This window comes from Embleya sp. L77 (assembly GCF_055557415.1).
This window is the reverse complement of sequence record NZ_CM145710.1, coordinates 963916-1020105: the sequence shown is the minus strand read 5'-3', so window position 1 is coordinate 1020105 and position 56190 is coordinate 963916. Positions and strand designations below refer to the sequence as shown.

The following is a 56190-nucleotide window of genomic DNA, read 5'->3' as shown; positions in this document are numbered from 1 at the left end:
CGTTGGGAAAGGAACTCCTCCCCATGCGTCTCCGCAACACCATGGTCGCCGCACTCGGCGCGCTCGTGCTCGTCGTGACCCTGCCGACCTCCGCCGGCGCCGCCACCGGCGAGTTCTCCTACAAGTACACCGGCCTCAACGGGCAGGCGCAGGAGGCCCGATTGAGCGACCCGCCCAGCCGGGAATGCATCACGCTGCCCGAAGTTGCCGACCCCGATTCGTCGAATCCGGCCCATTCGCCGAGGAACGACACCGACGCCACCGCCACCGTCTTCACCGACGTCGACTGCGAGGGCGACTACTACACCCTCCGCCCCAACGGCGGTTCCGCCTCCGAGCGCCTGAAGCTCCGGTCGGTGGTCTTCAGCTGATCCCGGGACCGGACCACGCACGCCCCCACGCCCCCGCCGGAATCGGGTGAGCCGGAACCTGGCTTTCCGGGGTCCTGCGGGAGGCTTGCAGGTCGCGCGGGTGGCGCATCGGGTCTTGCGCACGGGCGGTTGTACGGCGGATCGTTGCGGATGCGCCGACAACCCCCGTGGTCGGTGCCCGGGCCGCCCGGCGATCTCACCCCCAGTCGTCGGGCGGCTCCTCCGCGACGACTCGGGCGCTCGTGTTCCGGCGATCGGGTGACCGGGTGACCGGCTGAGCAGGTGACCAGGTGATCGAGTGTGCGGCCCGTTGTTGCGCCTCGGGACGGGCGCCTTTCGCCACCGCCACCGCCGCGTCGCGGACGTGGGTTTGCCCCGGTCCGTGCTGATACTCTCCGTGCGGCAAATCAGCCTGTGGTGACCAACCTTCGGGGGTTTCATGCGCTCGTGGCGGCGTTGTCTGGATGCGGCGGGCGTGCGTGACAGCGCACTGCGCGCCGACTACACGGCCGCCGAGCGGTTCATGCGACGCCGGGAGACGGCCGGATGGGCCGCGTTGCGGCTGCTGGCGCCGCCGCAGTTCGCGCCGCACGCGCTCGTCGGCGCCGCGATGGGGTACTTCACGGACGACGTCTGCGACCGCGGTGACGAGGCCGGACGTCGGCGGCGATTCGAGGCGTGGGCCACCCGGGTGCGGGCGGCACTGGACACCGACATCGCGACGCATCCGCTGTTGCGGGCGTACCTGCACGCCGCCCGGGTGCACGGCCTGCCACGCACGTGGGCCGACGCCTACCTGGAGGGCACCCGCGCCGAACTGGACTTTCCCGAGTTCGCGGACGAGGACGCCTACCAGCGCTACGTCGACGCGCTGACCTGGCCGGGCGCGATGCTCAGCACCGGGCTCACCCCGCATCTCGTTCCGGACGAGGAATTCGCGGCATCCGTACGCCTGTTCACCGACGGGTTCCAACGCACCGATCTGCTCTGCGACTTGGCGGACGACCTGGGTGCGGGACGGATGCGGCTGCCGCAATCGGACCTGGAACGGTACGGCGTCACGCGCGCCGATCTGGGATCGGGCCGGGACACGCCCGGCGTACGGGCCCTGCTGGCCGCGACCGCGACCAGCGCGCGTGCCGCGCTCGACGCCGGTGATCGCCTGGTCGGCGACGTGCCGCCGGAGTACCGGCCGCTGGTACGCAGCGTGCTCGCGCTCACCCACCACCGGCTGGACAACGTCTGCGCCATGGGCTCCGCCATCACCCGCCGCCCGGTCCGCGACAACCCGGCCGAGTGCCTGCGCCTGCTCGCCCGCGCCCGCCGCGCGGACCCGCCGCCGCCGCGAGGCCCGAGCCGCTCCGGCTCGCGTACTCCGCAGCGCGCCGTCGTCGAGCTGTACGGATCGCGGCCGTGGGCGCGCTCGCGGCCGGGAAAGGTGACCGCCGGCGGGCCGGATGCGCCGACGCGGTAGGGCGGGGGTGCACCTGCGCCGCGTGCCGCGCGCGCCGAACTTGGCGCGTCCGGCTGCATTGGGTGCGACACGCCGTGTGGTGTCACGATCGTGTCCGACCCATATCGCACAATGGCTCGATGATTCCGGATGACGAGTATCTGTTGAAACTGGGTCGAGTGACGTACAGCCTGGCCCTGCTGGAAAGTGTGGTCCTGGCCGAGCTGGACCAACTTCCCGGTCTGCCGCCGGCATTGGTGACGCGCAAGCTGGCGGGCAAGAGCATCGAGGCGATCGCGCGGGCGCTGACCGACTCCGCGAACACCGGCAAGGTCGCCGACGAGGCGACCCGGGCCTGGCTCCAGGTGGCAGGCGGCGAACTCGCTGCCGCAGGACGCATCCACCACGCGATCAAGCACGCCCGCGCCGCCGAGGAGGGCGAGCAGCCGCACCTGCACCGACGCAGCGGCGAAATCGGCGACGCCGTGGACATCACCACGGCCTGGCTGCAACGCGCCCAGTCCGACCTCGACGACGCCCTGCGCCAGGTTTCCGGAGGCCGAGCAAAGGCCGCCTGAGCACCGCACGAACCACCGCCACGTAACACCGCCACGCAACACCACCACGCGACACCGCCACGGAGCACGGCGGGCGCGGCAGCACGGAGCCGAAGCCGATCCGAGTCACCGAGTACGGTCCATCGGACTCCCGACTCCCCAGCCGCCGCCCGCCACCCGCGGCCCCCTCCGGCCCCCCGGACCGCCGACGCGACCACGCCCCGCGAGCGGCGAACCGGCCCGAGCGCTCGCCCCCAGGCGGTGACCGGCTTCACCAACGCGTTCCACGGCATGCCGCCGGGCGCGCTCGCGCGAGCCTGTTGTCTGGCCCGGCCGGTGGACGGGGCCTCTGGCCGCCGATGACCTGCGTAGCTACGCCGACGACGGCTTCGTCACCCTTGACGCTCTCCTGGACGCCGACGAAGTGGCCGATCTCATAGCCGAATTGGAGCGAATGCGCGCGGATCCCCGACTGCGGGCGAACGAACGCACGATCCTTGAACGAGGCTCGGACACGGTGCGCTCGATCTTCGAAACCCACCGGCTCAGCGACGTGATGGCCGAACTCGTCGCCCATCCCCGCCTGGTCGAAAACATCGCGACCGTGGCCGCGACTTCCCGCCGTGGCCGGCGCGGTCGCCGTCGCCAACGTTGCTGTTCCTACCAGCGATTCATCAGATAGTGGGAACTCTCGTTTGTCTGCTGGATTGGGCCGGATGGGTGTGAATACGCTCCGTGGCGTCGTCCGAAGGGGGGCGGTGCTCCGGCGGCGTCACGCGTCGGCGCGAATCATGCTCGGCGGTTCCCAGGGGAGTGGACATGAGTTTTGCGGGTCGTAGGACTGTCGCAGTGATGGCGGCGGCCTTGGCGTCGCTGGGCGCGGGAAGCGGTGTCAGCGCGTCCGCGACGACCCCGTCCGGTGCCCCGTGCACCGGAGCGGAATGCCCCGGCCTGAAGCCGACCAGGCTCACCGCGAGTCAGGCCAGCCTCAATGTCACCCAGATGCAACTGGAGAACATCAACGCGATGGCGACCGACGCGGTGACCGGGGAGCCCATCCGCGGTGCGAAGATCGTGTTCGCCACCATGGGTGGCCGTACGTTGGGGATGGCCTATACGGACGGCTCGGGCATCGCCGCGATCTCCGCTCCGGAGAATCTGGGCCCCGGAACCCTCCAGGAGTTGCTGGGCGGGTACGAGGCCGCGCTGGTCGGCGACGGCATCCACGCCCCGGTCGGAGCGCACGGAGCGATCACCGTCGGCACCGATCAGGGTCCCGGTCTCCCCAGCGGCCCTTGCGCCATCTGCAGCGATCGCACGCTCAAGCAGGACGTGGTCCCGGTCGACTGGAGTCGATAGGGATGCGGATCTTCCACCGGCGCTCCCGGGCGGCAGCCGACCCAGTGTTGTCGGCCCCTCATTCGGCCGACGACGGTATCCCGGCCCCTCGTACGGCCGGCCACGGTCTCCCATCCCCTCGTACGGCCGGCGTGCCGGAGAGTGGCGCCGTGGCTCCGGTCGGCGCGGTCAACGGCTACGAGGTCCTGGCGACCGTGGCCGCGCTGCCCGTCAGCACCTGGCGCTACCTGTGGGAGGCCGAGGACGTGCGCCACCTCGGGCCGATGGCCCAGGACTGGCACGCCGCCTTCGGCTTCAACCAGGACGACACCAGGATCCCCGTCGTCGACGGCCTCGGCGTCGCCCTGGTGTGCGTCCAGGCACTGCACCGCCGCGTGGAAGAACTCGCGTCCGAGGTGGATCGGCTACGAGAAGCCGCGAGCGTGAACGCGTCCGAAGGCGGAACACCATGACCGGGCAGGACACCTTGGCGGAACACGACACCATGACGGGATCACCCGAGGGGACGGAGACGGATCGGCCCGAGGGGACGGATCGCCCGTCGGCGGTGTGTACGGACGCGATCTGGCGGCTTCCGGTGACGGTCTGCCGCATCACCCGATTCCTGGGTGAGCGTACGGCCGGCGCCCTGCTGGAGCGCGCCATCGCCTCCGTCGGCGACATGTTGCGGCCGTCCATGGTGGGAGATCGGGAGGTGGTTCCCGACATTCGCCGGTCCCGCTCGTGCCAGGACTTCGCCGCGCCGGAGTTGATGTCGGCCATCGATGAGGTGTTGGAGGCGGTCGAACACACCCTGGGAGTCTCCTGCCGACACACCGACCCCAGCTACAGCCTCAACGTGCACAACGACGGCGACTTCTACCGGCCGCACCAGGACAGCAGCTCCGAGTTCGAGCCCCGACGTCTGCTCACGTTCGTGTATTACCTGCATCGCACACCCCGGCCCTTCGGCGGCGGCGAACTGCGCGTGTTCGACGCTGTGTTGCCGCTGCACACCGACACGGCCGGCGAGTGGCAGGAGCGCAGTTGGCGGGACTGGCAGCCCGAGCACGACAGCATCGTGTTCTTTCGCCCCACCGCCTGGCACGAGGTACGGCCGGTCGACTGCCCGAGCCGGCAACACGCGGACAGCCGCTTCGCCGTCAACGGCTGGCTGTGCAGCCCCGACCCCGAGAGCTGCGCGAACAACGCGAGTGGGTAAGCCTCGTCGTCCTCGACGCCGCGGCTTCGCCGGTTATGCCATAGCGCCCTGCGGCGACCCGTCCTCCGGCCCCGACGGCCGATCCGCGGCGAGAGTGTTTGCCACCGTCGTGCAGGCGAGTCGGGCCACGGAGCGCAGCTCGGCGTCGGAAGCCCCGGCACGGCTCAGTACGGCCAACGACTGGTTGACGGCGACGACGAACATGGCGAGTTCGTCGAGCGTTCGGGCGTCGACCGGGGAGCCCGACGAATCCGGGGACTCCGACGAATCCGGGGAGCCCGACGAGTCCGAGGAGCCGGACGAGTCCGGGAAGTCCGACGAATCCGAGGCGTCCGAGGAGTCCGAGGCGTCCAAGGCGTCAGACGAGCCCGACGACACCGACGAGCGCGCCAGTGCCCCCCGCACCCGCCGGCGCTGGACGTCGAGCAGACCCCGCACCCGAATGCCGATCTCCTCACTCAGCATCGGTGACTGAGCGGCGGACTGGACGATGAGGCACCCGGCGGGGACCGACGGGTCGGCGATACGACTCAGGACGACGTCGAAGAACGCCCCGACCGCGCGCACCGGATCATCGGGGTGAGCCGCAAGCGCCTCCTCGAACCGCGTGCCGTAGATCGACGCATAGAGGTCGAGGCACCGGCCGAACAGGGCGTCCTTGTTGCCGAAGGTGCCGTACAGGGAGCCGCGGCCCAGGCCGGTGGCCGAGGTGAGGGCATCGAGTGAGGCATCCGCGTACCCGCGCTGCCAGAACACGCGCATGGCCTGATCCAGGGCGGCGCCGACATCGAACTGCTTCCGGCCGGACAGCGTGCACCTCCCGTTTCGGGTTCCTATGATGAGCCTATCCCCATCTTGGATCGATCGGTCAAATTATCTTTGACCGATCGATCCAAGATGACTAGCGTGGCGACGACCGGTGCTTCCTCACCCGTTTCCGCACCGGTTCCCACCCGAAAGGCCGCCCGATGACCGACGACCTTGCGCCAGACGTCCACACAGGGACCCGACTGCCGACGCCGGAAGGCCCCGGTTCCGTCTCCCGAGTCCCCAACCTCCCGGCCGGATTCACCGACACCTTCACCAGCCGGTACGTGGACACCGGCGAACTGCGGCTGCACGCCGTCACCGGCGGCGAAGGCCCCGCACTGCTGTTGGTCGCCGGCTGGCCCCAGACCTGGTACGCATGGCGCCTCCTGATGCCCGCGCTGGCCCGGGAGTTCCATGTCGTCGCGGTCGATCCGCGCGGTGTCGGGCTGTCCGACAAGCCCGTGGACGGGTACGACACCGGCACGCTCGCCCGCGACCTGGTCGCGCTGATGGACGCGCTCGGGCACGGGCGCTTCGCCATGGTCGGTCACGACATCGGGATGTGGACCGGCTACGCCCTGGCCGCGGACCACCCCGACCGGCTCGACCGCCTGGTCGTCGCCGAGGCCGCGATCCCGGGACTGTCCCCGTCACCCCCGCTCTTCGGCAGCCGGGAGGCCAACAACCGACTCTGGCACTTCGGCTTCAACCGACTCGCCGACGTCAACGAGCAGTTGGTCAGCGGACGGGAACACCTCTACTTCGGCCACCAGTTCGCCTCGAAAGCCGCGAAGGCGCTGCCCGAGTACGCCGTCCGACATTACGTCGACACCCTCGCCGCCGACCCGGAAGCCCTGCGCGCCAGCTTCGAGTTCTACCGGGCACTCGATACGACCATCGAACAGAACCAGGAGCGCAGGACTCGACGGCTGAACATCCCCGTCCTGGCCATCGGGGGAGCGGAGAACGCGGGCGAAGCGGTCGGCGCGACGATGAGGCTCGCCGCCGACGACGTGCAGAGCGTGGTCATCCCCGAATGCGGCCACTACCCCGCCGAGGAAGCCCCGGAGGCGACGTTGTCCGCGCTGACCACGTTCCTGGCCCCATACCGAGCCAAACGAACCACACCGGAACCTCCCACCCGAAACACGTAACACCCCACCTCCGCAGCCCAGCCCAACGATCTCGCGTCGACAAGAACGCCACGACCCGCCCTCTCCTCGCCACCATCCCCACGCGGGCGGCCGCGCCGACATCCACCGGACACGGCCTATGCGGCGTCGCGTTCGTAGCGGCCGAGATCGGCGATGTGCATGGCCCAGGTCAGGAACGCGGTGTGGTTCGGGAAGTTCGCCGGCAGATCGGCCGGTGTCGCGTGCGGGTCGATACTCGAGAACGTAGCCACGCGGCGGTAGTTGTCGGCGTCGGTAGCATCGATCAGGTCGCACAGGCCCAGATGGCACCAGTCCGCATGGAGAGCGTTGTAAGCCGACATGATCGGGGCTACCCGCGCCCGGATGGCAGCGACCTCGGCGGGCCCAAGGCCGACCTCGCCGAGCCGCAGGGCCGTGGCCTCCTGGAGTCGGTCGCCGAACTCGGTGTCGACGAAAGGCTCGAGAAGGTCGGCCCAGACGTCCTGGCGCCGCCGTCGAGGGACGCCGGTTGCGGCACAGAACTGCTCCAACGTCTCGCGCTGAACAGCCGATACGAACACCGTGAGCCCCGAGACGGTGCGGATCTCCGGCGGCGCCGCGTCAGGATCGGCGTCCCGGATCGCCGCCACGGGGAGCAGCCCCTCCTCGACCAGGACGGCGACCAGCGGATCCGGATCGGGCACGAGGATCCGATCCCGGTCGACCACCGCGAAGTTCCCCATCCGGTTATGGCGGTCACCGCCGATCGAAGTTGCAAGGCGCAAGGCAAGGCAGGTCAACCGGTTCGTTCCCGATCCCCGCCCCGCCGGGCCACCGACCGGCCCGAAGCCGCTCGGGCAGCCCTCGTCACGGCCCGGCCGTGCCGATCGGGACGAGCGCCGGCCGGTTCTTGACTTGTCATCGCATACGGAAACGCAACGCGGATGACCTTTCGAGGAGGTCCGCCTGTGCCCCCTCGACATGCACGACCACGTAAGGCTCGATAAACGATAATCTGATTAACAGGCCCTAGCAGTAAGGAGCCGACCTGCAAACGGACATCCGCACTCGACAGGTCCGGGGCGATCGGCGCCGGTGGATGGGTGAGAGGGTGTCGTCGTGACGGAACCGAAGACTTTCCCGGCGCATCTGCGGCAGGCCGCCACCGGCATCCTGGTGCTTGCATGCTCGCAGACGAGGCGTTCGTGCTTGCCGACCGGCGGGTGGTCCGGCCGGCCGGAGGGTTGGTCGACCGTTTCGGACACTGGAGATCACCGGCTGGGCGTCGACGGCCGTATCGATGTGCCCAAAGTCGTAGCCGGCAGGCGGAGTTCGTTTCACCGGACGGCTGCGGGTGGAGGGTCTTGGCTTGGGATACCCCCGGGTTACCGCAGATCGGTGAGGAGGCCGTCGAGGGCTTTGGTGAGTGCTGCGGAGTTCGCCGGGTCGAACCATGTGGTGCGGATGCGTTCGTTGCTTCCGTTCGGGGTCTCGTGGTCGGCGGCGAGTTGTTGCAGCGAGCGAGTCTCGTCGCTCAGGGTGCGGCCGACGCCCTGGAAGAGCCCGCGGACGTAGCGGTCGGCGTCGGCGGAGGCGATGCCGTGGCCGACGGCCCAGGATGCGAGCGTGGCGAGATACGCGTAGTGGGTGGTCAGCGTCCCGGTGAGCGCGGAAAAGACGTCGAAGGCCGCCTCGTCCGCGACCGGGAGGGCCCCGCCCAGGTACTCGAAGAGGGGATCCACCACCGGGTGCGAGGGGTACGTCACCGTGACGCAGCGACGTTCGCGGATGGAGGGCAAGGGGATCGCCCGTACCAGCGGCGCGTCGGTGGCCAAGGTCCGGCGCAGGTCGTCGTTGGCGACGCCGGCCATCACGTTGACCACGGTCTTGTCGTCGTCCACCCGCACGTCGGCGAGGGCTTCGTGCCGGTCCTGGCGGCGGACGGCGATGATCACCACCTCCGAGCGGTCCACCACCTCCTGGTTGTCGGCGCAGACCCGTACGCCCTCGTAGCGCGATGACAACTCCGCGGCCGCGCGGGCTCCCCGGGGCGACAGGAACACCTCCGGCGACTGGTCGACCCCGTCGCACAGGCCCGCCACGATGGCCCGGCCGATCTCGCCCACTCCGATGATGCCGATGCGCTTCACTGCTTCTTCCTCCGTGGTGGGTGGTGGTTTCGGGTCCGCCCTCCGAAGCAGCATGACCGCCACAGGAGCGCCGCCGGACAGGGAACGACCCGGCCGCCCACCCCGGTGTCGGCGGCAGGCCGGTCCCAGCCTGCCGGCTCGGCTCAGTCCGTCGTCGCCGGCGTGTACGTCACGTGCAGCACGCCGTTGTCGATGGCCTGACTGCCCGCGAGCTCGAGCTTGGTCTCCGGGGCGCCTTCCGGGAACAGCCGCGGGCCGGTGCCGAGCGCGATCGGGTAGACCAGCAGGTGCAGTTCGTCGACCAGGCCGTCGGCGAGGAGTGCGCGGACGAGGGTGCCGCTGCCGCTGACGTAGATGTCTCCGTCGATGCTCTCCTTGAACCGGCGGATGGCTTCCGCGTCGTATGCACCGAGCACGGTCGAGTTGTTCCAGTCCGCCTGCTTCAGCGTCGAGGAGACGACGTACTTGGGGGTGTCGTTGAAGAACGGCGCGCCCGGGTCGTCCTCGGCGGTGCGCGTGGACCAGGCCGGGGCGAACTCCTCGTACGTGGTGCGGCCGAGCAGGATCGCCGTGCACGAGGCCATGAAGCCGCCGATCGCCTCGCCGAGGGCCGGCGTGAACCCGTAGTCCATGGTCCACATCGGCGCGCCGATGACGCCGTCGACGGTGGTGAACTCGTGCACCTTGATCATGCCCATGGTGTGCTCCTTCGGTGGTGAACCCGGCTGTACCACGCACGTTCCGTGCGGCCGGTGTTCTCTCGTGCTCTCGTCGTGTCGAGGGGTAGACGAGCGGCGCCGACAAAACTCATCGGCCGTCTCGTCGTTGTCACCCGGGGCACATCACAAAAGCACGCTCGACCGACAACCGCCGGACGCGGCGCGGCGTGGCGTGGCACGGCCTGCCGGGCGCAGCCGATCACCCGGTTCGGCGGCGTGCGGCCGTTTCCCGGTGCCGGGACGGGCCGGGTCGCAAAGAGGCCGACCCGCGCGGCGGGAGGAAATCGTGTGGCGGTGGGATATGGCGTCGGGGCGGGTATTTGGGGGGCTGGTCGGGGTGGGGGCTTGGGAGGTTTGGTCAGGGGGTTGGTTCGGGTGGGGGGTTGCTTGGTGGTGGGGTGGTGGAGGTGGGGAGGGTGAGGATCATGGTCAGGCCGCCGCCGGGGGTGTCCTCGGCGGTGAGGGAGCCGTTCATGGCTTCGGCGAATCCGCGGGCCACGGCAAGTCCCAGGCCGACGCCGCGGCTTCGTGGGGCGTCGCCGTGGCGGGCGAAGGCTTCGAAGACGCGGTCCTTGGCGTCGTCGGGCAGGCCGGGTCCGCGGTCGACCACGCGCAGTTCGATGCGGTCGTGGACCGCCTTCGCGGCGACGACCACGGGTGTCTCGGGTGGGGTGTGCAGGACGGCGTTCTCGACCAGGTTCGCCACCACCCGGTCCAACAGTTCGCCGTCGGCGCGCACGGTCGGCAGGGTGTCGGGTACCGACACCCGTACGGCCGTCCGCGCGGCCCTGGCCACCGCACCCGGGACCACCTCGTCCAACGCGATGTCGCTCGGCAGCGGTTCGATCGTGCCCATCCGCAGTCGGCTCATGTCGAGCAGGTTGCCGATCAGTTGGTCGAGCCGGTCGGCGCCCGTCTCGATGGTGGCGAGCAACTCGGCCCGCTCGGTGCGCGTCCAGCGCACCTCGCGCGAACGCAGGCCGGATACACCGGCCTTGATCGCGGCCAGCGGCGCGCGCAGGTCGCGGGCGACGATCGCGAACAGGGCGGTGTCCACGCTGTGGCCCTCGCCGAGTCGGCGCGCCTCCGCCGCCTCGGCGACCAGGGTGCGTCGTTCCAGTACCAGTGCGGCCTGTGCGGCGAACGCGCCCAGGACACGACGCGTGTCGGCGGGCAACGCGCTGCCGGACAACACCAGCGCGAGTGACTCGTCCACGGGGACCTCGACGTCCGCCTTTTCGGGCCGGGTCGGCGGATTGGGGCCGATCGAGCCGACGCTTTCCCAGGATTCGCAGGGCCCGTCGCGTTGGAGCACGGCGACCGACTCCACGTCGAACGTCTCCCGGACCCGTTCGAGCAGCGCGGGCAGTGCTCCTTCGCTGCGCAGGACGCTGCCGGCCAGGAAGCTGAGCGTGTCCGCCTCGGCCTGACTGCGCGCGGCCTGTTGGGCGCACCGCGCGGCCAGGTCGACGACCGACGCCACCGCAAGGGCGATGACGACGAAGATCACGAGGGACAGGATGTTGCCCGGCGCGGCGATCTTCAGGGTGTGCGTCGGCGCGGTCAAGTAGTAGTCCAGCAGCAGGGATCCGACCACGGCGGTGACCACCGCCTGCCACAGGCCGCCGAACAGGGCGACCCCGACGGTGAGCGCCAGGAACAGGAGCATGTCTCCGGGCAGCGCCACACCACCCCGCATCGGCACGAGCACGGCGGCCGGTATCAGTGGTCCGAGAAGGGCGACCGCCCAGCTTGCGACGGCTCGCCACCGGGCGGTGGTCGAGCGTTTGGGCGTGGAGTCCCGGCCGCGGCCGATGTGTTCGTGGGCGACGATGTGGGTGTCGATGTCGCCGGAGTGGGCGGCGACGGTGGCGCCGATGCCGGGGCCCAGGACGGACTGCCAGGATTTGCGCCGGCTGCCGCCCAGGACGATGTGCGTGGCGTCCACCCCGCGGGCGAAGTCGAGCAGGGCGCCGGGTACATCGTCGCCGACCACGGAGTGGAACGTGCCGCCCAGCGAGTCGACCAATCGGCGCTGACGGGCCAGGTTGGCCGGCGAGCCCCCGGACGGGGAGTTGCTGCGGGCGACGTGTATCGAGAGCAGTTCCCCGCCGGGGGACGCCCGCCCGGCGATCCGCGCCGCACGGCGGATCAGCGTGTCGCCCTCGGGGCCGCCGGTCAGCGCCACCACGACCCGCTCCCGGGCCGGCCACGTCGCGTCGATCCCGTGCGCGTGGCGGGGTTCGATTCCGCGGCTGTGGCGGTGGTCGGGCCCGGAGGCATGGGGGTGGCCCGTTCCGGGGGCGTGGGGGTGGTCGGTCCCGCGGTCGTGGCAGTGATCGGGCACGGGATCGCGTAGGTGCTCGTGGCGGTGATCGTGTAGGTGCTCGCCCACCCGGTCCGCGACCCACAACAGCGCCAACTTCCGCAACGCCGCCAGGTTTCCGGGCCGGAAGTAGTCCGCCGGTGTGGAGCCCACGGTCTCGGGCGGGTACACGTTCCCGTGCGCGAGCCGCCGCTGTAACGCCTCCGGCGTCAGATCCACGAACTCGACCTGGTCGGCACGACGTACCACGCCATCGGGCACCGTTTCGTGCTGCGCCACGCCGGTGATCGACTCGATCATGTCGTTGAGCGATTCGAGGTGTTGCACGTTCACCGTCGAGATCACGTCGATTCCCGCGTCGAGGATCTCCTCGACGTCACGCCACCGCTTCGCGTTGCGCGAACCCGGCACATTGGTGTGCGCGAGCTCGTCCACCAATGCCACCCGGGGCCGACGGGTGATCACCGCGTCCACGTCCATCTCGGCGAACGAAGCACCCTGATGGGACAGTTGCCTTCGCGGCACGACCTCCAACCCGTCGAGCATCTGCTCGGTGTGCGCCCGCCCGTGGCACTCCACCACCCCGACCACCACATCGGTCCCGCGCGCGAGTCTGCGATGCGCCTCGTCGAGCATCGCGTACGTCTTGCCCACCCCGGGCGCCGCACCGAGATAGACCCGTAACCTGCCCCGTCGAGGGGCTTCGACGGCGGGTCCACCGGCCCCCGAGACAGCGGGATCCGGCCGGATTCCGACCTGTCCGTGTGACACCCGCACCCATCCTTTCCGAACGTCGACGCGAGGCGACGTGACGTGACCCGACGCGGGCCGACCCGGGTCGGGTCACCCCGACCCGACCCGAACACGACCCGACGCGGGCCGACACGAGCCGAGCCGGGCAAGGTCGAACTCGACCCGCCGCCCCGCGTGTTGCCTGCTACTCCGATACCGGCCTCGCACATTGTCGTTCACGCCACACGGGCGAACGCAGGCCCGAATCACGCCGGTTGCCATCCGCTCGCCCACATCGCCCGGTTCGTCCCGAGCACCCGAGCACCCGAGCACCCCAGCTCCTTCGGTGACCGCCCGGGGCGTATCGACTCCGGGTTCCACCGGCAGTCAGGATGGCTGGACCTGGTCGAAGAGGGCGAGGGCTTCGGCCGGGTTCGGGCTGACGAGGCGTTCCAGACCGGCCATGGTGAACTCCGCCCACCGGCCGGCCCGTGCCCACATCCGTTCCTCGAAGGCACGGACGGCCTCGTCCGGATCCGCGGGGTCGGCGGCGAGCAACTCGGCGAGTTCGGCGCCTTCCAGCATCGCGAGGTTCGCGCCCACTCCCAAGGGGGGCATCAGATGGGCGGCGTCGCCCAGCAGCGTCACCCCGGGGACGTGCGTCCAGGTGTGGGAGACGGGCAGGACGTGGAGGGGGCGGTGGACGAATGCGGTGCCGTGGCGGAGGAGGTCGAGGACGGGTGCGGCCCAGCCGTCGAACAGAGCCAGCAGGCTCGAGCGCAGGGCCTCGACGTCGGCCGGGTCCAGGTCCGCGTGCCAGTCCAGCGGGGCGCGGAACTGGGCGTACACCTTGACGTGGCCGCCGCTGTTGCGCTGGGCGACGAGGGCTCGGTTCACGCCGTACACGGCCAAGGAGCCGTCGCCGATCATCCGGGCGAGGTCGGGGTGGCGGGTGTCGACGTCGTCCAGGGAGGTCTCGACCGCGGTGATGCCGGTGTAGTGCGGCGTCACCGACGAGACCGCCGGGCGGACCCGGGACCAGGCGCCGTCGGCGCCGACCACGAGGTCGAACGTCTCCTGTCGCCCGTCCGCGAAATGGACCGCCACGCCGTCCCCGGTCCCCGGCGCCACCTGCGTCACGCCCTGCCCCCACCGGACGTCGAGAGGGCCGAGCAGCAGGTCACGGAGTTGCCCGCGGTCGATCTCGGGATTGGCCCGGTCATCCGGGCGCGGTTGCCAGTCGCGCAGGACGGTCCCGTCCGTGTCCAGGATGCGCATGGCCTGCCCCTCGGGACGAGACAGCGCCTGGAACTCCGCGAGCAGCCCCGCCTTGTCCAGTGCGAGCTGGCCCAGCCCTTCGTGCAGGTCCAGCGCGCCGCCCGAGGGGCGGGCGTCGGGGGTGGGATCGCGTTCGAGGATGGTGACGGGGTAATCATGGCGGTGCAGGACGCGGGCGAAGGTAAGGCCGGCAGGGCCGCTCCCGACCACGGCGATACGATGTCTCATGTCGATACACTGTATTGTGCCATTACGATGTATCGCAAGTACGGTGTGACCATGACTGTGTGGGACCGACCGGAGCCGCCGACTCGCCCCGTGCCGCTCGACCGGGAGCGGATCGTCGCCGCCGCCATCGCACTGGCCGACGAGGGCGGGCTCGAGGCGGTGTCGTTGCGCAAGGTCGCCGCCCGACTGGACGCCGGCCCGATGCGGCTGTACGGATACATCTCCACCAAGGAGGAGTTGCTCGACCTCATGGTGGACGAGGTCTACGCCGAGATTCTCCCCGAGGAGCAGCCCGGCGACTGGCGGGAGGCGCTGCGCATCCTCGCCCACCGCACCAGGCTGGCCGCCCTCCGTCACCAATGGCTGGCAGACCTGCTCGGCGGCCGCCCGACCCTGGGCCCCAACGCCCTCGCCGTGTCCGAGACCACGCTGGCCGCCCTCGACGGCCTCGCCGACATCGACACCGTCATGCGCGCCGTGGAGACCGTCGGCGCCTACTTCACCGGCGCGATCAGGCGCGAGATCGCGAACCTGCGGGCCGAGCGCGCCACGGGCCTGTCCAAGCGCGACTGGCAGCGCGCCTTGGGCCCGCATCTGACGAGGATGCTGGCCACGGGCCGCTTCCCGGCACTGGCCAGGGCGGTGTACGACGGCACGGAGGTGGACGCCGAGGTGTCCTTCGCGACCGGCCTGGACTGGGTCCTCGACGCCGTGGGCGCCAAACTCGCCCGGCCACCGGCGTGACGCTCGGCTCTTGCCGCATGTGAGCGAGGGCGGGGCGCTCTTGCCGCGTGTGAGCGAAGGCGGGGCCGGTGCGCACGGGCCGTGCGGGCTTGCGCCGTCGCCGTCGCCGGATCCGCCCGCTCGTCCCCGAACGCCCGCGACTGCGGGATGGGGCCGAGCAGGCTTCGGTGCCTGCGGTCGCCGGGCGCGGGCAGGCCGGCGACCTCGGCGATCGCGACCCCTGCCCCACCCGCCCGGCCCCGGTGCTCCCTCACACCTTCGTGGGCAGGAACGCAGCCAGCATCGGGACGAGGAGGTCCGTGCGGCTCGGCACCTGCATGTGGGTGGTGTTCGGGAGGATCGCCAGGTGGGCGTCGGGGATGAGTTCGTGCATGCGTGCGGCGTGCTCGATCCGGATGAAGTCGGTGTCGCCGATGACCAGGAGGGTGGGGGCGGTGATCGAACGCAGTTCGTCCTCCGTCCACTCGACGAAGCCGTGGGCCAGCGGCTGGAGCTTGGTCAGGGTGGTCTCGAAGTGGGCGGGGTCGGGGGCGACCCGGGCGTAGGCCTCGACCATCGCGGCGAAGTCGGCGGCGGTCGGCAGGCGCGGGGAGGTCTGCTCGGGCGCGGTGATCTCCGCGTGGAAGCCGTCGTGCCGGTAGTGCGTAGCGAGCAGGACGAGGTGGTCGATCCGCTGCGGGTGGCGTACCGCGGTGCGCAGTGCGACCAGACCGCCGAAGCTGAAGCCGAGGAAGTCGGCGCGTTCGATGCCCAGATGGTCCAGCAGCGCGACGATGTCGTCGGAGAAGACCTCCAGCGACATCGTGCGGTCGCTGTCCGCGGTGTGGCCGTGGCCCTGGAGTTCGACCGCGATCACGCGGTGGTTCGCGGCGAGCACGGGCAGCAGAGCGGCGAAGCTCAGGTCGATGGTCAGCGCGCCGCCGTGCAGCAGGACCAGCGGCGGCCCGTCGTCGCCGTGCAGCTCGTAGTACAGCTCGATGCCGTTCACCGGGGCGTATCCGACGGTGGGGGCGCTGGACGTCATCGTGCTCTCCTCGGGAGGTGTGGGACTGCGTTCACATGATTGGACCCCCCGTCGCCCCGAAACTCATCGCGGCACACCCGACCGGTCTTCGGCCGAGTGCGATCGCGCCGCCCGCCCGCTGCGACGCCTGGACGCTCCCGCTGCCTCCGCGCGCGGCCCACGGTGCACCGAGCCCGCGGTCCCCGCCGACCGAGGCGGGCCGTGCCGTGGTGGCCTACCGTTGAAGATGGTCATTTCATATCAAATCGGTCAGGGGTTGGTATGCGGGCGACGTGGAAGGGCGCAATCTCGTTCGGACTGGTGAGCATCCCGGTCCAGCTGTATCCGGCGACGTCCGAGCACCGCTCGCCGGGGCATCAGGTGCATCGCGAGGACGGCGGCCGGATCCGCTACAAGCGGGTGTGCGAGCTGGACGGCGAGGAGGTCGTGTATGCGGACATCGCCAAGGCGTACGAGGCCGCGGACGGTCGCCAGGTCGTCCTGAGCGACGAGGATCTGTCCGAGCTGCCGCTGCCGAGCAAGAAGGTCGTTGACGTGCTGGCCTTCGTGGACGAGGCCGAGATCGACCCGCTGATGTTGTCCAAGCCCTACTACCTGGGGCCCGCGACGCCGGCAGCGGCCAAGCCGTACGTGCTGATCCGCGAGGCGCTCGCCGGGCAGTCCCGGGCGGCGGTCACGAAGATCACCCTCTCCACGCGCGAGAGCCTGGCGCTGGTTCGCGCCCAGGGCGAGATCCTGACCCTGCAGACCATGTTGTGGCCCGACGAACTGCGCGCACCCGAGGGCATCGCGCCGACCGAGAACGTCACCATCCGCCCGCAGGAGATGAAGATGGCCGCCTCGTTGATGGACACCCTCAGCGAGGACTTCGACCTGGGTGAGGTCCACGACGACTACCAACGGGCCATGGATGCCCTGGTCGAGGCCAAGGCCACCGGCACGCACCCGGAGGAGGCGGTCGTCAAGGAGGCGAGCGAGAGCAACGTGGTCGACCTGATGTCCGTGCTCACCGCGAGCGTCAAGGCCGCCGAGAAGGACCACCCCAAGCCGGCGAAGCAGACGGACACCAAGACACGCGCGACGACGAAGGGCCGGACGACGGCGAAGGCCGCGAGCGGCCGCGCCTCGGCGAAGAAGAGCACGACCACGCGGCCGGGCAGGAAGACGGGCTGAACGCGCTGCCACGGTGGGCCGTCGGCGTGGCGTGGGCCGTCAGGCGGGGTCGGCCGACTCCTGTGCGAGGGCGGCCAGCGCGGCCAGCCTGAGCAGGTCGCGATCGGGCGCACGGTCCGCACCCGCGGCGGCACGCGCGGTGATCAGCGCCCGCATGGCGGACAGGCGGGCGGCCCGGCCGCGGTGCAGCGCGTCCTCGTCGCCGGCTTCGGCCGCGCGCAGGCAGGCGAGGTGGGCACGCTCGAACCCGAGCTGGACGTCGAGCAACGGCAGCAGACGCTCGGGCAGGCGATCCGACGGGCTGTTGGACGGGCGATCGGACGGGCTGTCGGGCAATCGTTCGGACATGTGTTCGAGAATAGGGCCTGTGGCTCGAACGCGTCGCCCGGTGCACGAGTCCCGTCTCGCCAACCTCGCCACTCGCGCTTCGGGCCGGCGAGGATGGCATCGTGTACGAGGACGGCGCGCATGCGTACGACGCGCAGGACGCGGACGACGACCACGGTGACGTTGCGAGGAGGGGCGAGTCGATGCCCGGGGAGTCCGATTCGGTCATGCCGAGTTCTGAGCCGGAGCCGGCCCACATCGACGCTTTGGCGCGCGCGAACATGGTCGCGTTCGCGGCCGAGCTCGTTGCGCGTGGCTGCGCGGCCGAGGGGCTGGTCGATCCGGACGCGGCCGAGGAGGACGACGAAGGGCGGCCCGAATACCGCCTGTTCGTCGTTCGGCCGAATGCGAGCATGGAGCACTGGATCGCCATGCCCGGCGTGGAACTCGCGGTGGTCCGCGGGGCCGAGCCGAGCAGCCCCTGGTCGATCGAATGCGACACCGACTCCTACGCGTGGGCCGACCTGGTGCAGGAACTCGCCGATGAGGCGGTCGGGGTGGTCGCCTTCGCCCGGACCCTCGCGCTGTTCCGATCCGAACTCGCCCAGCGCGGCCTGGCGTTGCGGGACGACGAGGTGAACGTCGACGTGGACGCGTGCGGCGGCGGCTACGAGGCGTTCAAGCTGCGTACGCCCGCCGGGGTGGTCCGGCTCCACGTCCCGGACCGGGAGGTGGGACCGGGTTCGCGCGCGGAGGTGTTCGTGAACGGACACGGGTACGTCTACGAGCAGGCGATCGAGGCCGTCATCGACGCGGCGACACGGGCGCCTTCGGCGTAACGGGTCCCGGGAACGAGCGGCGGCCCCGCCCAGCGGCCCGTTCACCCGTTCCGCGTTCACCTGTTCACCCGTTCCTCCGACCGCGGTCCTCGGCCGGCGGTCACGCCGGGCGTTGCGCACTGACGGCCCGTCAAGACCTCGCTCGATTCGCGCCTGAAGAGGGGACTTACCTCCACCGACTTGCCCGGCCGTCTCCCCGCATACTGGCGACGCGGCCATGCGGCCGATGTACCGAAGCCGTGGAGAAGGGCACAGGGCCGATGATTCATGCGGATTCGGGGGCTGAAGCGCGGTTGCGTGGGTTGAGCGGGGGCTTCTCCCTTTCGGAAGGGTTCGTCGCACTGCGGCGATCGCTGGTGCTGTGGTGGCTGTCGTTCCTGGCGGCGCTGTTGTCGTTGGCGGTCTCGGTGGTCGTGTCGTTGCTCGGTACCGGTCTGGGTCTGCTCCTGCTGGCGCCGGTCGTATGCGCGGTGCGGCGGCTTGCGGATCGGCAGCGTGCGCTGGCGGATCGGTGGTCGAACGTGCGGATCCCGGCCTGCTACCTGCCCAGGCCCGAGCCGATTCCCGGTGGGCGCGGCTTCTTTGCTCGGCTCCGGTGGATCGTCCGGGATCCGCAGACCTGGCGCGACTGGCTCTGGTTGGTGCTCGACCCGATCGTCGGCGCCACGCTCGTGGCCGGGCCGAGTGTGCTGGTCCTCGGCGGATTCTGGGCGATCGGGCTGGCGTTCCACGGAGTCCCGTTGTCGCACGAATGGGACGGCCTGTGGTGCCTGTTCATCCCGGTCCGGGATCAGACCACCGCGACCCTCGCGGGCGTGCTCGGTCTGCTCCAGCTGCCCCTCGCGCTGTGGCTGGCGCCGCGTTCGGTACGCCTGCACGCCCGGTACACCCGGGCCGTGCTCGCGCCGAGCGAGAAGGCGCAGATGGCGTACCGGATCGAACAACTCACCACGACCCGCGCCGAGGCGGCCGACACGCAGTCGGCCGAGATCCGGCGGATCGAACGCGACCTGCACGACGGGGCGCAGGCGCGGCTGGTCGCGATGGGCATGACGCTCGGCGCGGCCGAGCACCTCCTGGACAGCGATCCCGCCGCCGTGCGCGCGCTGTTGGTCCAGGTTCGCGAATCCTCGTCCAAGGCGCTGGAGGAACTGCGCGATTTGGTCCGCGGTATCCACCCGCCGATCCTGGCCGACCGGGGCCTCGGCGACGCCGTACGCTCGCTCGCCATGATCTGCCCCCTCGACGTGCAGGTCGACATCGACCTGCCGGGGCGCCCGGACGCGCCGGTGGAATCGGCCGCGTACTTCGCGGTCTCGGAGGTTCTCACCAATGCCGCCAAGCACTCGGGCGCCGACCGGGTCCGGATCGACATCGGCTACGCTCTCGGGCTGCTGCGCATCGGGATCACCGACGACGGCCTGGGCGGGGCGGATCCCCGCCGGGGGAGCGGCCTGCGCGGCATCGAGCGCCGGCTCGCCACGTTCGACGGTGTCCTGGCCGTGACCAGTCCGCCGAACGGCCCGACCCAGGTGACGATGGAGATCCCGTGCGCATTGTCCTCGCCGAAGACCACTTCCTCCTCCGGGACGGAGTGATCCGACTGCTGGAGGCGTACGGCAACGAGGTCGTGGCCGCGGTGGAGAGCGGGCCCGACCTGCTCGCGGCGCTCACCGAACTGCGGCCCGACGTCGCGATCGTGGACATCCGCCTGCCGCCCACCTTCACCGACGACGGCCTGCGTGCGGCCCTGGAGGCCCGGCGGCGGGTGCCGGGCCTGCCGGTGTTGCTGCTGTCTCAGTACGTCGAGCCGTTGTACGCCCACGAGTTGCTGGCCGACGGAGCCGGCGCGGTCGGCTACGTCCTCAAGGACCGGGTTTTCGACGGCGGGCAGTTCATCGACACCATTCGACAGGTGGCCCGGGGCGGAACGGCGATGGACCCGCAGGTGGTCTCGCAACTCCTGACCGGCAAGAACCGCGACACCCACCTGGGCAGCCTGACCCCGCGCGAACGCGAGGTATTGGAATGGCTCGCCCAGGGGCGCTCCAACGCGGGTATCGCCGAGGGCCTGTTCATCACCGAAAAGGCGGTGACGAAGCACATCGGCAGCATCTTCACCAAGCTCGGCCTGCAACCGTCGGACAACGACAACCGCCGCGTGCTGGCGGTCCTGGCGTATTTGGACCGCTGAGGCCCGGGGGCGGGGAACGGGGGACGCAGAGCCCGAGGCGCGGGACGTTCGGCACAGGGCACGATCGCGCGGCAGCACTCCGAGGCGACGGCGCACCTCACCGGCACCGGCACCGACCGGCTGCGGAGGCAGCGCGGCGCGATGGCGCGGCCACGCGGGACGTGTACACGCAAAAACGCGATCGCGTGGGCATGACCAGGTGGACCCGGCCGACTCGCACCCGTGTGCTCTGTCCGGGCGGGCCGCTATCGTGCGGGCGTGACCGGTCCGCCGCAGCGCGCGCTGCTCTTCCTCGACGTCGACGGACCACTCCTCCCGTTCGGGGCAGCCGAGTATCCGACCCACGGCACGGACCCCCAAGCGTGCGACGCCGAAGCGAACCCGCTGTTGGCCAGGCTCGATCCCGGGCACGGGCCCCGGTTGTCGCGGCTGCCGTGCGATCTGGTCTGGGCCACGGCCTGGATGGAGGAGGCGAACACGTACATCGCTCCTCGTCTCGGCCTGCCGGAACTCGCCGTAGTGATCTGGCCGGAACTGTCCGAGGTCGACGATCGGGACGAGCGGGCCGGGCTGCATTGGAAGACCCGCACCCTGGTCGTCCGGGCGGCCGGCCGCCCGTTCGTCTGGGTCGACGACGAGCTCACCGACACCGACCGAGCCTGGGTCGCCGCACACCACAGGGGTCCCGCCCTGCTCCACCGCGTCGACCCCCGCCGAGGTCTCACCGAAGCCGACTTCACCACCGTCGCCACCTGGCTCCACGACCCGCACGTCGCGCCGCCCTCCCCGCCGACGACCTGACGCCGCCCACCCCGCCCATCGCCCCGCGCGCCGGGTCCGGGTGCACACCCGAGGCGCCTCCGTGTCGTTCGCGGTCAGCCGGGAGGAGTGTGGCCGGGGTGGCCGCGGTGGCGGGTGACGGACTCCCGGACGGCGGGGGCGATTTCGGTGGCCCAGCGCTGGTGTTGGGTGGGGTCGTCGGACTCGGCGCCGAAGATGAAGGTGTCCATGCCGAACTGGACCACCAGCGCGGTGAGTTCCTCGACCCACTGGCGGGGCGGGCCGACCAGGAAGCCGTTGGAGGGGCCGTGGGTGATGGCCCCGAAGACGTTGTAGACGCGTCGGATGCCGGCGGGATCGCGTCCGGCCTCGGCCGCGCCGTCGTCGATGCGGCGTTGCATGTCGGGCAGCTTCTCGGGTGTCGCGTAGCTGTTCGAGGGGCACCAGCCGTCCGCCTTGCGGCCGAGCATGTTCAGCATGCGCGGGCCCAGCACGCCCAACCAGATGCCCATCGGGTGCACGGGCCGGGGGCCGGGATGCACGCCCGCGAGTTGGTAGTGCCGACCGATATAGCGCACCGAGCGCTCCGCGGACCACATCAGGCGCACGATGTCGACCGCCTCCTCCAGCGCGCCCGCCGCCTCGCCGGGGGTACGCGCCGGACCGCCCATCGCCCCGATGGCCTCCCAGAACGCACCTGCTCCCAGGCCGAGTTCGAATCGCCCGCCGGAGAGCACATCCAGGCTGGCCGCGGTCTTGGCCAGCATTGCCGGGGGACGCAGCGGCAGGTTCGCCACGTCCGGGAAGACGCGCACCCGCCGCGTGTTCGCCAGGATCACCGCCATCAGCGCCCAGGTGTCCAGGAAGCGGCTCTGGTAGGGATGGTCCTGCACCCCGACGAGGTCCAAGCCCTCACGCTCGGCCATACCCGCCAGAGCGAGGACCTCGTCGACCCGTGAGCTTTCGGGCGTAGGAAAGACACCGAACTCCAACGGGCGCCCATAATCGGTCATATTTTGCATTTTAGGTTGCCAACTATGTGTTTGCGGGCTATTGCGGTTCCGAGTGGCCCATGGTCCGTCGCCCGTGGCGTGCGCGGTGGTGGCGCCCCCGAGCCGAGGCGGGACGACAACGGGCACGAAGCGCTGCGCGGCGTCGGGTGCAGTGCGGCCTCTCGGCGGATCACCCGGCGGCGCAGCGACGGCGACGCAAGCGCCCGTGGTCACAAAACGCGGGCGTCATTCGTCATATGCATGACGTAGCGGCATCGGCCCGGGCCGGCGGGGAACCGGCCCGGGGCGATGCCGACACGGATCCGTCCGTTGCACGCCGGCAGTAAGGACCACGTCATGCCGTTCCCGACCGAGTGCGCACGATGACGGCGCCGTCGATCCCGCGTGTCTCCGCCTACTGGGCGCCCTGGGAGCACGCGTTGCACACGTTCCTCGTCCGCGTGCACGGCGATCGGACCCTGGCGGCGCGCTTTCCGGCCGGCGTCGACGCGGGGCCCTGCGCGTCGGCCCTGGAGGCGATCACCGCGCACCTGCCGCACACGCTCGACCGCCGGCGCGCGACCCGGGCCGTTGCGCAGGTGGTCACGCTGTACGTGATCCACCAGGGACGCACCGCCGCGTCGCTGCATCGCCCGGACGGCACCTCGATCGGCGCCGCCTGCCGTGATCTGTCGCTGCGGCTCGTGCCCGAGGGCACCCTGGTACAGCGGCGACAACGCACGGGCTTCGATGCCGCCGTCGACGCGGCCACGATGGAGGAACTCGCCGCTCGACTACGCGGCCTGATGCCCGAACTCCGGGCGAGGCGGATCGCGCTCGACCACGTGCGACTGGCCAAGGACCTGCTGTGGTGGGAGACCCCGGTCGGCCACCGCTACGCGCGCAACCGCTGGGAGGAGGACTTCCACGACCTGGGCGGAACCGCCTCCGCCGACGGCGAACCCGGCGACCGGGAGCGCCGGTGAACACTCGGCCCGACCACGTCCGGGGGTGACGCCGCGACGGCGCCGGGGTGACCCGCACCGGCACTCGACGCCACGACCGCGGGCGCAGGCCGGGCCACGCCCCGCGCCCGGCCCGCGCCCCGCACCCGGCACACCCCCCCGCACCCGGCCGCGGCCGGCACCGCACCGGCACCCGACCGGTCGGGTCAGCGCTCGGCCGGGTCCAGGGTGAAGCGCAGTTCGGGACGCTGCCAGGTGACCTTCGGCGGTGTGGGGGCCACCGTGCCGATCCGTTCCGCGCCCATGCGGCGGTAGAACTCCTCGGCGGGCGGATGTGAGACCACGCGCACCTCGGCGAGTCCGGCGGCCCGGGCCCGATGGAGCATGTGCTCGACGAGCAGCCGCCCGACGCCCATGCCCTGCGCGTCGTCCGCCACGAACGCCAGGTCCAGCTCCGGCGGTTCCGACACCAGCGCGTAGCAGCCCAGCAGCCGGTCGGTGGCGTCGACGGCCACGAACACGTGATGTCGCGCGATGTACTCGACGGTCACGACGTAGTCGGCGACGATCGAGGCGTACATGCCCGTGTAGGCGCCGGACGAGCGGACCAGCGCGGTGAGGCGCTCCGCATCCGCGGCACCCGCCCGCTTGATGGTGATGGCGTGCATCCGACCCAGTCTAGGAGGGTGTCCGGCCGGCGATGGCGAACGGTGTCGGGAGGCTTCGTCGTCGACGCGCAAGACGGCTTCCGGGAAAGGCGGCTTCCGAGAAAAGGCGATTACCGGGAAAAGGCGGCTTCCGGGACCGGAGTTCCCGACCGCGCCCGGGTGACGGGCCCGGAGCGCCCTCCTGGCTCCCGGTCCGCGCGCTCACGGACGCGTCGTCAACGGCCCGCAGGTGTCGCACTCGACGTCGACGTCGGCGGCGACGTCGAAGCCGGACTCGTACTGCCGCTCGTGCTCGGGGTGCCGTTCGGGCCGGTGGCCGTGCTCGTGGTCGCCGGCTCCGTGGACGCCTCGCCGGATTCCAGGGAGGCGGGCGGCCACGACGGCGACTGCGAATCGTCCGCACTCGGCAGGTTCGTCGGCGCGGTGGGGCCGGCCGACGGGTACGTGTCCATGCGGATGCCGGCCAGGATCGCGGACAGCCGGTTCCGGTCCAGGGGCGGGTCCGATTCGACGTAGGCGCCGTCGGCGCGGGTGACCCGATCGAACCGGCGGTCCTCGAAACCGACCGGCGGCTTGCCGAAGCCGACCGCGAACCAGGGCGGGTCGGTGCCGTCGAGGTTCGGCGGGTCCTCGGCGCCGAAGCGCAACGCGTACACCGGGGTGTCGGTCGTCTTGCCCATCGAGGACACCAGCGAGGTCAGGTGTTCGCCGGCGGCCAGCAGATCCTGATCCAGCTCGACCGGCACGCCGGTCGGCCGGCGGCTGCCCGGGGCGACGCTCTCGGCCACCCGATGCACCCGGGCGGAGTCGGCGGCGGGGCCGGCCAACGAGGCGACCGCCCAGGCGCCGGACGTCCACTGCCAGGCCAGCTGGATCCGGCCGTCGACCGGGTCCGGCCCGGTCAACCACGCGGCCGGATGCCCGTTCACGAGCGGAGCGGGCGCGCCCAGGCCGGCCTCCCCGCCGGGCAGCCGGTCCGGCGCGTACATCGTCACGCTCGCCCGTGTGGCCGCCACGTCCGGCGCGCTGCCCGGCTTCTCCGGGCCCAGGATCACCCGCTGGCGGTACTTCCCGGTCTCGTAGAGCACCGGCGTGAAGCCGCCGGCCGAACCCACCTGGAAGGCGCGCTGCCGCACGTCGAACGTGCCGCCCGCCGCGGGACCAGTGGCACCGTTGTGCAACGGCGCGGCGACCAGCACCGTCACCAGCACCACCAGTGCCACGGCCAGGGCGCCGCCCGTCACCGCGAGCGCGCGCCGGATTCGGACCGTGCGCCGGCCCTCCCGGATCGCGCGGGCCACGTTGACGCCGGGTTCGTCGGGCGCGATCCGCGGCGTCTCGCGCAGCGCGGCCAGTAGTCGGGCGCCCTCGTGCTCGTCGGTGTCCATGGCCGGTCTACTCCCCTTCCCAGCGGGCCACGACCGGCCCGTCCAGCAGTGTGCGCAGTCGCGCGAGTCCCTGCGCGGTCTGGCTCTTGACCGTGCCCTGCGAGCAGCCGAGGATCTCGGCCACCTCGGCGACCGGCAGGTCGCACAAAAAGCGCAGGACCAGAACCACCCGCTGTCTGGGCGGTACCCGCGACAACGCGATCCGGACCGCGTCCCGGGTCTCCACGTCGGGCCCGGGCGGCGCCGGCGGCACCGGGGTGTCCTGCGGCGCGCCGATCAGCCGCACCCGGGTCCAGGCGAGCCGGCGCTCGTTGAGGAAGGCGCGCACCAGCATCCGGTGTACGTACCGGTCGAGGTCGTTCGCCGCGGCCGCGCGCCGCCAGTGCACGTACAGCCGGGTGATGGTGTTCTGCACGATGTCGTCGGCGTGGTGCGGATCCCCGCACAGCAGTCGGGCGACCCGGCGCAGGGCGGGCAGGCGGGCGCTCACGTACTCGGTGTACGCGTGCTCGTCGCCGCGCCGCACCCGACCACCCTCCCCGTGTCCTCCGGCGCCTGCCGGAGTGCCGTCCCGCCCCGTGTCCGTACCGGTTGCGAACTCCCCGGTACGGTACGGGGCCGCCTGCTCAGCCGGCACGGGCCGCACCCCCCGCCCGTACGTCCCACAGCCACACCCCGCCGATCGGCACACCGGGGCCGAGCAACCGGTCGAGCGTCGCGCGCAGTGCCTCCCGCTGGTCGTGCGGGCCCAGCACCACCGCGTCCGCGCGCCAGTAGTCCACGTCGGCGCGGGCCTGGGCGCGTTCGGTGTCGGTGACCTCCGGCACGGTCCCGCTGTCGCGCACCTCGCGCAGGAGTTGCGAGGTGGGTCGGGTCACCGCGCCGTAGCCGCCGAGCCGGTCCGGCCCGAACGGGCCGACGAAGTAGCCCTCGGCGAGCGGGAAGCCCAGCCCCGCGTCGACCTGCCAGCCCAGCGCGCGGGCGTCGGAGGGGTCGGGCAGCGGCACGGTCACGATGGCCCGGCCGGGCCCGGTGAAGCGGCGCCACGTGCCGTCGGCGAAGAACGCGGGGGTCGGCTCGCGCGGCGCGGTGGCCAGCGGCTGCGGCAGCAGCGGCACCAGCGCCTGGAGGAGCGCGACGCACCACAGCAACCACAACCGTCGATCGCCCGCGTCGCGCACCGCCTGGGCGCCCAGCGCGAGCAGGATGCCCAGCACGGGCACGCACACCATGGTGAAGCGGCTCTCCAACACCGACTCGTACAGCGGGAGTTGCCCGAACCATCGCCATGGTCCGGAGATTCCGGTGGGCTCGCCGTCGAGGATGATCTCCGGGCCGAGGGAGAACAGCGCGGCGCCGACCAGCACGCCGGCCAGGGCCTTGGTCAGGGCCGTGCGCCACAGCGCGGCGGTGATCGCGAGCGCCAGGATCGGCAGCGGCCAGCCGAAGAACGCGTTCTCCTCGGTGCGGTTCATCGACAGCCGCGCGGAGACGTCGATGTCGCCGGCGAGCGAGCGGTCGGCGTAGGCGGTCAGCGCCGCGAGGTCGTTGCCGGCCGGGCCGTGCAGCAGGTTGGTGTAGCTCTGCGGGCCGGTGAACTGCCACCACAGCGGATAGGCGATCAGGACACCGCACAGCGCCACTCCGATCGGGAGTCCGCGGGCCAGCGGGCGCAGTGCGGCGCGGGCGGCGGCCGGCGCGACGCACGCGTAGGTGAGCGCGAACAGCGCGATGCCGGTCGAGGCGAGCAGCAGCGCCTCCTCGCCGAGGAAGATCTGATACGTCGTCAACAGGCCGAGCAGGATGCCGTCGCGGATCGGCCGGCGGCCGGCGGCGAGCCGGATCAGCCGGTCGATGATCAGCGGCAGCACGAACAGCACGGCCAGGTTGGGGTGTGCGTTGGCGTGCGAGACCATCGGCGGGGCGAACGCGCAGAAGCCGCCGCCGAGGGCGGCGGCGGGCCGCGAGGCGACCAGGTGCCGGGAGATCAGGTGGTACCAGGCGGCGGCGGTTGCGGCGAGCCCGCCGGTGAGCACGATCGCCCAGGTCGCGGCCGGCCCGAACAGCCAGGTGATCGGCGCGAGCGGGATGGACAGCCCCGGCATCGAGGTGTTCGCCATCAGGTTCACCCCGGCGGGGTGGTTCTGCAGCGTCGTGGTCAGCGGATTCTCGCCGTGCGACACCGCGCGCGCGGTCACCGCGAAGAACCACTCCCACTGGCGCTGGTCCTGACCGCTGTCCACGAGGTATCGCCCGGCCGGACCGCCGGCCCACAGTCCGCGGTACAGCAGCAGCGCGGCCACCAGGTAGGCGGCGCAGGCCAGTGCGTCGGCGGCCCGTGCCGTGCGCGGGAGAACCGTCGTGCGCGGCGCGGCGACGGCCTCGCGTACGGCGGTCACGCGGCCCGGCCCGGCGGCAGCGGGATCGCGAAAGGGTCCCGGGAGGTGTCCGAACCCCCGTCCGGGCGCGCCGACCTCGTCCCGGGTCGCTGCGGGCGACCGTGCCGCAGCCGTACCCGGGCCAGGTCGGTGAGCACCTCCAGGCAGTGGCCGGGGCGCAGCTTGGAGCCGCTCTGGTGGGTCCAGGCCACCGGTACCTCGACGAAGCTCCAGCCGGAGGCGAGGAAGAGCCGGAGCACCTCGATGTCGAAGGCCCAGCCGTCCACGCACGCGCGCGCGAACGCGGCGCGCGCCTTGGCGCCGTCGAACAGCTTGAACCCGCACTGGGTGTCCACCGTGCCGGGCAGCGCGACGGCCCGGATCAGCCGGCCCCCCACGTCCGACAACATCCGCCGCACGGGCGGCCGATCCACCGTGAAGGCCCCGCCGCGCGAGCCGATCGCGGCGTCGAAGCCGGCGTCCAGGGCCGCCCGGAGCCGGTCCAACTCGGCGATGGGGGTGGCCAGGTCGGCGTCGCACACCAGCACCCGCCGGCCCCGCGAGCCGGCCACACCCAGGCGGACGGCGTGCCCCTTGCCCCGATTGACCGGATGCCGCACCACGCGCACCCGCGGGTCGTGCCCGGCCGCGGCCGCGGCGACGGCGTGCGTATCGTCGGTGGACCCGTCGTCGGAGACGATCAGTTCCCAGTCGATCCCGGCCCCGCGGAGATGGTCGAGTACGGCCGTCAGGGTCGCCGGCAGCCGCCGCGACTCGTTGAACACGGGTATCACGACCGACAACTCGGTCCCGCAAGGAGTTCGCTTCACAACCCTGTGACACGGCGAGCATTCGCCCACGTTGTATGACGTGGGTCACACCCGCAGGTGGGGCGGAGAACCCGACGTACGCCGACGCGTGGCAATACCTTCCGTCGTGGATCGTCGGGGACCGGCCGCGTCGGACGTCGATCGTCGTGGCGAGTCGCACGGCGGAACAGGCCCGGCAGATCCGCGAGATCCAGCCCATCGGCAACGTCCGGTCGGTCGGTTCTTCCGCGCCGGGGTGCCGGTGCTCGCCGGGACCGGCACCGGAAACCCCTACCTCGTACCGGGATTCGGCCTGCACCGGGAACTCGAACTGCTCGTCGTGCCGACCTCATCCGCCGACCCAACCCTCAGACCCCACCCGCCGATCGTTACGCCGGGTAATCGCCCGGGCGGCGGCAGGCGAGTATCGCCGGAGGTCGGTGAACCCCGGAGCCATGTGGCGGGAACGCCGGCGCAATTCCCGTCGAAGGTTTGCGCCGGGCCGGATTCGTGACTCGTCCGTCTTGCATACTCACGATCGTTGTCGACGATCCCTGGCTGGAATTCGCGACTTCGGTTCCTTTGGCTTCCCGATCCCAAGCACGCTCCCGACGGTCTCCACCACGGGCAGCCGCCGGCGCCGGGATGAGTGACGGGTCATCACCTCCACATGGGCACAACGCGTAGTCGTCCTTTGCTCAGCACTCTCCGGCTGCGACGGGCCGCCGCCGGCCTGATCGTGCTGGGACTGCTGGTCCTGCTGTTTCCGATGATCTCCTCGGCGGCGGAATCGCCGCCCACACGCACCGCGCGAGCCGATTACCTCACCGGTGAACAACGCGCCATGACACCCGGACTGGTCACCCGATCCGGGAGCTACAGCGAACTGGCCTCCGGGCCCGACGAAAGCTTCGGCGACACCCGCTCGCGTGCGGCGGACTGGCTGACCGTGCCCGCCGCCGGGGCGGACGGCACCGCCTCGGCCGATCGATCGGTGCCCGCCGGTACGCCGCTGGGCAAGCGCACAGCCACCATCGCGTCGGCGACGATGAACGTCTCGCGCACCGGGCACAGCCTGAACGCCGGGTCCGAGGTGACCGGATTCGACCACCCCCTCAACCAGTTCCGCGAACTCGACCAGGTGGTCGGCGTGTCGTCCCTGGTGCACATCGACAGGGTGCACACGGAGGTGGGCGCCCCGAGCACCCCGGCCACGGCGAGCGCCCCGAGCGCCCCAGGGGAGGCCGCCGCCGACGCCCCGCGCGCCACGACCGCGGTCACCGGCCTGACCTTCTTCCCCGGCTCGCCGCGCGAGGAGCGCGTCGACCTGCCCGACGGGCGTATCCCGGGCGGGTTGCTCACCCGGACCCTGCACTTTCGCACCGACGACGACGGCCTGGTCATGAAGAGCCTGTACAAGGGCGATCCGGCGATGTACCGGGCCATGCTCGGCGATGGCACCGGCTTCCTGGACGCGACCTGGACCGTGCTGGTCGCCGACCTCGCCTCGACCACGGCCGACTCCGCGCGGGCGGGTCTGGGCGTGACCATCGACATGCGGTGGCGGGTGGGCATCGACGCCCGGGACACGCTGCGACTGCGCATCGACGGCAACGAGCGATACCTGGACACGCGGATCGCCGAGGTGACCGCGGGCGACCCGGCCGCGGTGTTCCGGCGCCCGGCGCTGCCCACGACCATCGTCACCGGGTTCGGCCCGCCCGGCGCCGGGCCGGGCGCCACGGTCACGGTCACCGGAACCGGCCTCGACGCGGGCGGGCTCGGCGTGTACGTCGACGGTTCGCCCGAGCGCGTCACCGGCGATGGGTTGCACGTGGCCGCCGATGGTGCCTCGCTCACCTTCGCCGTGCCGCCGGGCGCGACGCCCGTCAAGGGGGTACTCGTGGTCGGCGACCACGGCGAGGGCCGGGCCGGGAGTTTCCCCGCCCCCGGCGGCGGCAGTTCCGGACCCACCATTCCCACGACCGGGGTGCCGCCGAGTCCGACCGACGAGGGCCCGGTACGGCACGCCTCCTGGCAGGGTCCGGCGGTCAGGGTGGGCGACCTGCCCGAGTCGTGCGTCACCGCCGCCCAGTGGCGAGTGCCCGCCGACCGCGCCGTGTTCACGGCCGCGCTGGGCGACGGCGGGGTGCGCGCACCGGCGATAACCTCGGCGGTGTTCACCTTCGCCGACGAGGCCGGCGCCCGGCACGAGGTGGCCACCGCCGCCGGGCCGATCTGGGGGCAGCCGTGGCCCCAGGGGCCCGCCGCGCACGTGGTCGGCACCCGGCCCGCGCAGGCCGCGGCGATCGTGCCGAACGCGTGGACGCTGGTCGCGCTGAGCGCCGACCACCACGGCGGCGACGGCGCGCAGCAGACGGCGCTCAAGCCCGCCGGCGGCTGCCGGCCGCTGGGTGGCGAGCGGCCGACCACGCCGCCGACTTCGACGCCACCGACGACGACCCCGCCCACCAGCGAGCCGCCGACCTCGACGCCGCCCACCACGCGGCCGCCCACCGGACCGCCGACGCTGCCGCCGACCGGTGAACCCTCGGGCGGGCCGACCCACACCTCGACGCCGACCGGCCCCGGCGCCACCACCACCACCTCGACGTCGGGTTCGGACGGCGGCGGCTCCGGCAACTCGGGTAGCGCCGGCTCCGGTTCCGGGTCGGGCACCGTCCCGGAGACCGCGACCGGTGGCGGCGGCAGCCTCTCGCGCACCGGAGCCGACGTGGTCCTGCCCGTCCTCCTCGGCACCGCCGCGCTCGGCGCCGGCCTCGTCCTGCTGTTCGCCGCACGTTCCAGGAGCACCCGATGAGCCCCGCCCCCGACCGGAACTCGCACCTGCCCCGCTCGGGCGTACCCGACCGGCTCGCCGCGACGATGAGCATCGCCGAACAACACGAATACCTGCGCAGCCGGCGCCGTACCGTCTCCCGTCGCGGCGTGCTCACCGCAATCGGCCTCGGCGGCGCGGCCGTTCCGCTCTTCGGCACGTCCTCGTCGGCCGGCGTCCGCCGAGCGCCGTCGCTGCTCTCGGGCACCGACTACGTCGACGGGAACGCGCTCAAGCCCTCCGGCCGGCACCTCGCCCTGGGCGCCGACCCGCGCAGCCAGGCGGCGATGAGCTGGCAGGTACCGCAGCCGGTGCGCCGGCCGTACCTGCGCCTGGGCACCTCGCCCGGGCAACTGGACCAGGTGGTGCCGGCCGAGATCCGACACCTGCACTCGCACCTGATCGAGTACGCCGACAACCCCGCCTCTGCCTACTTCGACTACGACCAGTACCACCTGCACGCCGCCCTGGACGGGCTCGACCCGGGCACGCGCTACTACTACGCGCTCGGCCACGAGGGCCTGGACGCCGGCTCGGTCGCCGCGACCGTCGGTTCGTTCCGCACCGCACCGGCGACGAGCGGCGTCCCGGAACCCTTCACGTTCACCGCGTTCGGCGACGAGGGCGTGGAGTTCGGCGCCGCCGCCAACCAGACGCTGATGCTTCGGCAGAACCCGGTGTTCCACCTGCTCGCGGGCGACATCTCCTACGCCGCCTCGGGCGCGGGACTGCCCTCCAGCCACCACAGCGCCGAGGGTGCGGACAAGCTCCAGCCGGAGGTGTGGGACGAGTACCTGCGGATGATCGACCCCGTCGCGGCGTCGGTGCCGTGGATGGTGGCGATGGGCAACCACGACATGGAGGCGCTGTATTCGCCGGACGGGTACGGCGGCCACCTCGCCCGCTGGCACCTGCCCGGCAACGGACCGCGCAACGCGCATGCCACGTACGGCTTCCGCTACGGCAACGTCGCGGTGGTCAGCCTGGACGCCAACGACGTCTCGCACGAGATCCCGCACAACCGCGGCTACAGCGCCGGTGCGCAGACGACCTGGCTGGCCGGGCATCTGGCCCAGGTGCGGCGCACGCCCGGGATCGACTTCGTGGTGGCGTTCTTCCACCACTGCGCCTACTGCACGGCGACCGACCACGTCTCGGACGGCGCGATCCGGGAGGAGTGGATCCCGCTGTTCGACCGCTACCAGGTCGATCTGGTGATCAACGGACACAACCACGTCTACGAGCGGGCCGATCCGATGCGCGGCGGCGTGCGCACCCGGCGGGCGGACATCGGCGACCGGATCCGGCCGGCGACCGACGGCACCACGTACCTGACCGTGGGCAGCGGCGGGAAGAGCGGATACGAGTTCTCCGCGCCGGAGACGTACGCGGGCGGACCCGCCGACGTCACCGACGCGGTCAAGGGCGGCTTCCACACCGGGGCCGGCAAGCTGGACGAGACCGTCGAGTGGTCGCGCGTGCGGTTCCGCGGCAACGCCTTCGTCGCGGTCGACGTGCGCCCGGCCGCCGCCGGGCGGGAGACCACGATGACGATCCGCACGCTCAGTGCCACGGGCGCGCAGATCGACACGATCACCCTGGTCCGGGACGCCGGTACGCCGATCCCGTCGGCGAGCGCGGGCGAGCGGAGGGCGGGCACGGGCACCGGCGGCTGAATGGGCGGCCGGCACCGGGCGGGACACTCCGGCCGGTGCCGGCCGCGGTCGGGCCGGTTGCGGCGGGCCCGGCCTCGGTGGAAGGGCGACCCGGAGGCGGCCACGATGCGCTTGCGCACCCGGTCGTGCCGGATCTCGATGGGCCGAGGTCGCCGGCGCGACCGCTCGTCCTCCCAGGCGGCGACCGATCGGGAATCGGGAACTCGTCGCCGGACCCGGGTCGATCGTGCCCCGCGGGTCAGCCGGTGCCGATCAGGCGGGCCCGGGTGCGGGCCGGTGCCGTCGGCGGCAGCGAGTCGACGATGTCGGCGAGCGTGACCCCGGCGAGGCTGCTGCGCCATGCCTGGTACGCCTCGGCCATCTTCGCCGCCAGGACGCACGTCTCGCGGCAGTCGTCGGCCGGCAGCGCGCCGCGTCCCTGTTGCCGGATCTCGCGGCACTCGTATGGCGAGGCCGTGCCGTCGACGGCCTCGACGACCTGGAGAAGCGTGATCTCGGCGGCGGGTCGGGCGAGCCGGAATCCGCCCCTGGGGCCGGTGGTCGCCGCGAGCACGCCGGCCCGCACCAAGGTCTTCAACTGCTTGGCCAGGTAGGGCGCCGGAAGGTCGTAGTACTCGGCGAGTTGGGTCGTCGACGCACTGGATCCGGGGTCGAGTTGGCCGAGGGACGCGGCGCAGTGCAAGACCCATTCGGTGCTCCCGGGCAGCTTCATGATCCCCAGTCTATCGTAGAGATTGTGGACCTATTTAGTCCGTGATAGCGTCTGCGGGGCAGCGAGAGAAAGAGAGAGATCATCATGCGGATCGCAATCGCCGGCGCGACCGGAAACATCGGCGCACTCACCGTCGCGGCGCTGGAGCGGGACGGCCACGACGTGGTGCGGATCAGCCGTTCGCTCGGCGTGGACCTGGTCGACGGCGACGGCCTCGACGAAGCGCTGGCCGGCGTCGAGGCCGTGGTGGACGCGACCAACGGACCGGCGACCGACCGGGACGAGACGGTGGCGTACTTCGGCACCACCACGCGGAACCTGCTGGCCGCCGAGGAGCGCGCCGGGGTCCGGCACCACGTGCTGCTGTCGATCGTGGGCATCGACCGGGTCGAGGGCAACGCGCACTACGCCGGCAAGCGCGAGCAGGAGCGCCTGGTTGCCGAGGGCGCGGTGCCATGGACGATCGTCCCGGTGACGCAGTTCCACGACTTCGCCGCGATGGTGGCGAGTTGGACCGAGCAGGACGGCGTCGCCCCGATCGCGCCGCTGCTGGTCCAGCCGATCGCCCCCGCGGACGTGGCCGACGTGCTCGCCGACATCGCGACGGGTGAGCCGCAGGATAGGTACGTCGACGTGGCCGGCCCCGAGACCCAGGACCTGGTGGACATGGCCCGGCGCACGAACGAGGCGCGCGGCCACGCGGTGAAGCTGGTACCGACGTGGTCGTCCCTGTTCGGCCCGACCATGGCCGGCGAGGTCCTGCTGCCGGCCGAGGGCGCACGCATCGCCCCGACCACCTTCGACCAGTGGCTGGCGGAACAGCACTAGCCAGGATGTGTCCGGTGGGAAGCCGCCCGCACGGGCCGGCGGAGGGCAAGCCTCCGCCGGCCCCGGCGGGTTACGGCCGGTGCGGGCTCGGGTTCGCCGTCTCGGCGCCGAAGCGCGCCGTGGTTGCGTCGATGCTCCGGCGTCGCAGTCCGGCCTTCTCCAGGACTCGGATCGAGGCCGGGTTCGCCAACTCCACGTCGGCGTAGACGACCTGCACCTGCGGGAGGGTCAGGGCGTGTGCGACCAGGGCGCGGGTGGCCTCGGTGGCGTAGCCTCGGCCGCGCCGCGAGGCGACGACGCCGTAGCCGATTTCCACGGCACCCTCGCTCGGCGGCCACATCATGCCGATGCTGCCGATCACGAGGCCGGTCTCCCGCTCGATGATCAGACGGTGTCCGGACGCCGCCGGCTCGTCGGATTGTTCGGCGATGACACCGGCGATGACACGATCGCCTTCGGCGGGGAAGTCGGCCGCCCAGTGCGTCGACCGCACGTCGGCGAGTACGGCGGCGATGTCGTCGGCGGACCACGGCCGCAGCACGAGGTGCTCGGTGGTCAGGTCCGTGGCGGTGGGAAAGGTAGAGGAAGACACGCAAGACTCCAGGTCGTTCGAGACGACCGGGCCGGCTGCGACGTTGTGCTACGTGCGCGCGACCCGGACAAGGGCATGGCGATGAAGCCCGGCGCGGGCCATATTCATCAACCTCCCTGGTCGCGGTGGCAGCACGCATGATCGCGTGTCGCGGAATCTATCAAACGAGGCCGGTGCGGGGCAGACTCGCCCCGTCGTGTCCGGCGCACGCCGCCGAACCGGGCACCGACGCCAAGCACATCGCGATCGGCGGCACCAGTTCGGGCGGGGGCATCGCGGCGGTGGTCACCCTGCGGGCGCGCGACGAACAAGGTCCACGGATCCGGTTCCGACTGCTGAACCCGCCCGTGCTCGACGACCGGATGGAGACGGTCTCGGCCCGGGAGTTCACCGACACGCCGCGGATGGACCGGGCCGACGTCGCCGCCTGGCGGCACTACCCCGGCTCCTCCACCCCCTCGGCCCACGCGGCTCCGGCCCGCGCCGCGCACCTGTCCGACCTGCCGTCCGCCCACGTCGCCACGGCCGAACTCGACCCGGTCCGCGACGAAGGCATCTCGTACGCGCCGCGTCTGCTCGAAGCCGGCGGCTCGGTCGAACTGCGCCAGTGGGCGGGCCCGTTCCACGGCTCGCAGGCCGTCATCACCGCCGCCGTGTCCCAGCGGCAGGCCGACGAGACGGCCGCCGCGCTGCGCCGGGCGATGGTCGAGCAGGAGAGGGGCGCGGCGGCGGACGCGGGTGTCCGGCCGACCGGACACCTCGGGCGCCCCGCCCGGGGCCACAGGGGCCGCGTCGCCGGGATCGGGTGGTCCGCGTGCGCATCCCCGACCTGTCGCCGATGGGGATCGTGGCGAACGGGAGGGGTTCGGCGGCTGAATTCCTGTACGCGATGGCGGCGAGGCATGGACGGGCGGCCGTTGCATCCGGTGGGATGGGTTCCGCCTTTCGTCGTCCCGCGCCGCGAACCCGCTTCACCGGTCCGCGGCACGGGAGTTCGAGGGGCGGAGTTCGGCTGCTCACCCCTGCTCCCGGCATCCCCTACAGGGAGCGCCGGCATCCTGGAGGTATTCGATGCGTCGGCTGACCACAATCCTTGCCACCACCGCGATGGCGGTCGCCGCCGGAGTCGGCGCGACCGCGCCGGCCCAGGCCGCACCCGCGGACAAGCCCCAAGTGTTGTCCGGTTGGACCCAGACGAGCGCCGCCAGCTACAACGCCTGGTATTCGGCGCGGCAGAACCAGGGTTCGTGGTCCGCCTACGGCTTCGACTGGTCCACCGACTACTGCTCCGGCTCGCCCGACAACCCGTTCGGCTTCCCGTTCCAGACCTCCTGTGCCCGGCACGACTTCGGATACCGCAACTACAAGGCGGCAGGGGCGTTTCCGGCCAACAAGTCGCGGCTGGACAGCGCCCTGTACGAGGACCTCAAGCGCGTGTGTGCCCAGTACGGCGCGGTGACCCGCGCCACGTGCAACGGCACTGCCTGGACGTACTACCAGGCGGTCAAAGTCCTCGGCTGACGAGCACGGTCGAAAATTCCTTCCGCTCCCCGTCACATGTTCACGGGTTGCTCCGTCAGTGCTGTGTAGGACGCCGCAGGACCGGAACGGCACCGCCGACCGGTTCGCCCACGCACTGGAGGAGACGTCATGACCGCACGGATGAAGAACCCCGCGATGGTGCTGCCCGACGCGATGAAGGGGATCCAGAACATCTACAAGGCGATGTACGCGGGCGGCGTCGAGCCGCAGATCCTGGAGCTGGTGCACCTGCGTGCCAGCCAGATCAACGGCTGCGGCGCCTGCGTATTCGCCGGTGTGACCAGCGCGAAGAAGGCCGGCGAGAGCGACGAGCGGCTGCACGCGGTGGCCGCCTGGCGGGAGGCGCCGTTCTTCACCGACGCCGAGCGGGCCGCGTTGGCGCTGACCGAGGCGTCGACGCGGCTGGCGGACCATTCCGGGCAGGCGGTGTCGGACGCCCTGTGGGACGAGGCGGCCGACCACTTCGACGAGCGGCAACTTGCCGCGATCATCCTGATGATCTCGGTCACGAACTTCTTCAACCGCATCAACACCACGATCCAGGAGCCCGCGGGCGCGACCTGGAGTTGAGCGCGCACGCCGGCGGGAGGGGGTGGGACCCGGCCGGTGTTCCCGGGCCGGTCTGCGGATCCACCCGATCGGGGCGCGGGTGTCATCCGATCGGGTGGAACGCACGCCGATGGCCCGAACGGTCCGCGTTCCGGACCTATCAAGGAGGCATGAACGACGAGCCGAGTTCGACGGTGCCGCGCCCGCACGGACCGGGTGCGGGATCGTACGGGTGTGCCCCCGGGGCGCCGCGGCGGATGTGGCCGTTCGGGGTGGGTGCCACACCGGTGTTCGATTCGCTGGTGCGCGAATGGGCCCGGACCGCCCGCCGGCTGCCCCAGGCGGCACCCAGGTACACCTGCGCCTCCTGCCACTTGTCGCATCCGCCGGCGCCGTGAGGGCGCGCTGCCCGGACCCGCGGGCAGGTGTCGGCGCCGGCTCGCTTCCGAGGCCAGGGGGGCCAGGGAGGCCAGGGGCTCGGGAGGATCAGGGAGCCCGGTCCCGGAATCCAGGGCTCGGCCCCAACGGTGAAGGTCGAGTCGAGGGTCAGGGTGGGGTCGGGGTTCGCCGAACCCCGCGGCCGATGGGCACGTCCTGCGGATCGCCGACGCGGTCCCGACGCGGAGGCGTACTCGTGGCCTGCGTGCGACGGTGGACGGGAGTGGATGCGGGTGGCTCGCCGAATCGGGGTGGGCGCGGGCGTCGATCACCGGGAGGAAACATGTCTCCGATCTCTCGTGGCCTCGGGAACCGGTCGGCGGGATCAGCGGGGGTGTCGCGCGTACTGCTCGTGCTCGCGCTCGCCTCGGTGGTCCTCGGCGCGGTGGTGCTGGCCTGGCCGACCCAGACGGTGCGCGTGGTTGCCGTGCTGTTCGGGTTGTACCTGCTGGTCAGCGGCCTGATGCAACTCGCGCTGAGTGCGGGTGCGCTGTTCTCGGGTGGCATGCGGGCGGTGCTGATCGTCAGCGGTCTGCTGTCGGTGGTGCTGGGCATCCTGTGCCTGGGCGGCGGCTCGCGCTCGGTCACCGTGCTGGCCGTCTGGATCGGTATCGGCTGGCTCGTCCGCGGCATCGCCGAACTGGCGGGCGCGGCGGCCACCGGCGGACTGCCCGGCCGAGGTTGGGTGGTGTTCTTCGGCATCGTGGACGTCGTCGCCGGCATCGTGCTGATCGCGGCCCCGGTGTCGAGCACCAAGGTGCTGGCCGTGCTCGCCGGCATCGTCCTGATCGTGCTGGGCCTGATCGGGGCCGTGGTGGCGATCGGCCTGGGCCGAGGTTCGAACCGCACGGACGCGACCTGGCAGGCGGGTTCGGCCTCGCGGTCCTCGCGGCTGCCCTGAGCGCGCAGCCGCCGCGAGCGTGGCCGGGGGTGACCGGGGGCCGACGGGACGCCGGTGCGTACCCTCGCTTGCGGTCGGGTGCGTCAGGGCTTCTCGTACACCACCCGGCCGTTGACGACGGTGTGCGTGATCGGGATGTCGGGGAGCGCGGTGACCTCGGTGTCGAAGGGGTCGGCCGCCAGTACGCACAGGTCGGCCGCCTTGCCGGGTTCGAGGGAGCCCTTCCAGGATTCGGCGCCGTCCTGGCGGGCGGGTGTGGTGGTGTAGGCGCGCAGGGCCTCGCGCAGGGCCAGCCGCTGCTCGGGACCGCACACGGTGCCGTCGAGGCCGGTGCGGGTCACGGCGGCGACCACGCCGCGGCGCCAATCGGGGGTCAGGACGGGGGAGTCCGAGCTCAGGCACACTTCGATGCCGGCGTCGAGGGCCTCGCGGGTGGGACACATCCGGGCGAGGGCGTCGGGGCTCAGCGTGTCGTGGAGCATGTGCCGGGTGGCCACCGCGATGCCCGGTTGGGTGTTCAGGCCGATGCCGGCCGCGGCCATCTCGGCCAGCGTGTTCGGACGCAGCAGGTCGCCGTGGATGAGGTAGTGCCGGGCGGCCGGGCGCGGGTCGCGGTCGAGCGCGGCGCGCAGTGCGGCGACCACCGCGGCCGAGGTGCGGTCGCCGGTGGAGTGCACGCCGATCTGGTGCCCGGCGGCGTGCGCGGCGTGGATCATCCCGGTCAACCGGTCCCGGCGCTGCCCGGCCGAGTCGCCGTCGATCAGCAGCGAACCGTGTGACCCGTCCGGGTAGGGCTCGCACACCCAGGCGCTGCGCATCGGCGGGATGCCGTCCGCGAAGATCTTCACCCCGGCCACCCGGAACCAGCCCGGCACCTCGGCCGGCGGGGCGAACTCGCGCAGCCCGGCGGCGAACGCGTCCGCCGAGCCGGGACCGTCCAGTTCGCCGAAGAGCAGGAGTGCGGTCACCCGTGCGGTGAGCCGACCCCGCGCGGCCAACGCGGCGTAGTCGGTGAGTGCGGCGGAGCCGAAGCAGCCGGTCTCGCCGGCGTCCTCGCCCGGGCCCAGGCCCGGTTCGGTGTAGCTGGTCACGCCGAGCGAGGCCAACAGGTCGTGGGTGCGCAGGATCGCGGCGCGGCGGTCGGCGGTCGTGCGCAGGGCGGGTGCCCCGGCGGGCGCGTCCTGCGGCCCCGCCTGTCCGCCGCCGCTCAGTCGGTCCATCAGCAGGTGCGGCCACATCGCGCCGAGCCAGACGCCGTGCAGGTGGGAGTCGTTGATCCCGGGCAGGACCGCGCCGCCGTGCAGGGGGATCACCCGCGTGTCGGGGCCGATCGGCGGAGCCGGGTCGGCGTCGCCGCCGAGGTGGGTGATCCGGCCGCCGGTGACGGCGATCGTGCGCGCGATCCGGCCCCGGGCGTCGAAGGTGTGGATGCGGCCTCCGGTGAGGACCAGGTCCGCCGGGCGGGTGGTGTTCGGCGATTCGCGGTCGCGCACTTTATTTCCTCCTGGGATCTGGACAGGCCCTCCGGAAGCCCATACCGTACACGCAATCAGATACGATTTGCGAGTCGATTGGGAGGCAACGGTGCCCCTGCATCCGGAAGCCCAAAAGATCATCGAGCGCACTCGGATCGGCGCCGATACCGTCGGGTGCGACGGCGAACCCGCCCCCCTCGCGTCGGACGCCCAGGCCATGCGGGACGGCTTCGCCCTCGCCTGGTCGATGCCGGACCGACTGCCCGGCGTGGGATCGGTACGCGACACCACGATCCCCGGACCCGCCGGCGACATCCCGGTCCGCCTGTACACCCCCGAGGGGACCGGGCCGTTCCCGGTCCTGGTCTGGTTCCACGGCGGCGGCTGGACCATCGGTTGTCTCGACGAGAACGAGTACGCCTGCCGCGTCGTGTGCGCCGGCGCCGAGACCGCGGTGGTCTCGGTCGACTATCGCCTCGCGCCGGAGAACCCCTACCCGGCCGCCGCCGACGACTGCTACGCCGTGGTCGGGTGGCTGCACGAACACGGCGACATGTGGGCGGTGGACGGCGGGCGGATCGCGGTCGGCGGGGAGAGCGCGGGCGGCAACCTGGCCGCCGTGGTCGCGCTCAAGAGCCGCGACCTGGGCGGTCCGCCGATCGCACTCCAGGTGCTCGTGTCGCCCGTGGTCGCACATCCCGACGACGGACGGTCCTCCTACCGGGACTTCGCCGACGGCTACTTCCTGTCCAAGGCGAGCATGGACTGGTTCTTCACCCAATACCCGCGCGACGCCGCCGATTTGGCCGATCCCTACCTGCTGCCCAGCCGCGCGGACGACCTGTCCGGGTTGGCGCCGGCGCTGGTCCTGGGCGCCGAGTACGACGTGCTCCGCGACGAAGGCGAGGATTACGCGAAGGCGTTGAACGCGGCCGGCACCCCGGCCCGGACGGTGCGCTTCGACGGGCTCATCCACGGCTTCTTCGGGCTGCTCGCCACCGACCTCACCGACGCCGCCCGCGCCCACGAACTGGTCGTCGGGGCACTGCGGGACGCATTCGCCGGGAGAGCGGGGTGAGCGCCACGAGCGCCGCGAGCCCGGCCGGCCCGGTGCGCGAGGCGGGCACCGCGGCCGTGCTGCGGCTGCGCGGCGTGGCCATCGCCCGGGACGAGATCCCGGTCGTGCACGACGTCTCGCTGGATGTGGCCGCCGGCGCGGTAACGGTGCTCCTGGGCGCCAACGGCGCGGGCAAGACCACCCTGATGGACGGCATCGCCGGCCTGGTGCGCACCACGGCCGGCAGCATCGAACTCGACGGCCGCTCGATTCGGAAGCTGCCCGTGCACAAGCGCGCCCGGGCCGGCGTCGGCTACGTCGAACAGGCCCGCACCATCTTCCGCACCCTCACCGTCGAACAGAACCTGCTCGTGGCCCGCGCCGGCGCCGGCGACCCGGACGCCGTCTACCGGCTGTTCCCCGAACTGGCCCGCCGCCGCACGCTCCAGGCCGGCCACCTCTCCGGCGGCGAACAGCAGATGCTCGTACTCGGCCGCGCCCTGGTCACCGATCCCAAGGTGGTGCTCGTCGACGAGATGTCGCTCGGACTGGCCCCCATGGTGGTCCACCGGCTGATGCGCGTGGTCCGCGAACTCGCCGACGAGGGACTGGCCGTCCTGCTCATCGAACAGTTCGCCAACCTCGCGCTCGGCGTCGGCACCCACGCCTACGTGCTGCGCAAGGGCCGCATCGTGCACGACGGACCCTGCGCGGAACTGCGCGGCAAACCCGAACTCCTGCACTCCTACTACTTCGGCGCCACGGCGCACCCCACCGAACCGCCCGGTTCCGCGGCCGAGCCCGCCCGGATCGGCGGTGGCAGCCGATGAAGCCCGCCACCAACACACCCGCCGGCACGAAATCCACCGTCATGGACCTGATCGACAAGCGCTCCGCGGCCGGCATGATCGCCTTCGCGATCGTGGCCTGCCTGGCGATCCCCAACATCCTCTCGCCCTACTGGCTCTACCTCGCCATCACCAGCGTGATCGGCGCCGTGATCATGCAGAGCTACGGCGTGATCGTCGGCCGCGCCGGTGTGATGTCGCTGTGCCAACTCTCCTTCGCCGCCATCGGCGCCTGGGTGGTGATGCGGCTCAACCTCGCCGACGCCCCCGGCGGCCTACTCGTATGGCTGATCCTCGGCGGCCTGGCCGCCGCCCCCGTGGGAGTGCTGATCGGCCTGCCCGCACTGCGTGTTCGCGGCGTCAACCTGGCCGTGATCACCTTCGGCGCGGCGGTGTCCACCGACATCGTGCTGGGCGCCAAACAGTTCCCGGGCACCGAGGAACTCAAGACGGTGGCCCGACCCGCCGCGTTCACGAGCAACGCCGACTACTTCGTCCTGGTCGTCATCGTCTTCACCGTGATCGCCCTCGGCCTGGCCGCACTGGACCGGACCCGGCTCGGCCGCTCCTGGCTCGAACTGCGGCACTCCGAACGGCTCGCCGCCTCGCACGGCATCTCGCCGGCCCGCAGCAAACTCGCCGCCTTCGCCATCAGCGCGTTCATCGCCGGCATCGGCGGCGGCCTGATGGCCGGCCAACTCGGGCTGGTGGTCTCCGGCAACTTCGCCATGGGCCAGTCCGTCACCCTGTTCGCGATCGCCATCCTGATCGGTCCGCACCACCCCGAAGGCGCCCTGATGAGCGGGGTGTTCGGGGCCGCCATGGCCACCCTCCTGGAGAAGGTGAAACTGCCGCAGGACCTGGGCGGGATCATCTTCGGCATCGTGCCGATCTTCGCGCTGCGCAGCGGCATGAGCCAGACCGACTTCACCCGCAACCGCAAACGCGTGGCCAAGGCCCGCAAGGTCGCCGACGGCACCGCCGGCGACGACCGCGAACGTGCCGACGCCGGCCCGCCGGCCGAGCGCACCGTCGGCGCCCCCGCCCGACCCGCGGGCACCGAACCGGCCCTGGCAGTCACCGGACTGACCGTGCGGTACGGCCCGGTCACCGCCCTGGACGCGGTCGACCTGACCGTGCCCGCCGGCACCGTGGTCGGCCTGATCGGCCCCAACGGCGCGGGCAAGTCCACCTTCATCTCCGCCGTCGGCGGCTTCCTCGGCCGCACCCCCGGCTCGGTCCGCCTGGACGGCACCCCCATCGACCGCCTGGCCCCGCAGGTCCGCGCGGCCAGGGGACTGCGCCGCACCTTCCAAACCACCCTGATCGCCCCCGAGTTGACCCAGTACGAGTACCTCGACATCGGCGCGGGCCGGCGCCTGGCGCGGGCCGAGGCCGACGAACTCCTGGAGTTCTTCGGCTGCCCGGTGGGGGATCTGCCCATCTCGATCATCGACGCCGGCACCCGCCGACTGCTCGACGTGGCCGCCGCGATCGCCGCCCGACCGGCGGTCGCCCTGCTCGACGAACCCGCCGCCGGCCAATCCGCCGCCGAATCGCTGCGCCTGGGGGCTCGACTCGCCCAGGTGCCCGAACGCTACGGAGTGGCCGTCCTGTTGGTCGAACACGACATGGAACTGGTGCGCGTGGCCTGCCGCGAGGTCACCGTCCTGGACTTCGGCAAGGTGATCGCCTCCGGCCGCACCGAGGACGTGCTGCGCGACCCGGCGGTGTCCGCCGCCTACCTCGGCGGCGCCGAAACCCCCGACGGCGCGGTCCCCCCGACCGCGATCGTCACCCCCACCGGCTGAGCGCCCGAGCGGGCCCGACCCATCCGCACCGCCCCCGCGTCGCGCGTGCCTCCGCGCCGACCCGGGTTCCCCCGGCATGCCTTCGATCGGATCGACCGCGTACCGATCCACCATGACAAGGACGTTCCCCATGAAGCGTTCCCTCGTGAGCCGGCCGGCCATCGCCCTGGCCGCGCTCGCCCTGGCCGCGACCTCGTGCGCCGGTGACGGCAGCGACGGCGGCTCCACCAGCGGCGCCATCAAGGTCGGCTCGATCAACGGAATCACCGGACTGTTCCAGACCCCGGAGGTTCCGCAGGCGGTCAAGGCCGTCTTCGACGAGGTCAACGCGGCCGGCGGGATCAACGGCCGCAAGATCGAGTTGATCAGCAAGGACGACGCGATGAACCCGCAACGATCCACCGAGAACGAGGTGGAACTGGTGCAGTCCAAGGGCGTGGTGGCCCTGGTCGGCTCCTCCAGCGCGGTCGACTGCGGCGTCAACCGCGCCGCGTACAAGACCGCGAGGATCGTCTCCATCCCGGCGGTCGGCGTCGATCCCGCGTGCTTCAACAGCCCCGACATCGCGCCGGTCAACCCGGGCCCGTTCAAGCTGCTCACCGCGATGCTCTACTACGCCTCGGAGACGCTGCACCACGACAAGGTCTGCCTCTACTACACCACCCTGCCCGGCAGCGGCGGCGGGATCAGCGACGCGATCAAGGAGTGGAGCGACCTCACCGGCAAACAACTCGCCGCCAAGGACACCGCGGTCGGCGAGGGCGACCCCACGCCGCACCTGATCGCCGCCAAACAGGCGGGCTGCCAGGCCGTGCTCTACAACGCGCAGGTCGGCCCCTGGTTCGCCCAGGCGCAGACCCAGGGCATGCAGAACGTCGACTTCATCATGGGCGCCAACAGCTACACCGACGCGAACGCCAAGCTGGTGCCCGCGGGCATGAAGGCGTACGTCGGCACCGAATGGCAGCCGTACACCGACGTGACGCTGCCCGGCAACGGACGCTGGGCGCAGCTGATGGACAAGCACGGCATCCAGCGCACCGCGTTCAGCCAGGGCGCGGTGATGTCCGCCGACGTGTTCGTCCAGGTGCTCAAGGGCATCAAGGGCGACATCACCCGCAAGACGGTCACCGAGGCGTTCAAGAAGATGACCCCGATCGACTATCCGATGGTGGGCTCGCCCTGGGTGTTCGGCCCCGACGACAAGCACAACCCGGTCCAGGGCAGCCGCTTCGTCAAGGCCGTCGACGGCAAGTGGCAGGTGCTGCCCGAGGGCTTCATCGTGCCCGGCAGGAAGTAGCCCGGCAGGGTGCGACCGATCCACCCCGGCCCGACCGCCGCCGACCGCGCACGCGGTCGGCGCGGCCGGCGCCCCGGAGCAGGAGGTGCTCGAAAAGCATGTTGAACTCGGTGATCGCGGGCCTGAGCAGCGGTGGGGGCTACGCGCTGCTGGGCTTGTGCGTGGTGTTGACCTACCGGCTGGTGGCCGTGGTGAACTTCGCGATGGCGGCGGTCGGCGCGATGGGCGCCTTTACCATGGTGTCCCTGACCGACGACGGCCTGAACGTATGGCCCGCGCTGCTGCTCGGAGTCGCGGTCAGCGCGGCCCTGTCCGGCATCCTGGGCGCGGTGCTGATCCGCTGGTTCGGGGAGCACAACGAACGCACCAAGGCCGCCGTCACGGTGGCCGTCTACGTCGCGGTGATGGCGGTGGGGCTGCGCCTGTTCGGCGCCACCTCGACCGGCGCGCGCCGTTTCCCGGCGCCCTTCGACGGGGCGCTGTTCCGGATCGGCGACGTGGTGGTCTCGCAAGCCGTGCTGGTCTCCATCGCCTTCGCGGTGGTGATCACCGTCGGCGTCGAACTGATGTTGCGCAAGACCCTGGTGGGACTGCGGCTGCAGGCACTGTCCGAACGGCCGGGCACCGCACAGGTGGTGGGCATCTCCGCGCCGCGCCTGGCCACCGCGGTGTGGGTGGCGATCGGCGCGCTCACCGCGCTGGTGATCATCCTGGTCGCGCCGCGCCTGGGCGGCGACTTCTCCACCCTGGGCAAGCTGATCGTCACCGCGCTCGCCGTGGCCATGGTCGGCGGGTTCCGCAACCTGCCGCTGACCCTGGCCGGCGGGCTGCTGCTCGGCTGCCTCGAAGGCATGTCCGCCGCGATGGAGTCGGTGCGCGAGTACCGCGGCGTGATCCCGTTCCTGGTGATCCTGGTGCTGCTGTGGTGGCGCAGCCGGCACGAGGTGTGGGACACCGCGCACAGTCGATGACAACGAACCGGAGTTCGCAGATGATCATGGGAACCCGCCCCGCCCCGGACGGCTCCACCCGCGCCGCCGTGCTGCGCGCGCACGACCGGCCACTCACCCTGGAGGACATCGCACTGCCCGAACGGTGCGAGCCGGGCGCCGTGTTGGTCCGGATCGGCTGCGCCACGCTGTGCGCCACCGACGTGCACCTGTGGCGCGGCGCGATGAGTTTTCCCGGCATGTTGCCGATGGTGCTCGGCCACGAGATGACCGGTACGGTCGAGGCAGTGGGTGTGGGCGCCATCGACGCGCTGGGCCGCACGCTGCGGGTCGGCGATCGCATCGGCTGGTCCGAGTCGACGTGCGGCACGTGTTACGCCTGCACGGTGCTGCGGCGGCCGGTGGGGTGCGTGGACCGGGGCTACGGCTTCCGCCAACGCTCGGACCGATGGCCCTATGCCACGGCCGGGTTGGCCGAGTTCGCCTACGTCGGCCCGCGCGCGGAGAAGGTGCTCGTGCCCGACGACGTGCCCGACACGTGGGCCGCGTGTGCGGGGTGTGCGGTCAAGACCGTGCTGCACGCCTTCGACCGGGCGGGCGGGATACGGCCCGGCGCCGAGGTGGTGGTGCAGGGCGCCGGGGCATTGGGCCTGGTGGCCGGTGCGATGGCCAAGGCGAGCGGCGCGCGGACGGTGGTCACCATCGGCGGGCCGGCGGGCCGATTGGAACTGGCCCGGGAGTTCGGCGCGGACGTCGTCATCGGCCTGGACGGCGACCCGGACGGCCGACGCGAGGAGGTACTGGCCGCCACCCGCGGGCGCGGCGCGGACCTGGTCCTGGATCTGGCCGGGGCCCCCGGGGTCGGCGCGGAGGCGGTCGAACTCGCGGCGTTCGGCGGCACGTTCGTGATCGTCGGGAGTACCGGACCCACTCCGGAGCGGTTGCCGCTGGGGACCGTGATGGGTAAGGAACTCAATGTCGTCGGCTCGCTCAACGGTGATGTGGGCGACTACCACCGGGCCGTCGAGTTCCTCCGCGACTTCCGGCAACGCTTCGACTGGGACCGGCTGTTCGCCGAGCCGGTCGGGCTGTCCGGGGCGAGCGAGGCGCTGGCGGCGATGGGTCGACAGGAGCAGGTCAAGGCCGTCGTGCACCCGTGGCTTCCGTGAGCTTGCACATCGTTTTGCCGGCGTCGGGCCCGGGTGCGGGTGCGGTGGCCGATGCCGAGGTAGCCAATGCCGAAGTAGTCAATGCCGAGAGGACCTTCGATGGGTGACATCGACAGCAACGCCGTTCCGCGACTCCGGTTGGGGGTCGAGGGTCCGTCCGTGTCCGCGCTGTCCCTGGGCTCGTGGCACACCTACGACCGGATGGACTTCCACGACGCGGTCGACCTGGTCACGTGCGCGGTCGAGGCCGGGATCAACCTCTTCGACGTCGCGGTGTACGGGATTGCGGGACAGAAGCCGGTGTTCACCGACGTGCTGTTCTCGGCGATCGTGCGGGCGGCGGGGTTGGCGCGGGAGGAGTACCTGTTGTCGACCAAGGTGTGGCTGGAGGGCTATCCGGCCCAGTCGTTGCGCGAGCAGGTGGAGCGGGCGATGTTCCGGGCCGGGACCGAGTACGCGGATCTGGCGATCCTGGGCGACATCCGGAGCAAGGATGTGGACCTGGAGCAACTCGCCAGTGACATGGCGGAGTTGGAGAAGGGCGGGTTGATCGGGCACTGGGGTGTGAACAACTGGTCGGCGCAGGCGATCACCACGATTCGGGCGCATGCGTTGGCGGCGGGGTCGCCCGGGCCGCAGGTCGCCCAGCTGAAGTACAGCCCGTGCCGGCGGGCGATCGCGGACGGTGCGCCGTTTGCCGAGTTGTTCTCGGCAGGGTTGTCGATGCAGGCGTCGGACGTGTTGGAGGGCGGCATCCTGGCCGGCAAGGTCGCGCCGACGCGGGAGATCGGGCGGGACCCGGGTGGGGTGCGGGAGCGCATCATCGCGTCGGCGCCCGGGCTTGCGGCGGTGGCGGCCGAACTCGACGCGAGTGCCGCGCAGGTGTGCATCGCGTTCGCGCTGTCGCATCCGGCCACCGCGAGTGTGTTGTTCGGCGCGACGCGGCGGGAGCAACTGGTGGACAACATCGGCGGGTTGCGGCTGCTCGATCGGGTCGGGGCCAGTGCGTTGCGGGCGCGGCTGGTGCCGTTTTTCGCGGACGGTGGTGCGGTGGACCCTTCGGGTCCTTGAGGGGATTCGGCTTGGTGGGGGGCGGGCGCTCGGTCGAGTGGCCGCCCCCTCGGCGTGTGGCCTCCGGCCGGGGCGGGTCGGCCCAAGCGTCGGCCGGGCCGAAGGGTGGCCTCGAACGCCGGTCGGGCCGGGATTCAGGCCCCCGAGCCGGCTGGGTCCGCCGTGTCGCGGTCGGACCATGCGGCGGACAGGGCGGTGCGAAGGGCCGAGCCGTGCCGGGTGAGCAGTTTCAGGGCCTTGAGGTTGTCGTGCCATTGGCTGAGCCGGCTGGCACCGAAGAGGACCGTGGCGACCGTGGGGTTGGCCAGGCAGAAGGCGATGCACACCTGGGCGGGTGTGGCGTCGAACTCGGCGGCGACGCGGGCGACCAGGGGGTGGGCGTCGCGGATGCGGTCGCGGATGTTGCCGGGGTCGGCGCCGATCTTGCGGTGCGGGTGCAGGTTGCCGGCCAGGATGCCGCCCTCCAGCACGTCGGACGCCTGCATGGCCAGGCCGTCGGCGAACAGTTCGGCGAAGGGTTCGCCCTCGGGCACCGTGCGTCGGGCCGGGCTGTACTTGAGCTGGGCGAAGGTCGGCGGCGTCAGCCCCTGTTCGGCGGCGAAGCGCCGGGCCCGCCACACGTCCCGGGCGGACCAGTTGTTGACGCCCCACGCGGTGAACCGGCCGGCCGCGATCTGCTCGGCGACGTCGCCGACCACGGCCGGGACGTCCAACTCGCCGAAGAAGTCGCCGACCACGACCAGGTCGGCCCGGTCGGTGCCGATCCGGTCGAGTGAGACGACCAGTTGCTCGGCGAAGCCCTTTTTCGGGTACTCCCACAACCACAACTTGCCGCACAGCAGGTAGTCCTCGCGGGCCACGCCCGCCTCGCGGATCGCCTGCCCGAAGATCAGGTCGGTGCGCGCGTTCTCCGCGTGCGGACCCATGTCGTAGTGCGCCACGTCGAAGAGTTCGACCCCGTGTGCGAGTGCGTCGCGGATCAACGCGACGGCGTCCGACATGCTCATCCTGTCCCAGGTGTTCCACGAGCCGAGGCCCAGCACGGGCACCTCGGGACCGTGCGCGCCGAGTCGACGACGGGGCACGGGACTGCCGGCGGGGGAGTGCGGCACGGATCCTCCTGGGAAGCGGCGATCGACCCGAATCGGCGGATCGCCATCGATCGCCATTGTTGACGGCATCGGTAATCATATAGCATTCCAGATACCAACTTCCTGTCCCGCGAGGAGATCCGATGTCAGTTCCCTCGGACGTCCAGGCCGAGGTCGGCCCCGATTCCATCGTCGATGTCGCGATCGGATACATGGCCGCCAAGCAGCTGTTCGCGGCCAACGAGGCGGGCCTGTTCGCGGCCCTGGCCGACGGTCGCGTGCCACTGGAAGAACTCGCGACCCGCACCGGACTGCCCACCCGGACCGCGCTCATCCTGGCCGACGCGATGGTCGCCCTTGGGCTGCTGGAGCGCGACGCGGACGGTTACGCCAACTCGCCCGCCACGCTGCGCCATCTCGGCGGGTCCGGGCAGGACGTGGACCTGCGTCCGTTCCTGAGCTTCCTGGACACCGTCAGCTACCCGCACTGGCTCGGCTTCGCCGAGACCTCGCGCACCGCGCGGCCGGCCCCGCTCGACCTGGGCGGCGACCGGCTCGGCGTCTTCCTCGGCGGCGTGATGACCTACAACGCGTTGCACGCGCGGATGTTGGCGCGGGCCTACGACTTCGGCGCGCACCGGCGGGTACTGGACCTGGCCGGTCTGTCCGGATCCTTCCTGGCCGAGGCGCTGCGGGCGCATCCCGAGTTGCGGGCGACCTTCGTGTCCGGCGGCGACCTGGTCGGCCACGCGGAGCAGACCTTGGCCGCGGCCGGCGTCGAGGAGCGGGTCGAGGTGGTCACCGCCGACCCGCTGACCGACGAGGTGCCCACCGGCTTCGACCTGGTGCTCCTGGAGCATGTCGTGCACCGCTTCGACGCCGAGCAGAACCGGCGGATCGTGGCGGCGGCGCGCAAGGCGGCCGAGCCCGGGGCCCGGCTGCTGCTGCTCGACTTCTTCCTGGAGCCGGACGGCACCCCGCGGCTGATCGACACTCTGCACGCGGGGGAGTACCTGGTCATCGACGGCACCACCGTCCACCCGCGCGGCGAGGTCGAGGGCTGGCTCGTCGAGGCCGGTTGGCAACCGGTGGACCTGCTCGAACTGCCGGGTAGCCCGCGGGTGATCGTGGCGGAGGCCCGATGAGCGCGGGCCGGGTCGTGGTGGTCACCGGTGGCGCGAGCGGCATCGGTGCGGCCGTCGCCCGCGCCTTCGCCGAGCACGGCGACCGGGTCGTGATCGCCGACCGGGACACCGACGCGGCCGAGCGGGTCGCCCGCGAACTCGACGGCGTCCCGGTCGCACTGGACATCACCGACCCCGCGTCGGTGGCCTCGGCCCTGGACCGGGTCGTCGCCGAGGTCGGCCCGCTCGCGGTGCTGGTCAACAACGCCGGGCTGGTCGCCGGCGCCGGGTTGCTCGTCGAACTGCCGATCGAGGTCTTCGACACCGTGGTCGCGGTCAACCTGCGCGGCACCTTCACCGTCACGGTCGCCGCCGCCCGGCGGATGATCGCCGAGGGCGCCGGCGGTGCCATCGTCAACATCAGCTCGATCGGCGCCCGCCAACCCACCGCGGGACTGGGGCACTACGAGGCCACCAAGGCGGCGGTGGACGCGCTCACCCGCACCGGCGCGATCGAACTGGCCCCGCACCGCATCCGGGTCAACGGCGTCGCACCCGGACCGGTGCACACCCCGATGACCGCCGGCCTGATGTCCGACCCGCAGGCCCGGCAGGCCTGGGAGGCGCGGATCCCGCTCGGCCGGATCGCGGTGCCCGAGGACGTCGCGCCGCTCGCGGTGTTCCTGGCCTCGCCGGCCGCGGCGCACATCACCGGCACGATCGTGCCGGTGGACGGCGGTCAGCTGCTGGTCTGACCGACGCCGGCGCAGCGGGGGTGGGTGACGCACGGCCCCGGAGTGGTCGGACGACACGAGGAAGGGCGGGCTCGACAGAGCCCGCCCTTCCTCGTGCGGCGAATGGCCTCGGGTGGCCCCGCGCGAGGCCCGTGTACCGCCGCGCCGCTACGGCGTCCCCGCCTTGGCCTGGTGCAGTGCGGCCGCGGTGGCGATCTTGTGCGCGCACGCCGCCTGTTCGATCACCCGCGGGTCGGCGCCCGCGCCGATCAGGTCGAGCAGATTCTCGTGCTCGCGCACCGAGGTGCGGGCCCGCCCGGGCACGTAGGTGAAGGTCGATCGGCGCATGTGGTCCAGCCGCGCCCACTCCGATTCGAGCAGCGCGTTCAGGTGCTTGTCGGGGCAATGCGCGTAGAGCGAGAAATGAAACTTGCGGTTGAGCGCGGTGAACGCGGTGGGATCGAAGTCCGCCAGCGCCTCGACCATGCGGTCGTTGATCGCCCGGGCCTCGGCGATGTTCGCGGCGCTCATCAGCGGCGCCGAGATCGCGGTCGCATAACCCTCCAGGCGGGCCAGCACGTTCAGCGAGTGCTCGACCTGCGAACGGTCGAAGACCGCCACCCGGGCGCCGACGTTGCGCACGATCTCCACCAGGCCGTCGGACTGGAGCCGGCGCACCGCCTCGCGCAGCGGGATGGTGCTGACCCCCGCCTCGCGGGCGAGTTGGTCGAACACCAGCCGGTATCCGGGCCCGTAGGTGCCGTCGAGGATGCGGCTGCGCAGCAGCTCGTAACACATCTCCGACTTGGACGCCTTGGCGGCCTTGCTCGCGGCGGTGGTTGCCTTTGCGGGACTCAACTACGGTCTCCTCAATCTGGGCCGGACACGGTCGCGGGCCGGGACGAGGTGTCCCGGCCCGGCGGGGTCCGGCGTGGTCCGGTGGGCGTGGTGCGCCGCGGCGGGTCAGCGGTCGAGGACCCGAACGGCCAATTCGCGGAAGAACGGGTTGGCCAGAACGCCGTGGTGGTCGCCGGCCATGGCGACCCGTTGGGACCCCGGGGCCAGCGGGAGCAGTTCCCCGGTGCCGTGCGTCATCGCGTCGTCGACGCCGACCACGAACCACGGCGGCGTGCCGCCCGCCCACGGCTTCGGCGCGAACGGCGTGCTGCGCAGGCCCTCGACACAGGTCACCAGACCGTCCGCGCGGGCACCCTCGGCGCGGATCATGCCCGCGATCATCCCGATGAGCGGATCGGCGGACGGGGCGGCCTCGTCGTGCACCGCCCGGCGCAGCTCCGCGACGTCCACGGCGGAGAACGGCTCGGTCGGGCTCAGCCCGCCGAGCAGCACCCGGCCGATCCGCTCCGGGGCCAGCTCGGCCAGTTGCCAGACCAGGCGGGCGCCGAGCGAGTACGCGACGACGTCGAACCGGTCCGCGTCGTACGCGTCGACCACGGCCAACAGGTCCTGTGCCGAGGCGATCGCGTCCACCTCCTCGGCGCTCGTCGGTGCGGGGCTGGCGCCGTGGCCGCGCAGGTCCGGCGCGAGTATGGTGCGGCCGGCTTCGAGCAGGGTCCGGACCATGCCCGTCTCCAGCCACGCGCGGCGCGCGCTGGAGCAGAACCCGTGCACGAGCAGCACCGGAGGCTGCTCGGAGCGCTCGGCGCTCGGGTAGGTGGTGACGGCGAGGGGCTGCCGCAGGCGCATCCTACTTCTCCAGTCAGCTATTTCGGATACGATTTCAGATCGTACACCAGGGGCGAATACTCAGAGCTGCGACCCGATCCGGAATCCGTCGCCGTCCGCGTCCCGCGCGAAGGAGAAGCCGTCGGCGCCGACCGTCACGTCCGCCTCGTGGTTCTCCTGCCGGGTGGACACCGGTTGCGGGCTTCCGGCCAGGTCCAGCACGGGGGATGCCTCCGCGTACCAGGACGGCACCACCGGGTTGCCCCACCAGTCCCGCCGCTGGTTGTCCCGCACGTCCCAGGACAGCACCGGGTGGTCGGGATCGCCCGTGTAGTAGTCGGTCGTGTAGATCTCCACCCGATGCAGGTCGGGATCGCGCACGTACACGTAGAACGCGTTGGACACCCCGTGCCGCCCCGGCCCGCGCTCGATGTGCGCGGACCGGCGGCGGGCGCCGAGCAGGTCGCACACGTGCAACACCTGGCCGCGCTCGTGCGTGCTGAACGCGATGTGGTGCAGCCTCGGTCCGTCGCCGCCGGTCAGCGCTATGTCGTGCACGGTGTCCTTGCGATGCAGCCAGGAGGCGTACAACGTCTCGTCCTCGCCACGGATGTCCTCGGTCACCCGAAAGCCCAGGTCGCGGTAGTAGCGCTCGGCCCGGGCCACGTCCGGCACCACGATGTTGAAGTGGTCCAGCCGGGCTATCGCGCCCGCGCCGTGCAGGTCGTAGCGCTGATGCAACCGCGGTACGTGCTCGGCCTCGTAGAAGAACTCCAACGGGAACCCCAGCGGGTCCAGCACCCGTACGGCCGGCCCGATGCCGCGGGTGGCGCCCGGCGCGCGGCGTTGCACCGGCACCCCCAGCGCCCGGTAGTAGCGCTCGGCCACGTCGACCTCCCGCGGCGCGCGCACCCGGTACGCCAGCGCGGCCAGCGCGCCGGCCGTACCCCGCCGCAACACCAGCGAATGGTGCAGGTACTCCTCGAAGGCGCGCAGATACACCGCGTCCTCGTCCTCGTGGGTGACCACCAGCCCGAGCAGGTCCACGTAGAACTCGCGGGACGCGTCCAGGTCGGTGACCACCAGCTCGGCGTACGCGGCGCGCACGATGTCCGGGCAGGGCAGCGCGCCCGGTTCGGGGGCGGGCGCCCCGGGACGGGTGGTGGGCACGGGCGGCAGGGGCGGAACGGACGAAGTCGGCATCGCACTCTCCTCCTGTTCGAGGCGCCGGATTCGGCCGGCGCGAGCGGACCCGGTCACCGGGGCCCGATCCGGAAACTAGCGCTCCGCCACGGGATCGGGCTACGGCCCGGCCGCGACGGACGCCACGTCACGCGGCACCGAACCGGGCGGTGTGCAGCGGCGCCATGGCCACGTGCACGGCCTGCTGCGACGTGTAGAAGTCGATCGAGCGGTAGCCGCCCTCGTGGCCGAGCCCCGAGGCCTTGATCCCGCCGAACGGGGTGCGCAGATCGCGCACGTTGTGCGAGTTGATCCACACCATGCCGGACTCGACGCTCTGCGCGACCCGGTGCGCCCGGCGCAGGTCGTTGGTCCACACGTAACCGGCCAGGCCGTAGCGGACCGCGTTGGCCAGCTCGATCGCCTCCGCCTCGTCCGCGAACGGGGTCAGCGCCACCACCGGCCCGAAGATCTCCTCCTGGAAGATCCGCGCGTCCGCCGGCACGTCGCAGAAGACGGTCGGCGCCAGATAGTTCCCCACCGGCAGGTGCGCGGGCCGGGTGCCGCCCGCGACCAGCCGCGCCTCGCGCCGGCCCACCTCCACGTACGCGAGCACCCGCTCGTAGTGCTCGGGATGCACCAGCGCGCCCACCTCGGTGGCCGGGTCCTGCGGCGGACCCACCACGATGCGCTCGGCCCGGGCGGCGAACCGCTCGACGAACTCGTCGTACACCGCCCGCTCCACCAGGATCCGCGAACCGGCCGTGCAGCGCTCGCCGTTGAGCGAGAACACGCCGAACAACGCGGCGTCGATCGCGTCGTCCAGGTCGGCGTCGGCGAACACGATCACCGGGGACTTGCCGCCGAGTTCCATCGACAGGCCCTTGAGGTGCCGGGCGGCGGAGCCGAAGATCGTCCGGCCCGTGGTGGTCTCGCCGGTGAACGAGATCAGCGGCACGTCCGGGTGCTCGACCAGGGCCGCGCCCGCCTGTTCGCCGAATCCGCCGACCAGGTTGAACACGCCCTGCGGCAGGCCCGCCTCGGTCAGGATGTCCGCCCACAAGGACGCGGACAGCGGGGTGAACTCGGCCGGCTTGAGCACCACCGTGCACCCGGCCGCCAGCGCCGGTGCCAGCTTCCACGACTCCAGCATGAACGGCGTGTTCCACGGCGTGATCAGGCCGGCGACGCCGATCGGCCGGCGGTTGACGTAGTTGAGCTGACGACCGGGCACCTTGTACGCCTCGTCGGTCTGACCGACGATCAGGTCCGCGAAGAAGCGGAAGTTCTCCGCGGCGCGCTGCGCCTGGCCCAGCGCCTGGGTGATCGGCAGGCCGGTGTCGAACGTCTCCAACTCGGCCAGTCGCGCGTCCCGGCGCTCGACCTCGTCGGCGATCCGGTTGAGCACCCCGGCCCGGTCCTTGGCCTGCATGTGCGGCCACGGGCCGGAGGTGAACGCGCGTCGGGCGGCGGTGACCGCGGCGTCCACGTCGGCCGCCTTGCCCGCCGCGGCGGTGGCGTAGGGCAGGTTGGACGCGGGCGCGCAGACCTCGAAGGTGGCGCCGTCCAGCGAGTCGACGTGTCGGCCGTCGATGAAGTGGCGCAGTCGGGTCGGCAGCGCGGTGGGCACCCCGGAATGCTCGACGGGCGTCGTCGTGGTGGTGCTCATATGGCTTCTTCTCCAAGGGCGGGGTCGGTCAGCAGGTCGAGCCGGCTCTGCGCGAGGGCGGTCACGCGCGCCCGGCCGCGTTCGGACAGCGGCAGCAGCGGCGGCCGGACGAAGTCGGAGCCGATCAGGCCGCGTTGGTGCATCAGCCACTTGGCGGGCGCCGGGTTGGTCTCCACGAACAGCAGGTCCACCAGCGGCTGGACCGCGTAGTGCAGTTCGCGGGCCCGGCCCAGGTCGCCCGCCTGGTAGGCCTCGTACATCTGCGCGACCGCGCTCGGTGCGATGTTGGCGAGGGCGGAGACGAAGCCCGCTCCGCCCAGGGTGAGTACCGGCAGGCACAACAGTTCG

General features: G+C 71.8%; 53 protein-coding genes and 1 pseudogene (1 of these 54 only partly in view). 31 read left to right on the top strand and 23 right to left on the bottom strand.

Going from position 1 to position 56190, the window contains the following annotated elements:
* The first annotated feature begins 23 nt into the window (after nt 1-23).
* The 7 genes from ACZOOI_RS34540 to ACZOOI_RS34510 all read left to right on the top strand — a co-directional run bounded on the left by ACZOOI_RS34540 (nt 24) and on the right by ACZOOI_RS34510 (nt 4941).
* Nucleotides 24-371, top strand: coding sequence for a hypothetical protein (locus ACZOOI_RS34540; protein WP_465283503.1), 348 nt, complete (start codon nt 24-26; stop codon nt 369-371).
* Between the two features lie 475 nt (nt 372-846).
* Nucleotides 847-1845: a squalene/phytoene synthase family protein gene (locus ACZOOI_RS34535; RefSeq protein ID WP_465283502.1), complete on the top strand. Its 999-nt coding sequence runs from the start codon at nt 847-849 to the stop codon at nt 1843-1845.
* A gap of 119 nt (nt 1846-1964) precedes the next feature.
* The gene (locus ACZOOI_RS34530) at nt 1965-2402 is read left to right on the top strand and encodes a hypothetical protein (RefSeq protein ID WP_465283501.1); all 438 of its coding nucleotides are present in this window, start codon (nt 1965-1967) and stop codon (nt 2400-2402) included.
* A gap of 403 nt (nt 2403-2805) precedes the next feature.
* Nucleotides 2806-3063 (top strand): hypothetical protein, encoded by a 258-nt coding sequence (locus ACZOOI_RS34525; protein ID WP_465283500.1) that lies wholly within the window; start codon nt 2806-2808, stop codon nt 3061-3063.
* A gap of 170 nt (nt 3064-3233) precedes the next feature.
* Complete coding sequence (locus ACZOOI_RS34520) at nt 3234-3740, top strand: hypothetical protein (protein ID WP_465283499.1); 507 nt, start codon at nt 3234-3236, stop codon at nt 3738-3740.
* A gap of 149 nt (nt 3741-3889) precedes the next feature.
* Nucleotides 3890-4192: a tail fiber domain-containing protein gene (locus ACZOOI_RS34515; RefSeq protein WP_465283498.1), complete on the top strand. Its 303-nt coding sequence runs from the start codon at nt 3890-3892 to the stop codon at nt 4190-4192.
* Entirely contained in the window at nt 4189-4941 is a 753-nt protein-coding gene (locus tag ACZOOI_RS34510; RefSeq protein ID WP_465283497.1) for a 2OG-Fe(II) oxygenase, read from the top strand. The genes ACZOOI_RS34515 and ACZOOI_RS34510 overlap by 4 nt, the downstream gene beginning before the upstream one ends.
* 33 nt (nt 4942-4974) lie before the next feature.
* Here the strand turns inward: ACZOOI_RS34510 and ACZOOI_RS34505 are convergent, their stop codons facing one another.
* On the bottom strand, nt 4975-5703 hold the full coding sequence (locus ACZOOI_RS34505) for a TetR/AcrR family transcriptional regulator (protein ID WP_465283496.1): 729 nt from the start codon (nt 5701-5703) through the stop codon (nt 4975-4977).
* A 206-nt stretch (nt 5704-5909) separates the two neighbouring features.
* Here ACZOOI_RS34505 and ACZOOI_RS34500 point away from each other — a divergent pair, with 206 nt between their 5' ends.
* Nucleotides 5910-6905 (top strand): alpha/beta fold hydrolase, encoded by a 996-nt coding sequence (locus tag ACZOOI_RS34500; RefSeq protein WP_465283495.1) that lies wholly within the window; start codon nt 5910-5912, stop codon nt 6903-6905.
* Between the two features lie 116 nt (nt 6906-7021).
* On the opposite strand, the gene ACZOOI_RS34495 is transcribed toward ACZOOI_RS34500, so the two are convergent.
* From ACZOOI_RS34495 to ACZOOI_RS34475, 5 genes are all read right to left on the bottom strand, one after another.
* A complete protein-coding gene (locus ACZOOI_RS34495) occupies nt 7022-7684 on the bottom strand; it encodes a hypothetical protein (RefSeq protein ID WP_465283494.1) in 663 nt (220 codons plus the stop codon).
* 585 nt (nt 7685-8269) lie between these two features.
* Nucleotides 8270-9034: an NAD(P)-binding domain-containing protein gene (locus ACZOOI_RS34490; RefSeq protein WP_465283493.1), complete on the bottom strand. Its 765-nt coding sequence runs from the start codon at nt 9032-9034 to the stop codon at nt 8270-8272.
* A 143-nt stretch (nt 9035-9177) separates the two neighbouring features.
* Nucleotides 9178-9732: a dihydrofolate reductase family protein gene (locus ACZOOI_RS34485; protein ID WP_465283492.1), complete on the bottom strand. Its 555-nt coding sequence runs from the start codon at nt 9730-9732 to the stop codon at nt 9178-9180.
* Between the two features lie 379 nt (nt 9733-10111).
* Nucleotides 10112-12715, bottom strand: coding sequence for a sensor histidine kinase (locus ACZOOI_RS34480; protein ID WP_465284100.1), 2604 nt, complete (start codon nt 12713-12715; stop codon nt 10112-10114).
* Between the two features lie 483 nt (nt 12716-13198).
* Nucleotides 13199-14317, bottom strand: a complete 1119-nt coding sequence (locus ACZOOI_RS34475) for an FAD-dependent oxidoreductase (RefSeq protein WP_465283491.1) — start codon at nt 14315-14317, stop codon at nt 13199-13201.
* A gap of 51 nt (nt 14318-14368) precedes the next feature.
* On the opposite strand from ACZOOI_RS34475, the gene ACZOOI_RS34470 reads away from it, so the two are divergent.
* The gene (locus tag ACZOOI_RS34470) at nt 14369-15061 is read left to right on the top strand and encodes a TetR/AcrR family transcriptional regulator (RefSeq protein ID WP_465283490.1); all 693 of its coding nucleotides are present in this window, start codon (nt 14369-14371) and stop codon (nt 15059-15061) included.
* 250 nt (nt 15062-15311) lie between these two features.
* Here the strand turns inward: ACZOOI_RS34470 and ACZOOI_RS34465 are convergent, their stop codons facing one another.
* Nucleotides 15312-16085, bottom strand: coding sequence for an alpha/beta fold hydrolase (locus tag ACZOOI_RS34465; protein ID WP_465283489.1), 774 nt, complete (start codon nt 16083-16085; stop codon nt 15312-15314).
* A gap of 261 nt (nt 16086-16346) precedes the next feature.
* Here ACZOOI_RS34465 and ku point away from each other — a divergent pair, with 261 nt between their 5' ends.
* Nucleotides 16347-17258, top strand: a complete 912-nt coding sequence (gene ku, locus ACZOOI_RS34460) for a non-homologous end joining protein Ku (protein WP_465283488.1) — start codon at nt 16347-16349, stop codon at nt 17256-17258.
* A 39-nt stretch (nt 17259-17297) separates the two neighbouring features.
* Here ku and ACZOOI_RS34455 read toward each other — a convergent pair whose 3' ends face one another.
* Nucleotides 17298-17606, bottom strand: a complete 309-nt coding sequence (locus ACZOOI_RS34455) for a hypothetical protein (RefSeq protein ID WP_465283487.1) — start codon at nt 17604-17606, stop codon at nt 17298-17300.
* A gap of 101 nt (nt 17607-17707) precedes the next feature.
* Here ACZOOI_RS34455 and ACZOOI_RS34450 point away from each other — a divergent pair, with 101 nt between their 5' ends.
* The 4 genes from ACZOOI_RS34450 to ACZOOI_RS34435 all read left to right on the top strand — a co-directional run bounded on the left by ACZOOI_RS34450 (nt 17708) and on the right by ACZOOI_RS34435 (nt 21419).
* Nucleotides 17708-18424, top strand: coding sequence for a hypothetical protein (locus ACZOOI_RS34450; RefSeq protein WP_465283486.1), 717 nt, complete (start codon nt 17708-17710; stop codon nt 18422-18424).
* Between the two features lie 260 nt (nt 18425-18684).
* Nucleotides 18685-20022 (top strand): sensor histidine kinase, encoded by a 1338-nt coding sequence (locus ACZOOI_RS34445; RefSeq protein ID WP_465283485.1) that lies wholly within the window; start codon nt 18685-18687, stop codon nt 20020-20022.
* Complete coding sequence (locus ACZOOI_RS34440) at nt 19974-20618, top strand: LuxR C-terminal-related transcriptional regulator (protein ID WP_465283484.1); 645 nt, start codon at nt 19974-19976, stop codon at nt 20616-20618. The genes ACZOOI_RS34445 and ACZOOI_RS34440 overlap by 49 nt, the downstream gene beginning before the upstream one ends.
* A gap of 258 nt (nt 20619-20876) precedes the next feature.
* The gene (locus tag ACZOOI_RS34435) at nt 20877-21419 is read left to right on the top strand and encodes an HAD domain-containing protein (RefSeq protein WP_465283483.1); all 543 of its coding nucleotides are present in this window, start codon (nt 20877-20879) and stop codon (nt 21417-21419) included.
* 74 nt (nt 21420-21493) lie between these two features.
* Here the strand turns inward: ACZOOI_RS34435 and ACZOOI_RS34430 are convergent, their stop codons facing one another.
* On the bottom strand, nt 21494-22411 hold the full coding sequence (locus ACZOOI_RS34430) for an LLM class flavin-dependent oxidoreductase (protein ID WP_465283482.1): 918 nt from the start codon (nt 22409-22411) through the stop codon (nt 21494-21496).
* 362 nt (nt 22412-22773) lie between these two features.
* Here ACZOOI_RS34430 and casB point away from each other — a divergent pair, with 362 nt between their 5' ends.
* The gene (gene casB, locus ACZOOI_RS34425; protein WP_465283481.1) at nt 22774-23376 is read left to right on the top strand and encodes a type I-E CRISPR-associated protein Cse2/CasB; all 603 of its coding nucleotides are present in this window, start codon (nt 22774-22776) and stop codon (nt 23374-23376) included.
* A 185-nt stretch (nt 23377-23561) separates the two neighbouring features.
* On the opposite strand, the gene ACZOOI_RS34420 is transcribed toward casB, so the two are convergent.
* From ACZOOI_RS34420 to ACZOOI_RS34400, 5 genes are all read right to left on the bottom strand, one after another.
* Nucleotides 23562-24023 carry a GNAT family N-acetyltransferase gene (locus tag ACZOOI_RS34420; RefSeq protein ID WP_465283480.1) on the bottom strand — a complete coding sequence of 154 codons (462 nt, stop codon included), beginning with the start codon at nt 24021-24023 and terminating at the stop codon, nt 23562-23564.
* A gap of 215 nt (nt 24024-24238) precedes the next feature.
* Entirely contained in the window at nt 24239-25411 is a 1173-nt protein-coding gene (locus ACZOOI_RS34415; RefSeq protein WP_465283479.1) for a hypothetical protein, read from the bottom strand.
* A gap of 7 nt (nt 25412-25418) precedes the next feature.
* A complete protein-coding gene (locus tag ACZOOI_RS34410; protein WP_465283478.1) occupies nt 25419-25937 on the bottom strand; it encodes a SigE family RNA polymerase sigma factor in 519 nt (172 codons plus the stop codon).
* Between the two features lie 100 nt (nt 25938-26037).
* Complete coding sequence (locus tag ACZOOI_RS34405) at nt 26038-27810, bottom strand: glycosyl transferase (RefSeq protein WP_465283477.1); 1773 nt, start codon at nt 27808-27810, stop codon at nt 26038-26040.
* Nucleotides 27807-28574 carry a glycosyltransferase gene (locus ACZOOI_RS34400; protein ID WP_465283476.1) on the bottom strand — a complete coding sequence of 256 codons (768 nt, stop codon included), beginning with the start codon at nt 28572-28574 and terminating at the stop codon, nt 27807-27809. Before ACZOOI_RS34400 ends, ACZOOI_RS34405 begins: the two co-directional genes overlap by 4 nt.
* 718 nt (nt 28575-29292) lie before the next feature.
* Here ACZOOI_RS34400 and ACZOOI_RS34395 point away from each other — a divergent pair.
* Both ACZOOI_RS34395 and ACZOOI_RS34390 read left to right on the top strand, forming a co-directional pair.
* The gene (locus ACZOOI_RS34395; RefSeq protein WP_465283475.1) at nt 29293-31419 is read left to right on the top strand and encodes a hypothetical protein; all 2127 of its coding nucleotides are present in this window, start codon (nt 29293-29295) and stop codon (nt 31417-31419) included.
* Nucleotides 31416-33113, top strand: coding sequence for a purple acid phosphatase family protein (locus ACZOOI_RS34390; protein WP_465283474.1), 1698 nt, complete (start codon nt 31416-31418; stop codon nt 33111-33113). Before ACZOOI_RS34395 ends, ACZOOI_RS34390 begins: the two co-directional genes overlap by 4 nt.
* 238 nt (nt 33114-33351) lie before the next feature.
* On the opposite strand, the gene ACZOOI_RS34385 is transcribed toward ACZOOI_RS34390, so the two are convergent.
* Entirely contained in the window at nt 33352-33825 is a 474-nt protein-coding gene (locus ACZOOI_RS34385; protein ID WP_465283473.1) for an RrF2 family transcriptional regulator, read from the bottom strand.
* An 84-nt stretch (nt 33826-33909) separates the two neighbouring features.
* Between ACZOOI_RS34385 and ACZOOI_RS34380 the strand changes: the two genes are divergently transcribed.
* A complete protein-coding gene (locus tag ACZOOI_RS34380) occupies nt 33910-34653 on the top strand; it encodes an SDR family oxidoreductase (protein WP_465283472.1) in 744 nt (247 codons plus the stop codon).
* Nucleotides 34654-34723: 70 nt separating this feature from the next.
* Here ACZOOI_RS34380 and ACZOOI_RS34375 read toward each other — a convergent pair whose 3' ends face one another.
* Nucleotides 34724-35245 carry a GNAT family N-acetyltransferase gene (locus ACZOOI_RS34375; RefSeq protein WP_465283471.1) on the bottom strand — a complete coding sequence of 174 codons (522 nt, stop codon included), beginning with the start codon at nt 35243-35245 and terminating at the stop codon, nt 34724-34726.
* A gap of 137 nt (nt 35246-35382) precedes the next feature.
* Between ACZOOI_RS34375 and ACZOOI_RS34370 the strand changes: the two are divergent.
* The 4 genes and pseudogenes from ACZOOI_RS34370 to ACZOOI_RS34355 all read left to right on the top strand — a co-directional run.
* Nucleotides 35383-35862 (top strand): annotated as a pseudogene (locus ACZOOI_RS34370) (alpha/beta hydrolase fold domain-containing protein); the annotation flags it as partial.
* A 454-nt stretch (nt 35863-36316) separates the two neighbouring features.
* Entirely contained in the window at nt 36317-36766 is a 450-nt protein-coding gene (locus ACZOOI_RS34365; protein WP_465283470.1) for a phospholipase, read from the top strand.
* Nucleotides 36767-36895: 129 nt separating this feature from the next.
* Entirely contained in the window at nt 36896-37357 is a 462-nt protein-coding gene (locus tag ACZOOI_RS34360; RefSeq protein WP_465283469.1) for a carboxymuconolactone decarboxylase family protein, read from the top strand.
* 751 nt (nt 37358-38108) lie between these two features.
* Nucleotides 38109-38675 (top strand): HdeD family acid-resistance protein, encoded by a 567-nt coding sequence (locus tag ACZOOI_RS34355; protein ID WP_465283468.1) that lies wholly within the window; start codon nt 38109-38111, stop codon nt 38673-38675.
* Nucleotides 38676-38758: 83 nt separating this feature from the next.
* Here the strand turns inward: ACZOOI_RS34355 and ACZOOI_RS34350 are convergent, their stop codons facing one another.
* Nucleotides 38759-40168 (bottom strand): amidohydrolase, encoded by a 1410-nt coding sequence (locus tag ACZOOI_RS34350; RefSeq protein ID WP_465283467.1) that lies wholly within the window; start codon nt 40166-40168, stop codon nt 38759-38761.
* Nucleotides 40169-40259: 91 nt separating this feature from the next.
* Between ACZOOI_RS34350 and ACZOOI_RS34345 the strand changes: the two genes are divergently transcribed.
* The 7 genes from ACZOOI_RS34345 (at nt 40260) to ACZOOI_RS34315 (ending at nt 48356) form a co-directional block, all read left to right on the top strand.
* The gene (locus tag ACZOOI_RS34345) at nt 40260-41228 is read left to right on the top strand and encodes an alpha/beta hydrolase (protein WP_465283466.1); all 969 of its coding nucleotides are present in this window, start codon (nt 40260-40262) and stop codon (nt 41226-41228) included.
* The gene (locus tag ACZOOI_RS34340; protein WP_465283465.1) at nt 41225-42037 is read left to right on the top strand and encodes an ABC transporter ATP-binding protein; all 813 of its coding nucleotides are present in this window, start codon (nt 41225-41227) and stop codon (nt 42035-42037) included. The genes ACZOOI_RS34345 and ACZOOI_RS34340 overlap by 4 nt, the downstream gene beginning before the upstream one ends.
* Nucleotides 42034-43866: a branched-chain amino acid ABC transporter ATP-binding protein/permease gene (locus ACZOOI_RS34335; RefSeq protein WP_465283464.1), complete on the top strand. Its 1833-nt coding sequence runs from the start codon at nt 42034-42036 to the stop codon at nt 43864-43866. Before ACZOOI_RS34340 ends, ACZOOI_RS34335 begins: the two co-directional genes overlap by 4 nt.
* 130 nt (nt 43867-43996) lie before the next feature.
* A complete protein-coding gene (locus tag ACZOOI_RS34330) occupies nt 43997-45166 on the top strand; it encodes an ABC transporter substrate-binding protein (protein WP_465283463.1) in 1170 nt (389 codons plus the stop codon).
* Nucleotides 45167-45264: 98 nt separating this feature from the next.
* The gene (locus ACZOOI_RS34325) at nt 45265-46137 is read left to right on the top strand and encodes a branched-chain amino acid ABC transporter permease (protein ID WP_465283462.1); all 873 of its coding nucleotides are present in this window, start codon (nt 45265-45267) and stop codon (nt 46135-46137) included.
* A 20-nt stretch (nt 46138-46157) separates the two neighbouring features.
* Nucleotides 46158-47285, top strand: coding sequence for a zinc-binding dehydrogenase (locus tag ACZOOI_RS34320; RefSeq protein ID WP_465283461.1), 1128 nt, complete (start codon nt 46158-46160; stop codon nt 47283-47285).
* A gap of 99 nt (nt 47286-47384) precedes the next feature.
* Entirely contained in the window at nt 47385-48356 is a 972-nt protein-coding gene (locus tag ACZOOI_RS34315) for an aldo/keto reductase (RefSeq protein WP_465283460.1), read from the top strand.
* 134 nt (nt 48357-48490) lie between these two features.
* On the opposite strand, the gene ACZOOI_RS34310 is transcribed toward ACZOOI_RS34315, so the two are convergent.
* Nucleotides 48491-49468, bottom strand: coding sequence for an aldo/keto reductase (locus tag ACZOOI_RS34310; protein ID WP_465283459.1), 978 nt, complete (start codon nt 49466-49468; stop codon nt 48491-48493).
* Between the two features lie 122 nt (nt 49469-49590).
* Here ACZOOI_RS34310 and ACZOOI_RS34305 point away from each other — a divergent pair, with 122 nt between their 5' ends.
* Nucleotides 49591-50592, top strand: a complete 1002-nt coding sequence (locus tag ACZOOI_RS34305) for a methyltransferase (RefSeq protein WP_465283458.1) — start codon at nt 49591-49593, stop codon at nt 50590-50592.
* The gene (locus ACZOOI_RS34300) at nt 50589-51326 is read left to right on the top strand and encodes an SDR family NAD(P)-dependent oxidoreductase (RefSeq protein WP_465283457.1); all 738 of its coding nucleotides are present in this window, start codon (nt 50589-50591) and stop codon (nt 51324-51326) included. The genes ACZOOI_RS34305 and ACZOOI_RS34300 overlap by 4 nt, the downstream gene beginning before the upstream one ends.
* Nucleotides 51327-51473: 147 nt before the next feature.
* Here ACZOOI_RS34300 and ACZOOI_RS34295 read toward each other — a convergent pair whose 3' ends face one another.
* The 5 genes from ACZOOI_RS34295 to dapA form a co-directional block, all read right to left on the bottom strand.
* Nucleotides 51474-52163, bottom strand: a complete 690-nt coding sequence (locus tag ACZOOI_RS34295) for a GntR family transcriptional regulator (RefSeq protein WP_391583648.1) — start codon at nt 52161-52163, stop codon at nt 51474-51476.
* 105 nt (nt 52164-52268) lie between these two features.
* The gene (locus tag ACZOOI_RS34290; RefSeq protein WP_465283456.1) at nt 52269-53012 is read right to left on the bottom strand and encodes an alpha/beta fold hydrolase; all 744 of its coding nucleotides are present in this window, start codon (nt 53010-53012) and stop codon (nt 52269-52271) included.
* A 60-nt stretch (nt 53013-53072) separates the two neighbouring features.
* On the bottom strand, nt 53073-54194 hold the full coding sequence (gene hpaD, locus ACZOOI_RS34285) for a 3,4-dihydroxyphenylacetate 2,3-dioxygenase (protein WP_465283455.1): 1122 nt from the start codon (nt 54192-54194) through the stop codon (nt 53073-53075).
* 127 nt (nt 54195-54321) lie between these two features.
* Complete coding sequence (gene hpaE, locus ACZOOI_RS34280) at nt 54322-55842, bottom strand: 5-carboxymethyl-2-hydroxymuconate semialdehyde dehydrogenase (RefSeq protein ID WP_465283454.1); 1521 nt, start codon at nt 55840-55842, stop codon at nt 54322-54324.
* Nucleotides 55839-56190, bottom strand: the final stretch of a protein-coding gene (dapA, locus tag ACZOOI_RS34275) for a 4-hydroxy-tetrahydrodipicolinate synthase (protein WP_465283453.1). It continues 590 nt past the right edge of the window; only the last 352 of its 942 coding nucleotides appear in the window; its start codon lies beyond the right edge, outside the window — the gene reads right to left on this strand; its stop codon occupies nt 55839-55841. Before dapA ends, hpaE begins: the two co-directional genes overlap by 4 nt.

What these genes read in the sequence shown, in the direction of transcription:
- ACZOOI_RS34540 (WP_465283503.1), top strand. Translation starts at nt 24, where the DNA reads ATGCGTCTCCGCAACACCATGGTCGCCGCACTCGGCGCGCTCGTGCTC.
- ACZOOI_RS34530 (WP_465283501.1), top strand. Translation starts at nt 1,965, where the DNA reads ATGATTCCGGATGACGAGTATCTGTTGAAACTGGGTCGAGTGACGTAC.
- ACZOOI_RS34520 (WP_465283499.1), top strand. Translation starts at nt 3,234, where the DNA reads ATGGCGGCGGCCTTGGCGTCGCTGGGCGCGGGAAGCGGTGTCAGCGCG.
- ACZOOI_RS34510 (WP_465283497.1), top strand. Translation starts at nt 4,189, where the DNA reads ATGACCGGGCAGGACACCTTGGCGGAACACGACACCATGACGGGATCA.
- ACZOOI_RS34505 (WP_465283496.1), bottom strand. Translation starts at nt 5,703, where the DNA reads ATGCGCGTGTTCTGGCAGCGCGGGTACGCGGATGCCTCACTCGATGCC.
- ACZOOI_RS34500 (WP_465283495.1), top strand. Translation starts at nt 5,910, where the DNA reads ATGACCGACGACCTTGCGCCAGACGTCCACACAGGGACCCGACTGCCG.
- ACZOOI_RS34485 (WP_465283492.1), bottom strand. Translation starts at nt 9,732, where the DNA reads ATGGGCATGATCAAGGTGCACGAGTTCACCACCGTCGACGGCGTCATC.
- ACZOOI_RS34480 (WP_465284100.1), bottom strand. Translation starts at nt 12,715, where the DNA reads ATGCTCGACGAGGCGCATCGCAGACTCGCGCGCGGGACCGATGTGGTG.
- ACZOOI_RS34475 (WP_465283491.1), bottom strand. Translation starts at nt 14,317, where the DNA reads ATGAGACATCGTATCGCCGTGGTCGGGAGCGGCCCTGCCGGCCTTACC.
- ACZOOI_RS34470 (WP_465283490.1), top strand. Translation starts at nt 14,369, where the DNA reads ATGACTGTGTGGGACCGACCGGAGCCGCCGACTCGCCCCGTGCCGCTC.
- ACZOOI_RS34465 (WP_465283489.1), bottom strand. Translation starts at nt 16,085, where the DNA reads ATGACGTCCAGCGCCCCCACCGTCGGATACGCCCCGGTGAACGGCATC.
- ku (WP_465283488.1), top strand. Translation starts at nt 16,347, where the DNA reads ATGCGGGCGACGTGGAAGGGCGCAATCTCGTTCGGACTGGTGAGCATC.
- ACZOOI_RS34455 (WP_465283487.1), bottom strand. Translation starts at nt 17,606, where the DNA reads ATGTCCGAACGATTGCCCGACAGCCCGTCCGATCGCCCGTCCAACAGC.
- ACZOOI_RS34445 (WP_465283485.1), top strand. Translation starts at nt 18,685, where the DNA reads ATGATTCATGCGGATTCGGGGGCTGAAGCGCGGTTGCGTGGGTTGAGC.
- ACZOOI_RS34430 (WP_465283482.1), bottom strand. Translation starts at nt 22,411, where the DNA reads ATGACCGATTATGGGCGCCCGTTGGAGTTCGGTGTCTTTCCTACGCCC.
- casB (WP_465283481.1), top strand. Translation starts at nt 22,774, where the DNA reads ATGACGGCGCCGTCGATCCCGCGTGTCTCCGCCTACTGGGCGCCCTGG.
- ACZOOI_RS34420 (WP_465283480.1), bottom strand. Translation starts at nt 24,023, where the DNA reads ATGCACGCCATCACCATCAAGCGGGCGGGTGCCGCGGATGCGGAGCGC.
- ACZOOI_RS34415 (WP_465283479.1), bottom strand. Translation starts at nt 25,411, where the DNA reads ATGGACACCGACGAGCACGAGGGCGCCCGACTACTGGCCGCGCTGCGC.
- ACZOOI_RS34390 (WP_465283474.1), top strand. Translation starts at nt 31,416, where the DNA reads ATGAGCCCCGCCCCCGACCGGAACTCGCACCTGCCCCGCTCGGGCGTA.
- ACZOOI_RS34385 (WP_465283473.1), bottom strand. Translation starts at nt 33,825, where the DNA reads ATGAAGCTGCCCGGGAGCACCGAATGGGTCTTGCACTGCGCCGCGTCC.
- ACZOOI_RS34380 (WP_465283472.1), top strand. Translation starts at nt 33,910, where the DNA reads ATGCGGATCGCAATCGCCGGCGCGACCGGAAACATCGGCGCACTCACC.
- ACZOOI_RS34365 (WP_465283470.1), top strand. Translation starts at nt 36,317, where the DNA reads ATGCGTCGGCTGACCACAATCCTTGCCACCACCGCGATGGCGGTCGCC.
- ACZOOI_RS34360 (WP_465283469.1), top strand. Translation starts at nt 36,896, where the DNA reads ATGACCGCACGGATGAAGAACCCCGCGATGGTGCTGCCCGACGCGATG.
- ACZOOI_RS34335 (WP_465283464.1), top strand. Translation starts at nt 42,034, where the DNA reads ATGAAGCCCGCCACCAACACACCCGCCGGCACGAAATCCACCGTCATG.
- ACZOOI_RS34330 (WP_465283463.1), top strand. Translation starts at nt 43,997, where the DNA reads ATGAAGCGTTCCCTCGTGAGCCGGCCGGCCATCGCCCTGGCCGCGCTC.
- ACZOOI_RS34325 (WP_465283462.1), top strand. Translation starts at nt 45,265, where the DNA reads ATGTTGAACTCGGTGATCGCGGGCCTGAGCAGCGGTGGGGGCTACGCG.
- ACZOOI_RS34320 (WP_465283461.1), top strand. Translation starts at nt 46,158, where the DNA reads ATGATCATGGGAACCCGCCCCGCCCCGGACGGCTCCACCCGCGCCGCC.
- ACZOOI_RS34315 (WP_465283460.1), top strand. Translation starts at nt 47,385, where the DNA reads ATGGGTGACATCGACAGCAACGCCGTTCCGCGACTCCGGTTGGGGGTC.
- ACZOOI_RS34305 (WP_465283458.1), top strand. Translation starts at nt 49,591, where the DNA reads ATGTCAGTTCCCTCGGACGTCCAGGCCGAGGTCGGCCCCGATTCCATC.
- ACZOOI_RS34300 (WP_465283457.1), top strand. Translation starts at nt 50,589, where the DNA reads ATGAGCGCGGGCCGGGTCGTGGTGGTCACCGGTGGCGCGAGCGGCATC.
- ACZOOI_RS34290 (WP_465283456.1), bottom strand. Translation starts at nt 53,012, where the DNA reads ATGCGCCTGCGGCAGCCCCTCGCCGTCACCACCTACCCGAGCGCCGAG.
- hpaD (WP_465283455.1), bottom strand. Translation starts at nt 54,194, where the DNA reads ATGCCGACTTCGTCCGTTCCGCCCCTGCCGCCCGTGCCCACCACCCGT.
- hpaE (WP_465283454.1), bottom strand. Translation starts at nt 55,842, where the DNA reads ATGAGCACCACCACGACGACGCCCGTCGAGCATTCCGGGGTGCCCACC.